General features: G+C 68.8%; 48 protein-coding genes (2 of these 48 only partly in view). 19 read left to right on the top strand and 29 right to left on the bottom strand.

The window, feature by feature from the left end:
* On the bottom strand, positions 1–220 hold the beginning of the coding sequence (locus JWS13_RS35205; RefSeq protein ID WP_206010018.1) for an ROK family transcriptional regulator. 1,055 nt of this gene lie to the left of the window's left edge; the window shows 220 of its 1,275 coding nt (coding positions 1–220); the start codon lies at positions 218–220; its stop codon lies off the left edge, out of view.
* 439 nt (positions 221–659) lie between these two features.
* Here JWS13_RS35205 and JWS13_RS35200 point away from each other — a divergent pair, with 439 nt between their 5' ends.
* From JWS13_RS35200 to JWS13_RS35185, 4 genes are all read left to right on the top strand, one after another.
* Positions 660–3,137, top strand: coding sequence for a penicillin acylase family protein (locus JWS13_RS35200; protein WP_241032458.1), 2,478 nt, complete (start codon positions 660–662; stop codon positions 3,135–3,137).
* Positions 3,138–3,221: 84 nt separating this feature from the next.
* Positions 3,222–4,520 carry an MFS transporter gene (locus JWS13_RS35195; protein WP_206010017.1) on the top strand — a complete coding sequence of 433 codons (1,299 nt, stop codon included), beginning with the start codon at positions 3,222–3,224 and terminating at the stop codon, positions 4,518–4,520.
* Positions 4,521–4,690: 170 nt separating this feature from the next.
* Positions 4,691–5,638 carry a TauD/TfdA dioxygenase family protein gene (locus JWS13_RS35190; protein WP_206010016.1) on the top strand — a complete coding sequence of 316 codons (948 nt, stop codon included), beginning with the start codon at positions 4,691–4,693 and terminating at the stop codon, positions 5,636–5,638.
* A gap of 9 nt (positions 5,639–5,647) precedes the next feature.
* Entirely contained in the window at positions 5,648–6,394 is a 747-nt protein-coding gene (locus JWS13_RS35185) for an SDR family NAD(P)-dependent oxidoreductase (protein ID WP_206010015.1), read from the top strand.
* Between the two features lie 336 nt (positions 6,395–6,730).
* Here the strand turns inward: JWS13_RS35185 and JWS13_RS35180 are convergent, their stop codons facing one another.
* Both JWS13_RS35180 and JWS13_RS35175 read right to left on the bottom strand, forming a co-directional pair.
* Positions 6,731–7,912, bottom strand: a complete 1,182-nt coding sequence (locus JWS13_RS35180; RefSeq protein ID WP_206010014.1) for a L,D-transpeptidase — start codon at positions 7,910–7,912, stop codon at positions 6,731–6,733.
* A 32-nt stretch (positions 7,913–7,944) separates the two neighbouring features.
* Positions 7,945–9,036, bottom strand: coding sequence for a UDP-N-acetylmuramate dehydrogenase (locus JWS13_RS35175; protein ID WP_241032457.1), 1,092 nt, complete (start codon positions 9,034–9,036; stop codon positions 7,945–7,947).
* A gap of 26 nt (positions 9,037–9,062) precedes the next feature.
* Between JWS13_RS35175 and JWS13_RS35170 the strand changes: the two genes are divergently transcribed.
* From JWS13_RS35170 to JWS13_RS35155, 4 genes are all read left to right on the top strand, one after another.
* Entirely contained in the window at positions 9,063–9,560 is a 498-nt protein-coding gene (locus JWS13_RS35170; RefSeq protein WP_206010013.1) for a DUF2505 domain-containing protein, read from the top strand.
* Positions 9,561–9,611: 51 nt separating this feature from the next.
* The gene (locus JWS13_RS35165; protein ID WP_160100307.1) at positions 9,612–10,112 is read left to right on the top strand and encodes a DUF2505 domain-containing protein; all 501 of its coding nucleotides are present in this window, start codon (positions 9,612–9,614) and stop codon (positions 10,110–10,112) included.
* 21 nt (positions 10,113–10,133) lie between these two features.
* Positions 10,134–10,931 (top strand): class I SAM-dependent methyltransferase, encoded by a 798-nt coding sequence (locus JWS13_RS35160; RefSeq protein WP_206010012.1) that lies wholly within the window; start codon positions 10,134–10,136, stop codon positions 10,929–10,931.
* Between the two features lie 336 nt (positions 10,932–11,267).
* A complete protein-coding gene (locus JWS13_RS35155; RefSeq protein WP_206010011.1) occupies positions 11,268–12,815 on the top strand; it encodes a TROVE domain-containing protein in 1,548 nt (515 codons plus the stop codon).
* A 16-nt stretch (positions 12,816–12,831) separates the two neighbouring features.
* On the opposite strand, the gene JWS13_RS35150 is transcribed toward JWS13_RS35155, so the two are convergent.
* A complete protein-coding gene (locus JWS13_RS35150; RefSeq protein ID WP_124395579.1) occupies positions 12,832–13,449 on the bottom strand; it encodes a type IV toxin-antitoxin system AbiEi family antitoxin domain-containing protein in 618 nt (205 codons plus the stop codon).
* Between the two features lie 113 nt (positions 13,450–13,562).
* Between JWS13_RS35150 and JWS13_RS35145 the strand changes: the two genes are divergently transcribed.
* Positions 13,563–14,330, top strand: coding sequence for an LmeA family phospholipid-binding protein (locus JWS13_RS35145; RefSeq protein ID WP_124395578.1), 768 nt, complete (start codon positions 13,563–13,565; stop codon positions 14,328–14,330).
* A gap of 9 nt (positions 14,331–14,339) precedes the next feature.
* On the opposite strand, the gene deoC is transcribed toward JWS13_RS35145, so the two are convergent.
* Positions 14,340–15,005 carry a deoxyribose-phosphate aldolase gene (deoC, locus tag JWS13_RS35140; RefSeq protein WP_206010010.1) on the bottom strand — a complete coding sequence of 222 codons (666 nt, stop codon included), beginning with the start codon at positions 15,003–15,005 and terminating at the stop codon, positions 14,340–14,342.
* A gap of 57 nt (positions 15,006–15,062) precedes the next feature.
* Between deoC and JWS13_RS35135 the strand changes: the two genes are divergently transcribed.
* The 3 genes from JWS13_RS35135 to JWS13_RS35125 are packed head-to-tail and all read left to right on the top strand — an operon-like array spanning position 15,063 to position 17,651.
* Positions 15,063–15,896 carry a class I SAM-dependent methyltransferase gene (locus tag JWS13_RS35135; protein ID WP_206010009.1) on the top strand — a complete coding sequence of 278 codons (834 nt, stop codon included), beginning with the start codon at positions 15,063–15,065 and terminating at the stop codon, positions 15,894–15,896.
* 13 nt (positions 15,897–15,909) lie between these two features.
* Positions 15,910–16,794, top strand: coding sequence for a formyltetrahydrofolate deformylase (gene purU, locus JWS13_RS35130; protein ID WP_206010008.1), 885 nt, complete (start codon positions 15,910–15,912; stop codon positions 16,792–16,794).
* A 56-nt stretch (positions 16,795–16,850) separates the two neighbouring features.
* On the top strand, positions 16,851–17,651 hold the full coding sequence (locus JWS13_RS35125) for a carbon-nitrogen hydrolase family protein (protein WP_206010007.1): 801 nt from the start codon (positions 16,851–16,853) through the stop codon (positions 17,649–17,651).
* 68 nt (positions 17,652–17,719) lie between these two features.
* Here JWS13_RS35125 and JWS13_RS35120 read toward each other — a convergent pair whose 3' ends face one another.
* From JWS13_RS35120 to JWS13_RS35105, 4 genes are all read right to left on the bottom strand, one after another.
* Positions 17,720–18,562 (bottom strand): enoyl-CoA hydratase-related protein, encoded by an 843-nt coding sequence (locus tag JWS13_RS35120; RefSeq protein WP_206010006.1) that lies wholly within the window; start codon positions 18,560–18,562, stop codon positions 17,720–17,722.
* 40 nt (positions 18,563–18,602) lie between these two features.
* Positions 18,603–20,120 (bottom strand): class I adenylate-forming enzyme family protein, encoded by a 1,518-nt coding sequence (locus JWS13_RS35115; RefSeq protein ID WP_206010005.1) that lies wholly within the window; start codon positions 20,118–20,120, stop codon positions 18,603–18,605.
* An 82-nt stretch (positions 20,121–20,202) separates the two neighbouring features.
* Positions 20,203–21,684, bottom strand: coding sequence for an MFS transporter (locus JWS13_RS35110; protein WP_206010004.1), 1,482 nt, complete (start codon positions 21,682–21,684; stop codon positions 20,203–20,205).
* A gap of 3 nt (positions 21,685–21,687) precedes the next feature.
* Entirely contained in the window at positions 21,688–22,647 is a 960-nt protein-coding gene (locus tag JWS13_RS35105) for a PDR/VanB family oxidoreductase (RefSeq protein ID WP_206010003.1), read from the bottom strand.
* 150 nt (positions 22,648–22,797) lie between these two features.
* Between JWS13_RS35105 and JWS13_RS35100 the strand changes: the two genes are divergently transcribed.
* Genes JWS13_RS35100 through JWS13_RS35090 form a run of 3 tightly spaced genes read left to right on the top strand, consistent with a single transcriptional unit; the run spans position 22,798 to position 25,197 of the window.
* Positions 22,798–23,577, top strand: a complete 780-nt coding sequence (locus JWS13_RS35100; protein ID WP_206010002.1) for an SDR family NAD(P)-dependent oxidoreductase — start codon at positions 22,798–22,800, stop codon at positions 23,575–23,577.
* Positions 23,578–23,599: 22 nt separating this feature from the next.
* Positions 23,600–24,502: an alpha/beta fold hydrolase gene (locus tag JWS13_RS35095; RefSeq protein WP_206010001.1), complete on the top strand. Its 903-nt coding sequence runs from the start codon at positions 23,600–23,602 to the stop codon at positions 24,500–24,502.
* A 38-nt stretch (positions 24,503–24,540) separates the two neighbouring features.
* Positions 24,541–25,197, top strand: coding sequence for a TetR family transcriptional regulator (locus JWS13_RS35090; protein WP_160100329.1), 657 nt, complete (start codon positions 24,541–24,543; stop codon positions 25,195–25,197).
* Between the two features lie 78 nt (positions 25,198–25,275).
* On the opposite strand, the gene JWS13_RS35085 is transcribed toward JWS13_RS35090, so the two are convergent.
* From JWS13_RS35085 to JWS13_RS35075, 3 genes are all read right to left on the bottom strand, one after another.
* Entirely contained in the window at positions 25,276–26,769 is a 1,494-nt protein-coding gene (locus JWS13_RS35085) for an aldehyde dehydrogenase (RefSeq protein ID WP_206010000.1), read from the bottom strand.
* Positions 26,770–26,788: 19 nt separating this feature from the next.
* Positions 26,789–27,613 carry a mycofactocin-coupled SDR family oxidoreductase gene (locus JWS13_RS35080; RefSeq protein ID WP_160100333.1) on the bottom strand — a complete coding sequence of 275 codons (825 nt, stop codon included), beginning with the start codon at positions 27,611–27,613 and terminating at the stop codon, positions 26,789–26,791.
* A 221-nt stretch (positions 27,614–27,834) separates the two neighbouring features.
* A complete protein-coding gene (locus JWS13_RS35075; protein WP_206009999.1) occupies positions 27,835–28,824 on the bottom strand; it encodes a GNAT family N-acetyltransferase in 990 nt (329 codons plus the stop codon).
* A 200-nt stretch (positions 28,825–29,024) separates the two neighbouring features.
* Between JWS13_RS35075 and JWS13_RS35070 the strand changes: the two genes are divergently transcribed.
* The 3 genes from JWS13_RS35070 to JWS13_RS35060 all read left to right on the top strand — a co-directional run bounded on the left by JWS13_RS35070 (position 29,025) and on the right by JWS13_RS35060 (position 32,449).
* On the top strand, positions 29,025–30,194 hold the full coding sequence (locus JWS13_RS35070) for an aromatic ring-hydroxylating oxygenase subunit alpha (protein WP_160100337.1): 1,170 nt from the start codon (positions 29,025–29,027) through the stop codon (positions 30,192–30,194).
* A 49-nt stretch (positions 30,195–30,243) separates the two neighbouring features.
* On the top strand, positions 30,244–31,395 hold the full coding sequence (locus JWS13_RS35065) for an acyl-CoA dehydrogenase family protein (RefSeq protein WP_206009998.1): 1,152 nt from the start codon (positions 30,244–30,246) through the stop codon (positions 31,393–31,395).
* A 136-nt stretch (positions 31,396–31,531) separates the two neighbouring features.
* Positions 31,532–32,449: an esterase/lipase family protein gene (locus tag JWS13_RS35060; RefSeq protein ID WP_206009997.1), complete on the top strand. Its 918-nt coding sequence runs from the start codon at positions 31,532–31,534 to the stop codon at positions 32,447–32,449.
* Positions 32,450–32,462: 13 nt separating this feature from the next.
* On the opposite strand, the gene JWS13_RS35055 is transcribed toward JWS13_RS35060, so the two are convergent.
* The 9 genes from JWS13_RS35055 to JWS13_RS35015 all read right to left on the bottom strand — a co-directional run bounded on the left by JWS13_RS35055 (position 32,463) and on the right by JWS13_RS35015 (position 43,417).
* Complete coding sequence (locus JWS13_RS35055; RefSeq protein WP_206009996.1) at positions 32,463–33,836, bottom strand: MFS transporter; 1,374 nt, start codon at positions 33,834–33,836, stop codon at positions 32,463–32,465.
* A 191-nt stretch (positions 33,837–34,027) separates the two neighbouring features.
* Positions 34,028–36,454 carry a CaiB/BaiF CoA transferase family protein gene (locus tag JWS13_RS35050; protein ID WP_206009995.1) on the bottom strand — a complete coding sequence of 809 codons (2,427 nt, stop codon included), beginning with the start codon at positions 36,452–36,454 and terminating at the stop codon, positions 34,028–34,030.
* Positions 36,455–36,503: 49 nt separating this feature from the next.
* On the bottom strand, positions 36,504–37,955 hold the full coding sequence (locus tag JWS13_RS35045) for an aldehyde dehydrogenase (protein ID WP_206009994.1): 1,452 nt from the start codon (positions 37,953–37,955) through the stop codon (positions 36,504–36,506).
* Positions 37,956–37,982: 27 nt separating this feature from the next.
* Positions 37,983–39,167 carry a thiolase C-terminal domain-containing protein gene (locus tag JWS13_RS35040; RefSeq protein ID WP_206009993.1) on the bottom strand — a complete coding sequence of 395 codons (1,185 nt, stop codon included), beginning with the start codon at positions 39,165–39,167 and terminating at the stop codon, positions 37,983–37,985.
* Positions 39,164–39,595 carry a Zn-ribbon domain-containing OB-fold protein gene (locus JWS13_RS35035; protein WP_206009992.1) on the bottom strand — a complete coding sequence of 144 codons (432 nt, stop codon included), beginning with the start codon at positions 39,593–39,595 and terminating at the stop codon, positions 39,164–39,166. Before JWS13_RS35035 ends, JWS13_RS35040 begins: the two co-directional genes overlap by 4 nt.
* Complete coding sequence (locus JWS13_RS35030) at positions 39,592–39,909, bottom strand: hypothetical protein (protein WP_206009991.1); 318 nt, start codon at positions 39,907–39,909, stop codon at positions 39,592–39,594. Before JWS13_RS35030 ends, JWS13_RS35035 begins: the two co-directional genes overlap by 4 nt.
* A gap of 86 nt (positions 39,910–39,995) precedes the next feature.
* Positions 39,996–41,483 (bottom strand): acetyl-CoA acetyltransferase, encoded by a 1,488-nt coding sequence (locus JWS13_RS35025; RefSeq protein WP_206009990.1) that lies wholly within the window; start codon positions 41,481–41,483, stop codon positions 39,996–39,998.
* Positions 41,480–42,517 carry an LLM class F420-dependent oxidoreductase gene (locus tag JWS13_RS35020; RefSeq protein WP_206009989.1) on the bottom strand — a complete coding sequence of 346 codons (1,038 nt, stop codon included), beginning with the start codon at positions 42,515–42,517 and terminating at the stop codon, positions 41,480–41,482. Before JWS13_RS35020 ends, JWS13_RS35025 begins: the two co-directional genes overlap by 4 nt.
* A gap of 90 nt (positions 42,518–42,607) precedes the next feature.
* Entirely contained in the window at positions 42,608–43,417 is an 810-nt protein-coding gene (locus tag JWS13_RS35015) for an enoyl-CoA hydratase/isomerase family protein (protein WP_206009988.1), read from the bottom strand.
* 177 nt (positions 43,418–43,594) lie between these two features.
* Here JWS13_RS35015 and JWS13_RS35010 point away from each other — a divergent pair, with 177 nt between their 5' ends.
* Complete coding sequence (locus JWS13_RS35010) at positions 43,595–44,431, top strand: glucose 1-dehydrogenase (RefSeq protein ID WP_206009987.1); 837 nt, start codon at positions 43,595–43,597, stop codon at positions 44,429–44,431.
* 53 nt (positions 44,432–44,484) lie between these two features.
* Here the strand turns inward: JWS13_RS35010 and JWS13_RS35005 are convergent, their stop codons facing one another.
* The 8 genes from JWS13_RS35005 to JWS13_RS34970 all read right to left on the bottom strand — a co-directional run.
* Positions 44,485–45,234, bottom strand: a complete 750-nt coding sequence (locus JWS13_RS35005) for an SDR family oxidoreductase (RefSeq protein ID WP_206009986.1) — start codon at positions 45,232–45,234, stop codon at positions 44,485–44,487.
* On the bottom strand, positions 45,235–46,758 hold the full coding sequence (locus JWS13_RS35000; protein WP_206009985.1) for a class I adenylate-forming enzyme family protein: 1,524 nt from the start codon (positions 46,756–46,758) through the stop codon (positions 45,235–45,237).
* A 166-nt stretch (positions 46,759–46,924) separates the two neighbouring features.
* Positions 46,925–49,066, bottom strand: coding sequence for a molybdopterin-containing oxidoreductase family protein (locus tag JWS13_RS34995; protein ID WP_206009984.1), 2,142 nt, complete (start codon positions 49,064–49,066; stop codon positions 46,925–46,927).
* Positions 49,063–50,685 (bottom strand): FAD-dependent oxidoreductase, encoded by a 1,623-nt coding sequence (locus JWS13_RS34990; RefSeq protein WP_206009983.1) that lies wholly within the window; start codon positions 50,683–50,685, stop codon positions 49,063–49,065. The genes JWS13_RS34995 and JWS13_RS34990 overlap by 4 nt, the downstream gene beginning before the upstream one ends.
* The gene (locus JWS13_RS34985; protein ID WP_206009982.1) at positions 50,685–52,922 is read right to left on the bottom strand and encodes a molybdopterin-dependent oxidoreductase; all 2,238 of its coding nucleotides are present in this window, start codon (positions 52,920–52,922) and stop codon (positions 50,685–50,687) included. The genes JWS13_RS34990 and JWS13_RS34985 overlap by 1 nt, the downstream gene beginning before the upstream one ends.
* Positions 52,922–55,051 carry a molybdopterin-containing oxidoreductase family protein gene (locus JWS13_RS34980; protein ID WP_206009981.1) on the bottom strand — a complete coding sequence of 710 codons (2,130 nt, stop codon included), beginning with the start codon at positions 55,049–55,051 and terminating at the stop codon, positions 52,922–52,924. Before JWS13_RS34980 ends, JWS13_RS34985 begins: the two co-directional genes overlap by 1 nt.
* 3 nt (positions 55,052–55,054) lie before the next feature.
* Entirely contained in the window at positions 55,055–56,461 is a 1,407-nt protein-coding gene (locus JWS13_RS34975) for an MFS transporter (protein ID WP_206009980.1), read from the bottom strand.
* Positions 56,462–56,521: 60 nt separating this feature from the next.
* A protein-coding gene (locus tag JWS13_RS34970; protein WP_206009979.1) for a class I adenylate-forming enzyme family protein crosses the window boundary here: on the bottom strand, positions 56,522–57,671 show its 3' portion. 392 nt of this gene lie beyond the right edge of the window; the window shows 1,150 of its 1,542 coding nt (coding positions 393–1,542); its start codon lies off the right edge, out of view; it ends in the stop codon at positions 56,522–56,524.

Raw genomic sequence — 57,671 nt, 5'->3', positions numbered from 1 at the left:
CCTGACGGTTGACGGTGGCGATGCTCAGTCCGGTCGCCTTCGCCGCGACGTCCCGGGACAGCGGCCCGCGTGACCGGGCCACCCGCAGAACGCCGGCGGCGGGGCCGTCGCTGATCCGCAGTTCGGGGGGAACGATGTGGAGACGGGGTCGGGACACGGGCCGCTGGAATCGAGACGCGGATCCGGTGCGGATGGGGCTGGAAAGGGTGGGGGTAGACACGTGGCAGTCCTTGCATGCGGAGGCGGTGCGCACCTTCGTCCGAACGCTGCATCGGCCCCGGGTGGAGATGGGGGCGACCGAGGACGATCGATCAGGAGAAGATTGCGCGAATTAGCTGCAGATGCTGAGACAGCGACAACACAGTTCCCGCGCCAAGGGCAGCCGCGAACCCAGCGCGGAAGTCACGTAGGTGACCCGCGGAGCGGTCGACTGGCCTGAGGACATGCCACGAAAGTAGCAGCTTCGGTCGGTTTCACCAATCCGAAGGCGCGACGGCGTGCACCGGCGTGACACCCCGCTTCCCCAGTTCCCGCTGCTGCGGGGCGGGGGCACCGGCAGCACCGGGAGACCGACACCACTCTTGACGGGGGACCGTGTTTCACGACACAATACGCCGAGATACCAACCGAACGTACGGTTATAGGAGCGAGATGTATCGATGGGATCCTCACAGGTCGGCACACCGGGCCCGGAGTTGTCGATGAAGACGACGAGGGCGGCGCTCGCCCTCGGAGTGGGACTCACCGTGCTGCTGACGGCCTGCACGACCACCGGAACGCAGAACTCCACCGCAGCCGGAATCACCGTCAAGCGGGACGGCTACGGAATCCCCCACGTGTACGCCGACACCACGCGCGCGCTCTACTCCGGCTACGGCTACTCCGTCGCCGAGGATCGGCTGTTCCAGATGGAGATGGCCAAGCGGTCGTCGATCGGCACGGCCGCCGAGGTGCTCGGACCCGATTACGTCGAGATCGACAAGACGGCCCGCAACAGCATCGATCCGCAGTCGATCGAGGATCAACTCGCCCGACTGCCGCAGGACGAACGCGACATCTTCGACGGCTACGCCGAGGGGTTCAACAAGCGGATCGACGAGGTCGCCGCAGACCCGGAACACCTGATGCCGAAGCAGTTCCTGGACGGCGATTTCCGGCCGGAGCACTGGACCGGGTACGACGTGGCGATGGTCTGGGTGCAGACCATGGCCAACAGGTTCTCGCAGTCGAGCAGTGAACTCGCGAACCTCCAGGTCCTGAAGAGCCTGCAGGCGAAGAACGGCGACGAGAAGGGCCGGCAACTCTTCGACCAGCTGATCTGGGCCGAGGAAGACCCCGCCGCCCCGACCACGGTCCCCCGCGACCAGTCGACTTCATCCGACGACGAACCGCACGCGATGTCCCGGGAAGCCGGGCTCTCCGACGTGACGCAGGCGCTCCCCGACGCGAATCTGACCCGCATGAAGACCGCGGGCGGGGGCGAGTGGCCGCACATGAAGCCCGAGGCCAGCAACCTGTGGATGGTCGGCGCCGACAAGACCACCGACGGCACATCCGTCCTCATGAACGGACCGCAGTTCGGCTGGTTCAACCCCTCCTATGTGTACGGCGTGGGTTTGCACGGAGCCGGCTTGGACGTCGCGGGCAACACGCCCTATGCCGTCCCGACCGTTCTGTTCGGCACCAACAAGACGATCTCGTGGGGAGCGACCGCCGGCCCGCTCGACGTCAACGACGTCTATCAGGAAGTCCTCGACCCCTCGAACGAGCACGCCTACCGATTCGACGGCGAGTACCGCCCGATGGGGGTCCGGAACGAGACGATCAAGGTCCGGGGCGGGGCCGACGTCGCATATCCGGTCTATTCGACTGTGCACGGCCGCGTCACCAGCTTCGACACCCCGAACGCAAGCGCGTACTCGCTGAAGGAGAGCTGGGCGGGGTACGAGATCCAGTCGCTGGTCGCCTGGATCGACATCATGAAGGCCACGACCTGGGACGAGTTCCTCGAGCAGGCGAAGAAGGTCGCCATCACCATCAACTGGTACTACGCCGACAACGAGGGAAATATCGGCTACGTCTCCCCCGGTCGACTGCCCGTCCGCCCGGCCGGCCAGGACCTTCGGCTTCCCGCGATCGGTGACGGCAGCATGGAGTGGGAGGGCATCCGGCCCTTCGAGGACAACCCGCAGTCGTACAACCCCGAGCAGGGCTACCTGGCGAATTGGAACAACCAGTCCGCGGCGGGCGCACTCGCAGACGGCTACAACTGGTCCCCCGTCGACCGCGTGCGGGCCATCACCACTCGTCTCGAGGCCAAGGACAAGCTCACGCCCGGAGAGATCTGGGACATCAACCGGCAGACGTCGTTCGCGGACCTCAACGTCGACTATCTGCTGCCGTACCTGGAGCAGGCCACCGGGCAACTGCCGGGCAGCGACCCGGTCGCCGCGGTCGTGAACCTGCTCCGCGGCTGGGACGGGCAGGCCACCGACGACAACGCGGACGGCGTGTACGACGGACCGGAACCGGTGATCATGCGCACGTGGCTGCCGATCCTGTTCGATGCGGTGATCCGGGACGACCTTCCGGAAGACGTGTACGCGTCGTACGCGGCCAAGGTGTACCCCGCCGCGGGCACCGCACGTCCCGCCGAGGCGACGAAACTCGTCTACAACGCCCTGCGCGGTGACGAGTCCGGCGTTCCGCAGACCACCGACTTCTTCAACGGAGCGGACCGCATGTCCGTCCTGCGTACGACGTTCGGCCAGGCGATGGACCGGCTGCGCGCCGAGCAGGGCCCCGACCCCGCCGGCTGGAAGTTGCCGGTCGCCGCGAACCGGTTCGACTACAAGAACTACCTGGGCGTTCCCCAGGCCGGTGCCGACGAGGTGCTGTCGCTGTCGCCGTACATGAACCGCGGAACCCAGAACGACCGCATCGTGCTCGGCGACGGCATCGCCGACCTCTGCACCGTCGGGCCGCCCGGCCAGAGCGGTTTCATCGCACCGGACGGCACGCGGTCACCGCACTACAGCGACCAGATGGACATGTACCGGAACTTCCAGTGCAAGACCGACCCGCTGACCGAACAGTCGGTTGATGCGAACACGACCGGCGAGGTGACGTTGAACTAGCGGGTTCGGCAGTTCGGTAGGCATTCCTCATCCCCCTGCCGGGGCGGCACCTCCGCCGCCCCGGCACCCTCGAAGGACATCGACATGACCTCCACGCAGATCTCCGTGACACCGCAGGCGCCCGTCCGGCCGCTGAAGGTGGCCGGCGCCAGCCTCATCGGGACCGCCATCGAGTGGTACGACTACTTCATCTACGGCATGGCCGCCGCGATCGTGTTCGGCCCGCTGTTCTTCCCGTCCTTCTCCTCGATCGCGGGCACGCTGGCCGCGTTCGCGACGTTCTCCGTCGGCTTCGTCGCGCGGCCGATCGGCGGCGTCGTGATGGGCCACTTCGGTGACCGCATCGGACGCAAGTCCATGCTCGTACTGTCGCTGATGCTGATGGGCGGCGCGACCGTCGGCATCGGGCTGCTGCCCACCTACGCCACCATCGGCGTCTGGGCGCCGATTCTGCTGGTCACCCTGCGTTTCGTTCAGGGAATCGGCGTCGGCGGGGAGTGGGGCGGCGCCGTGCTGATGGCGGTGGAACACGCACCCGCCAACCGGAAGGGCTTCTACGGGAGCTTCCCGCAGATGGGTGTGCCCGGCGGTCTGATCCTGGCGAATCTCGTGTTCCTCGGGGTGTCGACGAGCCTCAGCGAGGAAGCGTTCCTGGCGTGGGGCTGGCGGATCCCGTTCCTGGCCAGCGCGGTGATGGTGCTGATGGGTCTCGTCATCCGGTTCACCATCACCGAGAGCCCCGACTTCGAGAAGGTCAAGGACACGCACCGCGATCAGCGACTGCCGATCGTCACCGTCCTGCGGGAGAACCTGCGCGAAGTGCTGCTGTCCGCGGGCGCGTTCATCGGCATCAACACCGTCGGATACATCTTCATGGCGTACCTGCTGTCCTATTCGACGAAGGTCCTGGGCATGAGCAAGACGCTGGTGCTCGTCTTCACGCTGGTCGCCTCGTTCGTGTGGCTGATCGTCATCCCCGTCGCGTCGATGCTGTCGGACCGGTACGGCCGCCGGCGACTGCTCGTCACCGGCTCGGTCGGGCTGACGTTTTGGGCGGCGGCGCTGTTTCCGCTGATCGATCTCGGGAACCCCGCGGTGATGATGGTCGCGCTTCTCGGCACGGCCGTGTTCATGGGCATCGTGTACGGGCCGATCGCCGCACTGTTCACCGAATTGTTCAGCGCCGAGGTCCGGTACAGCGGTGCGTCGCTCGGCTACCAGATCGGTTCGGTTCTCGGTGGCGGGCTCGCCCCGACGGTGGCCGCCGCGCTGTACGCGAGCTGGGGTTCGTCGGCACCGATCTCCGTGTACCTCACCGCGGTCACGCTGCTCAGCCTGCTGTGCGTCGTCGCGATCACCCGGAAGGTCCGCGCCGCCGCGTAGCACCGACACGATGGATCCACCCGTCTCCGCCGCACCGCCCGCCGGTGCGGCGGAGACGTCGTCGTGCGCCCGCCCGTTGCGATCAGGGTGACGCAAATCCTTCCGGCGACACAGCCCCGATGGTTCGGTTACAGGACTCCACACCGTCTCCGGTATCCGAAAGGCCCACCATGTCCATCGATTTCGCGCCCGAGCCCGTGACCGACGCCGAGGGTTCCCAGAACGCGGCGAGCGTCGTCAAGCTGGGCGCCCACATCGGCGCCCGGATCGACGGCGTCCAGCTCGGCGGCCAGCTCGACCCCGCCACCGTCTCCCTCATCCGTCAGGCCCTGCTCGAGCACAAGGTGATCTTCTTCCGCGGCCAGGAACATCTCACCGACGACTCGCAATACGAGTTCGCGGAACTTCTCGGCTCCCCCACCACGGCGCACCCGACCGTCACCTCGCGCGGCGCCAAGGTGCTGCCCATCGACTCCGACTACGGCAAGGCCAACAGCTGGCACACCGACGTCACGTTCGTCGACCGCATCCCGAAGGCGTCGATCCTGCGCGCCGTGGAACTCCCCACGTACGGCGGAACCACCACCTGGGCGTCGGGTGTCGCCGCCTACAACGCGCTGCCCGAGCCGCTGAAGGTCCTCGCCGACAACCTGTGGGCGACGCACACCAACGTCTACGACTACGCGGCGACGAGCGCCGAACGCGCGCAGGACGAGAAGTCGCAGGAGTACCGCGCCGAGTTCCAGTCCACGTACTTCGAGACGGAGCACCCGGTGGTGCGGGTCCACCCCGAGACCGGCGAGCGCACACTGCTGCTCGGCCACTTCGTCAAGAAGCTGGTCGGACTGAGCAGCACGCAGTCGCAGGCGCTGTTCAAGGTCCTGCAGGATCACGCCATCTCGCTCGAGTTCACCACCCGGTGGAACTGGCAGTCGGGCGACGTCGCAATCTGGGACAACCGTGCCACTCAGCACTACGCCGTCGCCGACTACGACGACCAGTACCGGCGACTCCACCGCATCACCCTGGCCGGCGACGTCCCCGTCGACGTCCGGGGCGAACGCAGCCGCAGCGTCGCAGGCGACGCGAGTGACTACTCCGTCATCGACGAGCCCTAACATGTCGGCATGACCTTTTCACCTGACACCCGCATCGCCGTCGTCACCGGAGCGAGCTCCGGAATCGGCGAAGCCACCGCCCGCACCCTGGCCGAGCAGGGATTTCATGTGGTGATCGGGGCTCGGCGACTGGATCGTCTGGAGAAGATCGCCGAAGACATCGGCGGTACCGCGCTCGAACTCGACGTCACGGACCAGGATTCCGTGGACGCGTTCGCCGCGGTACTGCCGAGGGTCGACGTGCTCGTGAACAACGCGGGCGGCGCCAAAGGACTGGCCACCGTCGCCGAGGCCGACCTCGACGACTGGCGGTGGATGTGGGAGACCAATGTCCTGGGCACCCTTCGGATCACCAAGGCGCTGCTGCCCAAGTTGATCGAGTCGGGCGACGGCCTCGTCGTCACCGTCACGTCCCTGGCCGCGATCGAGGCGTACGACAACGGTGCCGGGTACACGACGGCCAAGCACGCGGAGGGTGTCCTGCACCGCACGCTGCGCGGGGAACTGCTCGGCAAGCCGGTCCGTCTCACCGAGATCGCTCCGGGCGCAGTGGAAACCGAGTTCTCGCTCGTGCGGTTCGAGGGCGATCAGGACCGGGCCGACAAGGTCTACGAGGGCATCACGCCGCTGGTGGCCGCAGACGTCGCGGACGTCATCGGGTTCGTCGCCTCCCGGCCGTCCCACGTGAACATCGACCAGATCGTCGTCAAGCCACGAGATCAGGCTTCGTCCGGGCGTTTTCACCGTACGACGTAGGCAACTTCGCGGCGATCCTCCTGTCCTGGTGTTCGAGGAACAGGACCACCGCCCACAGTCCCGCGACGATCGACGCCACACCCAGCAACATCCATCCCATCCCACAGCCCCCTGCCGATCAACGACTTTCGACCGAAACGGACTGTCGGGGTCGTCCGTCGACCCCTCGACAGCGGACGACTCCCCACAGTTGTGTCACCCGAGAACGCGGCGCCGTTGACGCGTCCTCATTCAGGTAGACGCACCGGATCCGCTTTCGGTTCCACCGAATGTGGAGAAAGTTCGCCGACCCGTAGGTGAGCGGCAAAGTGTGCCCGAGCACGCTTTGCCGCTCACCTATGCGAGGGCCGAGAGGGACTGCCAATCGGGCCAGCTGACAGCCCAGTCGTAGATGTCGCCGTCGGCGGCCGACAGGTCGATGGACGTCCCGGTCACCTCGACGGGGTCGCCGTACAGCGCGGTGCCGAAGTACTCCTGAGCGTCGCCGAGGGACAGGTTGATGCAGCCGTTGGTGACGTTCGACGAACCCTGGACGCCGATGGTCTCCGGGTTGGCGTGGATGAACTCGCCGTTGTTGGAGATGCGGACCGCCCACCGTTCGCGGACGTTCTCGTAGAACGGCGGGTTGGACATGAGGAAGTCCTCGTGCTTCTCGGTCACCATGTGGATGCCGCTGCGGGTGACGTTGCGCGCCTCGTTGCCCTCGCCGTAGCTGACGGGGATGTCCATGATGGTTTCGCCGCCGCGCACCACCTGCATGCGGTGGCTGGGGGCGTTCGCGATCACGATCTGACTGCGCCCGACAGTGAAGTTCAGCGACAGGTCCTGCTCGCCGTAAGCTCCCCCGCCGAAGTCCACTCCGTACAGCTTCGCGTCCAGGGCGACGGTGGTGCCGGGCGCCCAGTAGTTCTGGGGACGCCAGTGCGCCCGCGATCCGTTGTCGTCGGGCAGCCACGCCCAGGAGCCGGGGGTGGGCGGGTTGGTCGTGACGGTCATCGCCTTCTCGACCGCCGCCTTGTCCTCGACGGACTCGTGGAACTGCACGATGATCGGGGCGGCGATCCCGACCTCCTGGCCGTCGCCGATGTTGAGGGTCGCGCCGATCGTCTCGTCGGGTTCGAGCGTGGTGAAGCTGCCGTCGACGGTGACGGACTTGCCGTCCGTGCCGAGCGCCGTGCCCTTCCACGTGTAGGTCGCGCCGTAGCCCAGCGCCTCCCCGACGGTGAACGTGGTCCGGTCGGGTGACAGCACACCCTGCACGGCACGCCCGTCGGCGTTGACGAGGGAGATGTCGGTGAACGTGCCCTGCGACGCGGTCGCGGAGATCGGCGCCACCGGGCTGACGTCCTCGGTGCCGGACGCCGGATTCTGGGTGACCTCGACCGCCGGTTCGGGGGGCGCGGTGGCGGTTCCCGGCTCGGAGACCGTGCATCCGGTCAGCAAAAGGAGAAACGCGATCAGCGCCGTCGCGATCAGCGCGACGCGCGACCGACTTGTCCGGGAACCCAGTTCATGCACAGCTAACAGGTTACCTGCGCTACCGACCTGCCTCAGATCGCGCAGCCGACCGTCACGGGTTCGGGTTCGAGCCGGACACCGAATGCCGACTGGACGCCGTCCCGCACGTCGCGAGCCAGTGCCAGCAGGTCTTCGGTCTTCGCGGCGCCCCGGTTGGTCAACGCGAGGGTGTGCTTGGTCGACAGCCGCGCGACGGCGCTCTCGCCGGGATACCCCTTCGAAAAGCCGGACCGCTCGATCAGCCAACCGGCAGACAACTTCGTTCCGCCGTCGGCCGGGTACTGCGGAACGGTGACGTCGCCGAGGCGGGTCTCGATCGCGGCGAGGACGCCCGCCAGCTCGCCGTCGGAGACGACGGGGTTGGTGAAGAACGAGCCCGCGCTCCAGGTGTCGTGGTCGTCGGGGTCCAGCACCATGCCCTTGCCCCGGCGGAGATCCAGCACGGCGCCCCGGACCTGCGCCGACGGCAACCGGTCGCCCTCGGAACCGTCGAGCGCCGAGACGAGTTCGCGGTAGCGCAGCGGCTCGGACAGTCCGTCGGGATGCACGGTCAGTTCGACGGCCAGTACGAGTGCCGCGTCGGAGTGCTTGAGGACGCTCGTGCGGTACCCGAGGCCCAGCGCGGCGGGTTCGACCCAGCGCGCCTCACCGGTCCGCCGATCGAGGAGGTGCACCCGCCGCAGCATCGACCCGATCTCGACGCCGTACGCACCGACGTTCTGCACCGGGGTGGCCCCGGTCGACCCGGGGATCCCCGACAGGCATTCGAGCCCGCCCAGTTCGGCGGCGACGGTCTGCGCGACCACCTGATCCCACTCGGCGCCAGCCTCCGCAGTGACGAATCCCTCCTCCAGACCGACAGTGGTGTTGCACACACGCACCACCACACCGTCGAATCCGTCGTCCCCGACGACGAGATTGGAGCCGCCCGCGAGGATCAGCGTCGGGATGTGCGCGGCGTCGAGAAGACGCACCACGTCGACGAGGACCTGCGTGGTCGGGCACTCCGCCACGATCCGCGCCGGCCCGCCGACCCGCAGCGTGGTCATCCCCGACAGTTCGAGGTTTTCCGACACGAACGCGCCCGAATCGACGAGTTGACTGACAATGCTCACATCCCACACAACCGCAAACGGTAGCGTGGCCGATCGTGAGCCGCCGCATCGAGCATTCGTCGTCCTATGCGTTTCCCGTCGCCCAGGTCCATGCGGGCCTGATCACCGAGCAGTACTGGCGCGACCGTCTGGACGAGGTCGGCGGACCGGGGGCCGCCCTGGACCAGGTCACGACCGGGCCGGGCACCATCTCGGTGGCCATGTCGCAGTCGATCCCCGCCGAGCACCTGCCCAGTATCGTCTCGAAGGTCCGTCCGGGCGACCTCGTGATCAAGCGCACGGAGACGTGGGGCACGCTCGACGGCGATCACGCCGAGGGCACGTTCACGGCCGAGGTGGTGGGTGCGCCTGCGACGATCTCCGGAACTCAGACGCTGAAAGCCGACGGTTCCCGGGCGAACGTGCAGGTCGAAGGCAAGGCCGAGGTCAGGATCCCGCTGATCGGCGGCAAGATCGAGAACGCGATCGCGGACGAGGTCCTCCGCCTGATCGCGAAGGAGCAGGAGTTCACCGAGCAGTGGCTCGGGGGCTGACCTGGGGCGGGTGTCCGTTGTGTCAGGTCCCAGCCGGTAACCTAGGCGATCATGGCTCGCCGCATCGACTACTCAGCCCGTTACAAGCACACCCCCAAAGAGGTGTACAACGCGTTCACCAACCGTGACTACTGGGATGCGCGCATCGAGGAGATGCGGAAGTACTCCGAGAATCACATCGAGCACTTCGACGTGAACGACGACGGGATCGACATCGTCCTGCACCACATCCTGCCGCGGTCGGAACTCCCCGAGGTCGCGCAGACCGTGATGAAGAAGGACATGGTCATCACGCGCAAGGAGTCGTACACGCCCTTCGGTGAGCCGACCACGGGCACGTACGAGGCGTCGATCCCGGCGGGTCCCGGCAGTCTCACGGGCACCATGAAGCTGTTCGCCACCGAGACGGGGTGCACGTTCCGCACCTCGTCCGAGGCGAAGGTGTACCTGCCGTTCATCGGCGGGAAGCTCGAGCAGCTGATGCTCGTGAATCTGATCGACCTCTTCCGCGCCGAGGCCGAGATCACCGAAACGTGGTTGTCGCAGCACTAGCACCCACTGCACGGATTTCCCATGACTTCAGCGACGCTGAGGCGGCCTCACGGTGTCATCACCCGGGGTACGACAGGCATCAACCGGCTGCGCCGCAGCGACCGCTGGCTCGTCCACGACGCGCTGGTGCGCCGGACGCTGCACGCGTCCGCTGACCCGCTCGTCGTCGACCTCGGGTACGGCGCCCGGCCGCACACCACGTTCGAGCTCGCCGACCGGTTGACCGCGGTGCGCGGCGACCGCCGGGTGGTCGGGCTCGAGATCGACCCCGAGCGTGTGGTCGAGAGCAGGAACGGAGTGAGTTTCGCCCGCGGCGGGTTCGAGCTCTCCGGACTGCGTCCCGTCCTGGTCCGTGCGTTCAACGTGCTGCGGCAGTACCCCGAGGATGCGGTCGGGCCGGCGTGGGCGCGGATGCAGTCCGGGCTCGCACCGGGCGGGTTGATCCTCGACGGCACGTGTGACGAACTGGGCCGCCGCTGCGCGTGGGTGCTGCTCGACGCCACCCGCCCGCTGTCGCTGACGCTGGCGTGGGATCCGTTCGCCGTGGAGAAGCCGTCGGACATCGCCGAACGACTGCCCAAGGCGCTGATCCATCGCAACGTCCCGGGTGAGCCGGTCCACGCTCTCCTCGCTGCGGCGGATCGCGCATGGGCCACCGCGGCGCCGCACGGCTCGTTCGGACCGCGGGTGCGGTGGCGCGCCGCCCTCGAACTGCTGCGCGCGCAGGGACTTCCCGTGCAGCCGCAGCGCCGGCGGATCCGCGACAACATCCTCACCGTTCCGTGGGATCTGGTCGCGCCCGGTTCCGGCACGAATTAATTCACGCGACATCCCCCGACGCGGCCCGTAGAGTCGGTTCACGAAACATGTTGTGCCGGTGCGCAGGCGAGGGCTACTTCGACTGTGGATCGCGTGGTCGCCGGTTCGAATCCGGTCAGGGACGCAGGTCCCTGTAGCTCAGTGGTAGAGCGCGTCCGTGCCTCCGCCGACTCCGAACTCGGCACGACATGCGTGCGCGCCACCCGGTGCGCAGACGACGGATACTTCTCAGGTGAAGTGCGCAAGCACGCGGTTCGACTCCGCACCCCGTCGTCGCCTCGACCTCGGGTGGCGCGCACCCACGAGCACCGACACCTCCCGGAAGGAGGAACAACCATGAGCAAGTTCAACCCGAAGACGCTGCGCCGCACCAAGGTACGGAGCCCCATCGCGTCGGAGACGCAACCGTCGGGCCGCACCTTCGAGGGCGGCAGCGGCTACGCCCGCGACGCGAAGAGCGAGTTGTTCCTCCTCGCGGTCACGAACATGGTCGGTGAACACACGTTCTACGAGTCGGCGTCGGACCGCGACGGACGGTTCGTCGCGCTGATCCACGAGGTCGCACTGTCGGATCCGGAGTGGACCGCCCGCCTGATCGGGTGGCTGCGCCGCGATGCGCATCTGCGTTCCGCGTCGGTGGTGGCCGCGGCCGAGTTCGTCCGGGCCCGGCTGGGTGCCGGACTGCACGGCGGCAACCGTGCCGTCATCTCTTCCGCACTGGAGCGGGCCGACGAGCCGGGCGAGATCCTCGCGTACTGGATGTCCCGGCACGGTCGTTCGATTCCGAAGCCGGTCAAGCGCGGTGTCGCCGACGCCGCCGCCCGGCTGTATTCGGAACGCTCACTGCTGAAGTGGGATTCCGAGGCCAGGGACGTCCGCTTCGGCGACGTTCTCGAGCTCACCCACGCGTCGCCGTCGGCGGCGTGGCAGGGCGAGCTGTTCCGGCACGCGATCGACCGGCGGCAGGGGCGTGAGAACGCCGTGCCTGCCGGTCTGCGCGTGCTCACGGAGCGGGCGGCGCTGGCGGCACTCCCGCCGGAGGACCGGCGTGCCGTCCTCCGGACCCCGGAGCGGCTGTCGGCGGCCGGCATGACGTGGGAGTCGCTCGCCGGCTGGCTGCAGGGACCGATGGATGCCGCGGCCTGGCAGGCGGTGATCCCGTCCATGGGGTTCATGGCGCTTCTCCGTAACCTGCGGAACTTCGACGAGGCCGGGATCCCCGACCACGTTGCGGAGCAGGTGGCGGCCAGGATCGCCGATCCGGGCGAGGTCGCGCAGTCGCGGCAGCTGCCGATGCGATTTCTCGCGGCGTACCGGAACGCGCCGAGCCTGCGGTGGGGACATGCGCTCGAGCGTGCGCTCGGGGCGTCGCTGTCCGCGGTCCCGTCGCTGCCCGGCCGCACCCTGGTTCTCGTCGACCGGTCCGGATCGATGTTCTACAGCCGCGTCTCGGCGCGGTCGGAGCTGACGAGGGCGGACGCGGCCGCCGTGTTCGGCACCGTGCTGGCGGCACGCGCCGCGCGCGCGGACCTCGTCGAGTTCGGCACGAACAGCCGGGCCGTGCCGTTCGCGAATCAGGCGGTGCTGCGCGTGGTCGACAGCTTCGGCGACCTCGGCGGCACGGACACTGCGGCGGCGGTGCGGAAGCACTACCGCGGCCACGATCGCGTCGTCATCGTCACCGACGAGCAGGCGGCGTGGGGTGATCCGACCCGGCACGTCCCGGCCGACGTCCCCGTCTACACCTGGAACGTGGCGGGCTACCGGCACGGACACGGACCGGCGGGGTCCGCGAACCGTCACACGTTCGGCGGACTGTCGGACGCGGGGTTCTCGATGATCCCGCTCCTGGAGGGCACCCGGGACGGCGAGTGGCCGTTCTGACTCGAACGGCGACCCGTCAGGTGCAGGTGGCCAGTGCGTGTTCGACGCGCTGCGCCACCTGCGCCGGCAGGGATCCGCATTCGCTGTGCAGTGCGCGCGCGTCGAGTCGCCCGATCGCGACGCCGTCGGCGACCACCTCGTCCAGCAGTTCCTGCGAGATTCCGCTGGCGGCGAGGTCGAGTGCCGTGCACAACGGCGTTGTGATGCGCAGCGGGCCGACCTGCTCGCAGTCCTCCGGGCGGAGTGACCGCCGGTGCAGCGCCAACTGCTGAGTCGGCGAGGGCGGCGACAGCACCGTCGAGAGGTGGATGAAGCGCGGGTACAGGTGCCCGAGACCGTGAAGTTCGGCGGCACTCTGGTGGGAGACCGCGGCGGCGGCACCGAACCAGGTACACCACTTCGCGAACTCCTCGAGATCGGAGTGCGGACAATCCTTCAAGCGGAACAGGTCTCGCTCTATCTTGATCCACGAGCCGTCGGCGAGTCGCTCGCCGATCTCGTCGGCAGCGAAACCGAGGCGCAGCACCTGCGCAGTGGTGAAGAAACCCGCCTGAGCCGTCGCGACGCGTGTCAGCTCTTCACCGACACCTTCGCGCTCCGGGTCACCGGGACGTGGAGCCAACCATCCGGACATTCCCCTACATTACTGGGCAATTGTGGCACGTATCACAATTTCTGCGGATCTCGGCGACGCGCCGCCGACGCATTCACAGAATTTGTTCAGAGTTGTCGGGAAGAATCCGTGTAATGGCAGCCCGAACGAACTCCGCACCCCGAAGTAACCGTGTGCTCGTCATCTCTCTGGTCGTCATCGCCGCGCTCGTGGCGGTACTCGTCGGCGGCGAACTCTTCGTCCGCCACAGAGTGAAGACCTGCATGGCCGACCAGTTCGAGAGCCAACTCGGCTCGCAGGTCGACGTGGGACTGAGCTGGAAGCCGGTCCTGCTCCAGTCCGTCGACAAGAACGTCCCCTACATCACCATCGACAGCGACGACACCAAGTTCGGCCCCGCGCAGGGAATGCAGGTGCACGCCCAGGTCAACGACATCCGGATCGAGAACACCGCGGACAGCAGCGGCACCATCGGCAGTTCCGACGCGGACATCACCTGGTCGACCGCCGGCATCCTCGCGACGCTGCAGCAGCAGGCGTTCGGCTCGCTGATCAGCGGTGTCACCGCCGATTCGAGCGCGGGAACCCTGAGATTCTCCGTCGGCCCGGCCGGACTCGCGGATCTGACCGTCAAACCGGAGGTCGTGAACGGGACCGTGAAAGTGAACACGGTGGGTGCCGAGATCCTCGGTTTCGGGCTCCCCACCGACCTCGTCGACGGCGTGGTCCAGATCCTGACCTCGAGCCTGCAGACCTACCCGCTGGGCATGCAGCCGACGACGCTGAAGGTCACCGACGACGCCATCGAGATCACCCTCGAAGGCGGCGCCTACACGATGCCTGCCGCCCCCACCCAGCAACAGCAGCAGGAACAGCAGAGCAGCTGCGGTCTTCTCGTCTGATCGGCCGGGTCAGTCGGGCAGCCCGTCCAGGACGGCACGGGTGCCCGACAGGCCGAGCCGCGTCGCACCGGCCGCGATCATGTCGAGCGCGGCCGCTGCGGTGCGGATCCCGCCGCTCGCCTTGACCCCGATCCGCCCGCCGACGGTCTGCGCCATCAACCGCACCGCTTCCACGGTGGCTCCCCCGGCCGGGTGGAACCCGGTCGACGTCTTCACGAAGTTCGCGCCTGCCCGCTCGGCGGCCCGGCACGCTTCCACGATCGCCTCGTCGCTCAGCGCGGCGGTCTCGAGGATCACCTTGAGAACGGTGCGGTCGCCGACGGCCTCGCGGACGGTGAGGACGTCGGCGAGCACCGCGTTGAAGTCGCCCGCCACGGCGGCACCGATGTCGATCACCATGTCGATCTCCTGGGCGCCCTGATCCACGGCGAGCCTGGCCTCGGCCCCCTTGACCAGCGAGTGGTGCTTCCCCGACGGGAACCCGACCACCGCGGCGGTCACCAGTCCGGGCGCCTTGACCGGCAGCATCGACGGCGACACGCAGACTGCGAGCACACCGAGCGAGCGCGCTTCGGTGATCAGCGCCTTCACGTCGTCGGTGGTGGCCTCGGGCTTGAGGAGCGTGTGGTCGACGAGGTCGGCCACCTGGGAGCGGGTCAGTGCAACGTCGGACATACCTGTGAGCTTCGCACAACGCCTTCCCCGGCCCGCTGCACGGCCTAGCATCGCCGTATGAGTGATCCGGGATCGGTCTTCGACGAGGCACGGCTCGAATTCGACCGGCTGACGACGGCCGTGTGGGGACCGGCCGGGCAGTCCCTCACCTTCCAGCTCGGGTTGCGCCCCGGGGACGCCGTCCTCGACGTGTGCTGCGGCGCAGGGTCTTCGGCGCTTCCCGCGGCCACCGCGGTGGGTCCGTCGGGTCTCGTCCACGGTGTCGACCTGTCCGACGAACTCCTGGAGGTGGGGCGGCTGAAGGCGTCGGACCGCGGGCTGCAGAACATCGAGTTCGTCCGCGCGGACGCCACCACCTGGGAGCCGCCGAGCACCGTCCCTGCGGCAGGCTACGACGCGCTCGCCTGTTCGTACGGCGTGTTCTTCCTGCCCCACATGGACGCCTCGTTCACCCGGCTCACGGGCCTCGTCCGGCCGGGCGGGAAGGTCGGGATCACGGTGTGGCGGCGGGGCGCGTTACGGGATTTCGCGGAGGCGCTCCACGACGCCGTCGCGCGGCACCGGGAGCCGGAGGCGGACTCCGGCGGGTCGCCGTTCGACGCGCTCGAACACATCGACACCCCGGACGGGCTGCATCAGTGGCTGGGCGAGCTGGGCGCGCACTCGACCGAGGTCCGGGAGCTGTCCAACATCATTCCCGCGACGCCCGAGTTCGCGTGGGACCTGGTCATGGGCGGGAACCTGCGCCGCGCGCTGTCCCCGTTCGACGACCGGACGGTCGAGCAGATCCGACTCGATTTCCTGCAGGTGCTCACCGAACGCGCGATCCACGACGTCGACGCCGGCACCCTCGTCGGCACCGCCGTGGTGAACGGCCGGAGCACGACCTGAAAGACTGTTGCCCATGAGCGCTGCTTCGACCGAGGACCACCGGTACGTTCTGTCTCTCGGCTGCCCCGACCGCACCGGCATCGTGGCCCGGATCTCGACGTTCCTCGCCGAGGTCGGCGGCTGGATCGTCGAGGCGGCGTACCACGCCGACGCCGACACCGGCTGGTTCTTCACCCGTCAGGCGGTGCGGGCGTCGTCGGTCGACATGTCGATCGGGGAACTCCGGGAGCGGTTCGCCGCCGTCGCCGCCGAACTCGGCCCCGAGACCGAGTGGACCGTGTCCGGCACGGGCGAGCGCAAGCGGGTGGTGCTGCTGGTGAGCAAGGAGGCGCACTGCCTCCACGACCTGCTGGGCCGCGCCGCAGGCGGCGAGTTGCCCGCCGACATCTGCGCGGTGATCGGCAACCACCGCGACCTCGAGGCCGTCACGCGCCAGCACGGCATCGACTTCCATCACGTGCCGTTCCCGAAGGATCCCGCCGAGCGCGGGCCTGCGTTCGAGCAGGTGCGTGAACTCGTCGACGCCCACGACCCCCATGCCGTGGTGCTGGCGCGGTTCATGCAGGTGCTGCCGTCGGAACTGTGCGAGCACTGGGCCGGCCGGGCGATCAACATCCACCACAGCTTCCTGCCGTCGTTCGTCGGCGCCCGGCCGTACCACCAGGCATTCGCCCGCGGTGTGAAGCTGATCGGCGCGACCTGCCACTACGTGACGGCCGAACTCGACGCGGGCCCCATCATCGAGCAGGACGTGATCCGCGTCGACCACGCCGACGAGGTCGCCGACATGGTCCGGCAGGGTCGCGACATCGAGAAGCTGGTGCTGTCCCGCGGGCTGCGCTGGCACCTCGAGGACCGCGTGCTCGTACACGGCCGTAAGACGGTGGTATTCAGCTAGTTTCGTCGCCGAGGCGGGCAAGCCGTCCGGACCCGTCACCGCGGAAAGGTACCGACATGATCGACGTCGCCATCGCACAGTTCGCATCGGGTTCGGACAAGCGCGACAACCTCGGGCAGATCGCGACGTTCGCCGGGGCGGCGGCCGCGGGCGGCGCCCGGGTACTCGCGACGACCGAATACGCGATGTTCGCGCTCCCGGTGATCGACGAGCGATTCGTGGACACTGCCGAATCCCTCGGCGGTGAATTCGTCACCGGCCTGCGCGAGATCGCCGTCCGGCACGGGCTGACCCTCGTCACCGGGATCAACGAGGCGATCCCGGGCGAGCGCAGGATCTTCAACACCCTCGTCGCGGTCGCCCCCGACGGCGGCATCGCCGCCACGTACCGGAAGCTGCACCTGTTCGACGCATTCGGCTACCAGGAGTCGGAGTTCGTGCAGGCGGGGACGATCGACGATCCCGAGACGTTCACGGTCGACGGCATCACGTTCGGCATGCAGACGTGTTACGACCTGCGGTTCCCGGAGGTGACCCGGCGCATCGTCGACGCGGGCGCCGACGTCCTGGTCCTGCCGGCCGCGTGGATGCCGGGCCCGCTCAAGGAGGACCACTGGACCACGCTCGTCCGCGCCCGGGCCATCGAGAACACCCTCTACGTCCTCGCGGCCGATCAGTGCGCTCCGGTGGGTTCGGGTGCCTCCATGATCGTGGATCCGATGGGCGTGGTGATCGCGTCCCTCGGCGAACGGACCGGAACCGCGATCGGGACCGTCTCCGCCGAGCGCATCGCCGAGGTCCGCGCCAAGAACCCGGCGCTGTCGCTGCGCCGCTTCGGCGTGGTCGCCAAGCCGTAGATTCCGGCGCATTGGTCAGGCTCACACGCAATAGCGTGTGAACCTGACCAATTCCCGGGCAACGGTGTTCAGCGGAAGAGGTCAGGCAGGCCGTCGGACACCGACTGGGGGAAGTCGGGCTGCCGCTTGTCGAGGAACGCCGCGACCCCTTCGCGGACGTCCGCCGACGTTCCGCGGACGTGGATGGCGATCGACTCGGCCCGGTGCGCGACCTCCGGGCTGTCGGCGCCGAGCATCCTCCACATCAACTGCCGGGTCAGCGCGACGGAGACCGGTGAGGTGCCCGTCGCCAGTTCGCGCGCCACCTCGATCGCCCGCGGCAGCACTTCGTCGGCGGGGACGACCTCGCGGACGAGGCCGCGTTCGAGCGCCTCCGCCGCCGACACCATCTTCCCGCCCACGGCCCACTCGACGGCGGTCGAGATCCCGACGATCCGGGGCAGGAACCAGGTGGAACAGGCCTCGGGCACGAGCCCGCGACGGGTGAATACGAATCCGAACTTGGCTGTGTCGGAGGCGATCCGGATGTCGGCGGGCAGTGTCATCGTCACGCCGACTCCCGCTGCCGGACCGTTGATCGCGGCGATCACCGGCTTCGTCGACCGGTAGATCCGCAGCGACGCCTGACCGCCCGAATCGGGTGGCGCCTCGCCGCTGTCCGGGTCGTCCTCCGTGACGAACGTGTCGCCGCCCTTCGCGAGGTCGGCCCCGGCGCAGAAGGCGCGGCCGGTTCCCGTGAGGACGATCGCACGGATGGTGTCGTCGGCATCGCATTCGTCGAAGACCTCGATGATGCGGTCCCGCACCTCGAGAGTGAAGGCGTTGAGTCGATCCGGGCGATTCAGCCGCACGATCGCGATCTCACCGTCCCGCTCGAGTTGGACGACGCTCTCGGTGGCGATACTCGTCATGAACTGTTCTCTTTTCGTCGTGGTTCCGTGTCGCGGTGTGTCAGCGCACCTTCGAGAACCGTTCGGATACGTCCCGATACTCGGATCTGATGGCGGTCTTCGACAGCTTTCCGCTGGGAAGACGCGGCAGGGGTTCGTTGCGGATCACGACGTACCGGGGCACCTTGTAGTCGGCGACGAGGCGGTCGCAGTGCTCGACGATGGCGACCTCGTCGACGTCGCCGGTCACCGTCACGATCGCGGCGGGCGTCTCACCGAACCGTGGGTCCTTCGCGGCGATCACCGCCACTTCCTCCACTCCCTCGATCTCACCGATCACGCGTTCGAGTTCCACCGGAGAGATGTTGATTCCTCCGGTGATGATGAGGTCCTTGAGCCGGTCGACGAACTGCAGGCGCCCTTCGGCGTCCCGGGTTCCCAGGTCACCGCTGTGCAGCCAGCCGTCCCGCAGTGCGGCCGCGGTGGACTCCTCGTCGTTCCAATAGCCGGGCGTGACGCCGGGCCCGCTGAGGAGGATTTCGCCTTCCTCTCCGGGGTCGGCCTCGGTCCCGTCCGGGCGGACGACTTTCATCTCGGTGAAGATGGAGCCGTTTCCGCACGTCCCAGGGTGGTCGAATGCCTCGCTCACCAGCGTGGCGGTCGCGACTCCCCCGGCCTCGGTCATTCCGTAGATCTGCCGGAGCGCCACTCCCTTGTCCGCCCACCGCTGCAGCAGGGCGGGTGCGACGGCAGCGCCGCCGACAATCGCCGTGCGCAGGGAATCGAGATCCGCGTTGTCGAATTCCGGGGCACGGGAGATGGCCTCGAAGATCAACGGGACACCGAAGAGGGCCTGGACCTTGTGTTCACTCAGCAGTGCCGCCGCGCGTCCCGGCTTCAACTCGCGTTCGATGATGATGGTGCCGCCGAGCACGGTGGTCATGAGCAGACCCCACACGAGGCCCGGGGTGAAGACGAGCGGGAGGACCAGCAGGGTCGTCGCCCCGGGCCGCAGCCCCTCTTCCGTCAGCGACGCCTCGAAGACGATGTTGAGCAGGGTGCGATTGGTGCAGATCACGCCCTTGGAGAGTCCGGTCGACCCGCTGGTGAACAGCAGCGCCGTCGGGTCTTCGGGACCGACGTCGATCCGGAAGTCGTCCGCACCGCCACTGCGCAGCGCCGCGAATTCGTCGAAGGGCAGCGAATCGAACGTCGTTCCCAGGGCGCGGGTCTTCTCGACCGCGTCGCCGAATTCGGCGGGCGCCAGCACCAGCCGGGCTCCCGCGTCGTCGACGACCTTGCGGAGTTCCGCGGGCTTGAGCCGGGGGTTCAGCGGCACGAGGACCGCGCCCGCCTTGAGGACTCCGAGCGCGACGGCAGGCCACTCGAGCGAGTTCGGGCCGAGGACGCCGACTCGGTCACCCGGCTCGATCCCGGCCTCGACGACCCGGCGAGCAACGCGGCTCGACCAGTCCTGCAGTTCCCGGTACGTGAGCGCGTCGTCGTCGACGACGATCGCCCGCTGGTCGCCCTTCGTCGCCGCCCACCAGTGCAATGCCGACCCGATTGTCGCAGCCATCTCCACTCAACCTTCCGCCGTCGCCGCCGGGCGACATCGATGTCACGGCAGACGCCTCGCGCCACCGCTACAAACCTACGATCTATAGATTAACTGATGTTGCACCGAATCGGACACCCCGATCGGCACGTTTTCTCGAAACGTGTTCCGCTCGAGCGATTGCCAGCCCGGCCCCTCCCGCCGCCGCGCTGCCCACCCAGAACGCGATCACGAACGCCCGCTCGGACGCCAGATCAGTGCCGGCGACCGTCACGGACGCGAGCAGTGTCGCGACCAGCGCGCTGGCGAGCGAACTACCGAAGGTCCGCGCAATCGCGTTGATGCCGTTGGTGACCCCGGTGAATTCGGCAGGCACGGCGTCGACGAGCAACGCGGGCAGCACCGCGTACGACCCGCTCACGAAAACGTTGATCACGACGAGTGCCACGACCACCTGCCACAACCGGGAGTGGGCCAGCGCCAGCATCGCGAATCCGGCCACCCCGATCCCGCAGGCCGCGACGAGCACGCGGTCGGCGCGGAAGCGGTGAACGAATCGGCCGCTCGCCGACGCCGCCACCACCCCCGCGACCGAACCGGGAAGCAGCACGAGGAGGCTGGTGCGCAGCACCGAGGCGTCGAAGCCGTATCCGACGGCGGCGCGCGAGGCCTGCACGAACTGCGCCGAACCGAGAAACTGGATGTACATGGCCATCCCGACGAGAAACGCCGCGAGGTGCGTGCCCGCAACCCGCCGCCCGGACAGCAGCATCGGCGGGACGAGGGGCGCCCGGGTCCGCCGCTCGTGCAGGTACCACCCCGCGGTGACGGCGATCCCCAGTGCCGCCACGCCGATCGTCGGCGGTGAGGCCCAGCCCCACCGGCCGCCTTCGGCGAGGGCGATCAGGATCGCGGACAGGCCCACGGCCATGAGACCGACGCCGACCGGGTCCATGCCGTCGCGGGTCCGCGCCGCGCCGCCGCGAGGAACGGTCACCCAGGCGACGACGAGCGCGGCGAGATTCAGCCCGGCGAGCAGGGCGAACACTCGCCGGAAGTCCGCACCCTCGGTGTGCAGGACGCCGGCGGCGACCATGCCGAGTCCCCCGCCCACGGCCAGGATCCCCGACATCAGCCCGATGGCGCCCAGTAGCCGGCGCGGTTCGAGGCGTCCTCTCAACACGGCGACGCCGATCGGGAACAGCGCGAACGACACCCCCTGAAGAATTCGGCCGAGCACGAGGAACGGGAGGTACTCGGTGACGGTGCACAGCACCGAACCGAGGAGCACCAGGACGAGCGTCCCCAGCAGCACCGGGCGCGGACCACGCCGATCGGCCAGTCTGCCGAGAACCGGAGTGCACACTGCCGCGGCGAGCAGGTTCGCGGTGACCACCCAGCCCACGGCGGCCGAATCGACCCCGAGTTGCGACGCCATCGCGGGGAGCAGCGGCACGACCGCCGTCTGTATGACGGCCGTGGTCATGACGACGAAGCACAGCGCCGGGACCAGCAGCCGATCGCGCGTTCCGGACCGCCGGGCCGGGACCGTGACCGTGACCGACCCGGCGCCCGTCGTCACCATCCGTCAGAGATCCAGGATCAGCTTGGGTGTGCAACTCCGGGACACGCAGATCATCATGGCGTCGTTCTCCGCCTGCTCGTCCTCACTGAGAACGGAGTCCCGGTGGTCGGGGGTGCCGCCGAGCACGGCGACCTCGCACGTTCCGCAGGTACCCTCCCGGCAGGAGAAGTCGGCATCGACGCCTACCCGGAGGACGGCGTCGAGAAGCGTTTCGTCCGCGGCGACCTGCACCGTCCGCCCGGATCGGCCGAGTTCGACCTCGAACGCGCCGTCGTCGCCTTCGGGCAGCGCCTTGGGCGCGAAACGCTCGACGTGCAGCGTGACGTGCGGACGTTCCCGGCACGCCGATTCGATGGCCTGCAGCAACGGTTCCGGCCCACAGCAGTACACGACGGTTCCGGGCTCGACCTCGTCGAGGGCCGTGGCGAGATCGAGGTGTCCGTGCTCGTCCTGCGGGCGGAGGAGCACCCGATCCGGGTGTGCCGCCGCGAGTTCGTCGGCGAACGCCATGCTCGCGCGGGTCCGTCCGCCGTAGAGCAGGCGCCACGGCGTGCCCTTCGAATCCACTTCCCGCGCCATGGGGAGGAGGGGCGTGATGCCGATCCCGCCCGCCACGAACAGGTACGAGTCGGCGTCGACGAGTGCGAAATGGTTCCGGGGACCGGCCACGGTGACGAGGTCGCCGGATTCGAGCTTGTCGTGGACGCGGATCGAGCCGCCTCGACCGTCGGCCTCACGGAGCACGGCCACGGTCAGCGACGTCGTGTCGCCGGGATCCCCGCACAGCGAGTACTGGCGGGTGGTCGCGTCGTCGAGGACCAGATCGATGTGCGAACCCGGCGTCCAGGCCGGGGCCGCGGCTCCCGACTCGTCGACCAGCGTGAGTCGCACGACGCCGTCGGCAAGCGTTTCCTTACCGGCGACCTGCATCTGCAGCCGTTCCTGGTTCGCGGTGCTGGTCATGTACCCGTCTCGTTCCACTCGACTCCACTTGCTCGTAAATCTTATGTCATTAGGTTAATGTCACGCAAGACGCACGCCGGAGATGTTGCCCCGCGGCAGCACCTGCGATAAACCTATGTGCATTAGAATTTTTGATGGGAGACCTCGCTCATGAACCCGCAGGCAACCGAATCGGTGCTCGACCTGTTCCGCCTGACCGACTCCGTGGCCGTCGTCACCGGCGCGGGCAGCGGCCTCGGCGCCGGTTTCGCGTGCGCGCTCGCCGAGGCAGGCGCGGATGTCGTGATCGCCGCACGACGGCGCGACCGACTCGACGCGGTCGCCCGATCGGTGACCGAACGCGGGCGCAACTGCCTGGTGGTCCCCACCGACGTGACCGATCCAGAGCAGTGCGACGCGCTCGCACAGGCGGCGATCGACCGGTTCGGCAGACTCGACATCCTGGTGAACAATGCCGGGGTCACCCACGCCGCACCCGCCACCCGCGAGCGGCCCGAGGACTATCGGGCGGTGCTCGACGTGAACCTCTTCGGCGCCTACTGGGCCGCGCAGGCCTGCGCCCGTGTGATGGGCCCCGGTTCCAGCATCGTCAACATCACCAGCATGCTCGGCCTGGTGAAGTCCGTGCTCCCGCAGGCCGCGTACTCGTCGAGCAAGGCCGGACTCATCGGCTTGACCAGGGATCTGTCGAACCAGTGGTCGGGGCGCAAGGGCATCCGGGTCAATGCGATCGCACCGGGATTCGTCGACACCGACATGATCGGCGAGATGTCGGCGGAGACACTCGCGGCCTTCCTCCACGACTGCTCACTCGGACGGACCGCCACCCAGCGCGAACTCGACGCGGCGGTGGTCTTCCTCGCCAGCCGGGCCTCGGGCTACATCACCGGTTCGACGCTCGCCGTCGACGGCGGAACCTCCGGTCACTGACCGACGAAAGGCGACAACGACCATGCCGATCACCACGATTCGCACCGAACTGCGAGGCGACGGAGTCACACTCGTCGCGGACCGGTGGGAGCCGGCGTCCGCGCGGAAGGGAATCGTCCTGCTGTTGCACGGCGGTGGGCAGACCCGCCATTCGTGGCAGCGCACCGGAATTCGACTCGCCGACAACGGCTGGTGCGCCCTGGCCATCGATGCCCGCGGTCACGGCGACAGCGAGTGGGCCGAGGACGGCGACTACGGCAGCAATGCCCACGCACGCGACCTCGCGGCCGTCGCCGCCGGACTCGACGAGCCACCGGTGCTGGTCGGCGCGTCCATGGGTGGGATGGCGTCGTTGCTCGCGCAGGGCGACCACGGCATCGGCCGCGCGCTGGTCCTGGTGGACATCACACCCCGCGCCGAACCCGGCGGCCTCGCCAAGATCACGTCGTTCATGGAGAGCGGCCTCGCCGGTTTCGACACCCTCGAGGACGCGCTCGACGCCGTCGTCGCCTACAACCCGCACCGCCGTCGTCCACCGCGCGTCGAGGGACTCCGCAAGAACCTCCGCCTCCGCGACGGGCGCTGGTACTGGCACTGGGATCCGCGGATGATCACGTATCGGGAGAACACCGACGACCACGCCGAGGTCCGGGAAGCGCGGGCCCGCGCCGCGGCACGGGCGGTGCGCGTCCCGACCCTCCTCATCCGGGGCGCCCAGTCCGACGTCGTCAGCGCGGACGGTGCCCGTGACCTGCTGGAACTGATCCCGTCGGCCCGTCACATCGATGTCGGAGGTGCCGGCCACATGGTCAGCGGCGACGACAACGACCTGCTCAGCGGCGGCCTGCTCGACTTCCTCGACAGCGACGTCGCCTACACCCATGAGGTGACCACGACCGACTACGATTCACCTCACCATGACTGACAACCACCCGAGCGAACACCCTGACCGGAAAGCCTGACATGCCCCGACCATCGAAGCCCCTGATCAGCCGCGCGGCTGCGGTGCAGGCGTCCATCGAGATCATCGATTCCCAAGGACTCGAGGCTTTCAGTCTGCCGCGACTGGCCAAGCACCTCGGAGTGCAGGCGCCGTCGCTGTACCACCACTTCGCGGACAAGAGCGAGATCCTGTCCGCGGTGGCACGGCACATCGCCGGCGCGTCCGTCGTCCGTCCCCGCCGCAAGCCCGGTCCCGACTGGCCCGAGTTCTTCGTGGCGTTGAGCATGAATTTCCGCCAGGCCATCCTGCGGCACCGGAACGCGGCGCCGATCCTCCTGCAGTATCTGCCGCGGGACCTCCTGATCGGCACGTACGAGGACACGGCCCGGTTCCTGCTGGACTCCGGTGTGCCGACGCATCTCCACGTCCAGATCCTGGACGGGATGGAGACGTTGTCCATCGGCGCCGTCCTGACGGAGGCGATGCGCAAGCCGAGCACCCGCGCCACGATCTTCCCGAACGTCGATCCGGAGTCTCAGCCGCTCCTCGCCGAAGCACTTGCCGCCAATGAACTCTCGTCGAAGCGGTTGTTCGAGGAAATGATCCGCAGCTTCCTGTACGGGGTGATGCGAAACGACGCGGCCGCCGGGAACGCAGCGGAGGAACGCTCCGCCTGACACGCCGGCACCGAGATGACGAAGGGCCCCTGGAACATTGTGTTCCAGGGGCCTTCGACATCTCGGTGCGGCGACCCGCTACCCGATGGCGGGCAGGTGCACCGTCTTGGTCTCGAAGAACTCCTCGAGGCCCTCGACGCCGCCTTCGCGCCCCACACCGGACTGCTTGTAGCCGCCGAAGGGCACGGTGAAGTCGATGATGGCGGCGTTCACGCTGACCGTTCCGGTCCGGATGCGCTGCGCCACCTCGAAACCGTGCTCGAGGTCGGCGGTGTACACCGCGCCGGACAGCCCGTAGATCGAGTCGTTGGCGATGGCGATCGCCTCGTCCTCGTCCTCGTAGGTGATCACGGAGACGACGGGACCGAAGATCTCCTCCTGCGCGACGCGCATGTCGTTGCGCACGCCGTCGATCAGGGTCGGTTCGACGAAGAAGCCGTGGTCGACGCCGGCGGGACGGCCACCTCCGAGCACGATGGTCGCGCCCTCCTCCTTGGCCGAGGCGATGTAGCTCTCGACCCGGTCACGCTGCCGCTCCATGGCGAGCGGGCCGAGGAAGGTCGTCTGCTCCCACGGGTTTCCCATGGTGAGGAAGCCCAGCGCACCCTTCAGCGCCTCGACCACCTCGTCGTGGCGCTTACGTGACACGAGCACCCGCGTCAGCGCGATACATGCCTGGCCGCTCTGCATGCAGCCACCCATCGGGAGCGACTGCATGACGTGCCCCAGGTCGGCGTCGTCGAGGATGATCGCCGCCGACTTGCCACCGAGTTCGAGCGACACCCGGGCGATGCGCTCACCGGCGAGCGACATGATGCGCCGCCCGGCGAGAGTGCTTCCGGTGAACGTGATGTGGTCGACGTCGGGGTTGGTGACGAGGGTTTCGGACACCTCCCGGTCGGCGCAGAGAACGCTCACGACGCCGTCCGGAATCTTGCCTTCGGCCGTCAGTTCCCCGATGACGTCGGCGAACACGGACGGCGACAGCGGGGCTTCCGGTGCCGTCTTGAGGATCACCGAGCACCCTGCGGCGAGAGCGGGGGCCACCTTGAAGGCGATCGTCCCGATGGGCCCGTTCCAGGGGATGATGGCGGCGACGACCCCGGTCGGCTCCTTCAGGATTCGCGAGACCCCGCCGTCGGCCCGGGTCCGGTCGTCGCGGGTGGAGTAGTCGCGGGCCACGGCCGCCACGGCGCGGAACAACCCGGCCGTCATCTGCTGCGTCGGGCCGCTGACCGCGACGGGGATGCCGACCTCGATCACGCCGAGCGGGGTCAACTCCTCCACGCGGCTCTCGAGTCGCGAGGCGATCTCGTCGAGGACGTCGGCGCGCTCGGCCATCGTGCGCGACGCCCACTCACCGGAATCGAACGACGCGCGGGCCGCCTGCACGGCGCGTGCGACGTCTTCGGTTGTGGCGCTGCGGATTCGCGCCGCCTTCTTCTCGGTGAACGGGTCGACGAGGTCGATCCACTCGTCTCCCGTCGACTCCACCCACCGGCCGCCCACGAACACCTGCTCGCGATCGGCGATCTTCGGAGGCGCTGCGGCCGCCGACTCTGTTGTCGTCATGGTCGAAAATTCCCTTCGCTCAGCGGTTGTTGTAGCCGGCATCGACCGGCAGGGTCACGCCCGTGACGTACCGCGCCTCGTCGGAGGCGAGGAACACGATGGCGTTGCTGATGTCGACGGCCTCGATCAGCTCGACCGGCATCGGATTCTTGTACGATTCGTCGTTCGCGACCTCGGGGTGCGAGTTCACGAACTCGCCGTATTCGGCGTTGGCCACCATCGGGGTGTTCACCCCGGTCGGATGCACGGTGTTGACCCGAATGCTGTGCTTGGCAAGCTGCTTCGAGTACAGGCGCATGAGACCGACGACGCCGTGCTTGGCCGCGGAGTAGCCGGCCTGGCCGGGGAACGTGTTGAGTCCGATGCTGGTGAGGCCCGCGGCGGAACTGGTGATGACGATCGACCCGCCCTCGCCCCGCTCGATCAGCCCGGGCACCGTCACCTCGAGTACGTGCCACACGCCGGTGAGCATCACGTCGATGGCGTCGTGCCACGCCTGCGGCTGATCACCGGGTCCGATGACGGGCATGATGCCGGCGTTGGGCAGGACGATGTCGACGTGCCCGAACTGTTCGATCCCGGCGTCGTACGCGCGCTGGACGTCGGCGCGGTTCCGGACGTCGCCCACCGACGTGACGATGGAACCGCCGGCCTCCTTGACCAGGCGTTCGGTCTCGGCGAGGTCATCCGTGGTCGCCATCGGATAGAACACGGTGTCGATCTGCTCGCAGATGTCCATCGCGATGATGGAGGCGCCCTCCTCCGCCAGTCGCACCGCGTGCGAACGTCCCTGTCCGCGAGCCGCACCGGTGACGAACGCGACCTTCCCCTCGAGTCGTGCCATGACGTGTCCTCTCGTTCAACCGAGTCTGAGATGTCGGTGATGTGCGCCGGAATGTCGCGCGGCGTGCGCGCGAGGTGAGCACTGGATGTGAGTCTTGGGTTCGGGGGCCGTCGGCCGGACGCCCTCGAAACGGACACTTCTTGTGAGCCGTGTCACAGGACAGTAGCGCGGCATTCGCCGCTCGTCAACAGTGGAACAAATATCGTTCTACGTCTCATGCCTCAGAGGTAGCCGGGAGCCTCGTGCCACTCACCGACCTGATAGCACGTATGCGCATCCTCCTGCTCGAACGACAGCAACCGGCAGAGCCGGACCGCACCGTCGTCGTCGGGATCGATTCTCATCAAGGCGATCTGAGCCCCCGCGTCGCGCAGCACCTCGAGCGCCCGCACGAGCAGGGCCGCACCCAGGCCGCCGCCCCGCGCCTCCTTCTCGAGCACCAGCGCACGGATCCACGCCGCCCGCAGTTCGAGGTGCGTGTGCAGCGACGGGTCCAGCCAGACGAATCCCTGGGGACGTTCGGCGTCGCCGGACGCGAGTACGACGGACCCGGTTCCGTGGGCGCGGCTCTCCGACAGTTTCACGAGCTGAGCGGCCGGAATTCCCGAACGGCCCAGCACGTCGTCGAGTACCTCCACCGACTCCGGGGCGTCCAGCGCGCGCGGCCCCTCCAGCGCGGACCCGGCCGGGAGGTGCACCGGATCGAGCGGAACCGCGAACGGCCCGGTCAGGCTGCGAAACAGGGTCCACAGCCGGCTCACCGACGAGATCCGGAATCGTCGGGTCAGGCGCTCGGCCGCGGGATGCGTGCCGAAGGCCCAGACGCGCAGCGCGCGCGCACCGGTACCCATCCAACCGTCGGGCCGGTCCACGTCGAGGCCCAGTTCCTCGACGAGCAGGGTCGCGATTCCCCGCGATCGATAGTCGGGGTGCACGACGAACTGGACGGTCCCGAGACCGTCGTCGTCCACGGCGATGTTGAGGTACGCCACCACGACGAGCGGAACGTCGTCGAGAGCGCTCAGACCGCGGCGCGCCTTGACGGCAAGATGCGATACCCGCGCCCCCGGCCGCGAACGTGCCGTGACATCACGCGGTTCGATGCGCGAGAACCCCGCTTCGTCGTCGTATTCCGCGGCCGCGCCCACCAGGGCGAGAACTTCGTCGCGGTCGTCGTCTGCGAGTTCCTCGCACCACTGACAGGAAATCATCCGTATCACTCCTCATCGGACGGTGTCACCTAAACCTAATGCTCATTGATAACACCCGCAACGGCCGGACCTGCGAGGGTTTACACATAAATCTATGTGAGTTAGATTTAATGCGTCGATCCACACCGCATTCGGAGCCGGTGACGGGTAGCGGCGACAACGCTGGCCCATCGACTCCGCACGACACTGGAGGAAACGCAATGACCGAGGTCGGAGCCCCCCGCGAGGAACGCATTCGCCGCGCCCTGGATCACCTGCGCAACGACACGACGGACGAATTCGAGCACATCACCTGGTTCCAGCCGGAGGAGTTCACCGATCCGGCCGTGGCCAAGCGGGAACGGGACCTCATCTTCGGACGTGTCCCCTCCATCGTCGCGCACGGCTCCGAGATCCCCCGCGCCGGCGACTTCTTCACCCTTCAGATGCCGCGGAACAACATCATCGTGGTCCGTCAGCGCGACGGCGGCGTCAAGACGTTCGTCAACCTCTGCCGGCACCGCGGCGCCCTCCTCGAAAAGGAGGAGAAGGGCCGGTGCCGGCTCTTCTCCTGCCCGTACCACCGGTGGTCGTACGACACGGACGGCAGCCTCCGGACGATTACCCGCGACAACACGTTCGGCGAGACCGACACCACGAACATGGGGCTCGTGGAATTGCCGACCGAGGAACGTCACGGTTTCATCTGGGTCGTCGACGACGCGAACGCCGAGATCGACGTGGCGGGCTGGCTCGGCGAAGAGATGGATACGATCGTCGCCGGCTACGACCTCGGTTCCAAGATCGCCTTCCAGTCCGAGGGATTCGACGAGCCGGTGAACTGGAAGATCATGCAGGACGCCTTCCTCGACGGATACCACATCCAGTACGCCCACCCGAACACCGCGGCCAAGCACATCCACACCAACGTGATGGCGTTCGAGGACTTCGGCAGGCACTGCCGATTCATCGCGCCGCGCAAGTCGATCGACCGGTGGATCGAAGAGGATCCCGGCGACCGGAGCCTGGCCAAGGACATCACGGAAACCCATTTCCTGCTCCCCAACAGCACCCTGCTGCGGCAGCCGGATCACTTCCAGCTCCTCACCTTCCGGCCGCACCCCACAGATCCGCAGCGCTGCCGCATGGAGATGCGCCTGATCGTGCCGCCGGTCGCGGAGACCGAGATGACCGAGGAGCGGTGGAACCGCCTGTGGACCAAGAACTGGGAGATCCTCCTCGCCGTTCTCCACGCGGAGGACTTCCCCCTCCTGCGGGACTCGCAGCACGGCATGACCAGCGCCAACGCCGGCCGGATGGTATTGGGCCAGAACGAGGTCGCCAACCAGGTGTTCCGGCGTGAGACGCAGAAACTACTGGCAACGAACTGACAACATGATGTGCGGGGCGCCCACGGGCGTCCCGCATCAGGAGGAAGACATGCAGAGCGATCTGTTCGACCGGGACCACGAGTTGTTCCGCGAATCCGTGCGGGGATTCGTCGACAAGCACGTGGTGCCCCAACTCGAGAAATGGGATGCGGATCGCCTGATCGATCGCGAGACCTGGCTGGCAGCCGGTCGCCAGGGTCTGCTCGGACTGTCCGTCCCCGAGGAGTACGGCGGGCCCGGCGAACTGGACTACCGCTTCCGCTTCGTGATCCAGCAGGAGATCGCCCGGGTCGGCGCGTCGGCCCTGCAGTCCGGGTTCTCCACGAACGACGACATCGTGCTGAACTACCTGCTCCGTCACGCCGACGCCGAGCAGCGCCGGCGCTGGCTGCCCGGGTTCGTCACCGGCGAGACCATCGGCGCGATCGCGATGAGCGAGCCTGCCGCGGGCAGCGACCTGCGCGCCATCCAGACCACGGCGGTCCTGGACGGCGACAGCTGGGTGATCAACGGGTCGAAGACGTTCATCACCAGCGGAATCCTCGCCGACCTCGTGATCGTGTTCGCGAAGACCGATCCCTCGGCCGGCTCGCGCGGCTTCAGCCTCTTCGTCGTCGAGGACGGGACGCCGGGATTCGCCCGGGGCCGCAAACTGGACAAGCTCGGTCTGCACGCCCAGGACACCGCCGAATTGTTCTTCGAGGACGTCCGCGTCCCCAAGGAGAATCTGCTCGGCGAGATCGGTTCGGGATTCGCATATCTGATGCAGAGCCTCCCCCTCGAACGACTCGGCATCGGTATCGCCGCGCAGGTGTCCGCCGAGGCGGTCCTCGGCTGGACTCTCGACTACGTCAAGGAGCGGACGGCCTTCGGCAAGCGGGTCGGAGAATTTCAGGGCCTCGGGTTCACCCTCGCCGAACTGCAGACGGCCGTCGAGGTGTCCCGCGCGTACATCGACCGGTGCGTGCGTGAGCACAACGCGGGCACCCTCACCGCCGTGGATGCGGCGAAGGCGAAGCTCTGGGCCACCGAACTGCAGGGCCGCGTCATCGATGCCGGAGTGCAGTTCCACGGTGGCTACGGCTACATGATGGAGTATCCCGTCGCCAAGGCGTACATCGACGCCCGGATCCAGCGGATCTACGGCGGCACCAACGAGATCATGAAGGAAATCATCCATCGAGACCTGATGAAGGCCTGAACGATTCCGGTAAGAAGGGGTGCGGCGAAAATGTATTCGCCGCACCCCTTCTTTGCGCCGTTCCCACCCACTCACACCCGGGCAGAAACTACACTATTTAGGTAAAACGGTCGCTCTGCGGGAGGAGTCGGACGCGATGGGTGCACGCGCACGCACGGTGGCAGTTCTCGGAGCCCTGGCAATCCTGGGCACTCCGGCGGTGGCCGACGCCGCCCCCGACGAGGCCTCCGTCGGGCCGCCGCAAACGGGGTGGCCTGCCGCGTGGGCCTATTCCATCGAGCACCCCGACGCGATCCCGCAGGGCATGAACGATTTTTCGTGCAGGCCGGACGCCGCGCATCCGCGGCCCGTCGTCCTCGTCAACGGAACGTTCGAGAACAGCTACGCCAACTGGGCGATGTACTCACCCCAGCTGAAAGCCGACGGCTACTGCGTCTTCGGCCTCGACTACGGCGGCCCGGACACCGGGCCGTTCCATCAGACCGGCGACATGCGCGTGTCCGCCCGGCAGGTCGGCGATTTCGTCGAGACGGTCCTCGCCGCCACCGGTGCCGACCGGGTCGATCTCGTCGGGCACTCGCAGGGCGGACTGGTGCCGCTGTACTACATAAACCACCTCGGTGGGGAGTCGAAGATCGGCACGATGATCGGGGTCGCTCCCGCCACGAACGGCATCAGCGCCTACGGGATGCTGAATCTTCTCGCCGCGTATTCCCAGGCGAAAGATGCCGTCGGGAGCGTGATTCCGGCGGTCGACGACGGGACGGCGGGTTCCGCGTTCGTCACGGAGACCGGCGAGGGCGGCATGACCCGCCCGGGAGTCGAGTATGCGACCGTCAGTTCGCGGCACGACCTCGTCGTGCAACTGAGCGAGTCGCAACTGCCGCCCGGACCGAACGTGTCCAACGTCGTGGTTCAGGACTTCTGCCCCGAGGATCTGACCAATCACGGAACCATGGTCTACGACGACATCACGCTCCGGATCGTGCGCAACCTCCTCGATCCGGCGACGGCCGTTGCTCCCGCCTGCCATCCCGTGGCGCCCCTGCCCTGAACCACGACCTCAGCTAGACCGCGACCTCGGACGACGACGCGACCCGCTCCGCACCGTCCCGCGCGCGCTGGGTTCGCGACACCGAGACCCACGCGGCGGCGACGCCCGCCACCGAAATCGCCACCAGCAGGATGCTCAGTGCCGCGGTGCTGCCGCCGTCGTTGAACGCGAGTTGCACTGCGAGGACCGGCACGAGCGCGGCGCCGAGAGCGTTCCCGAGTTCACGGCCCAACCCGAGACCGCTGAAGGCGTGCCGGGTCTCGAACAACTCGGTGACGTACGCCCCCATCGGCCCGAAGATCGCAGCGACACCGACCCCGTTCCCCAGGACAAGGACCAACCAGAACGCGGCGGTACCGCCGCCGTGCCCGACGAGCCAGAACGCAGGGAAGGCGAGCAGCGCGGAGAACACGAAGCCGGAGATGATGACCGGTCGTCGACCCACCCGGTCCGACAGCATCCCGAACAGGGGAATGAATGCCGCACAACTCAATTGCGCGAGCACCAGGCCGATCAGGATGTCGGTCTGCCCCATGCCCAGTTGGTTGCGGCCGAACGTCAGCATGAAGACGAGATAGAAGTAGCCGAGACCGGCCTGCCCGAACACCATCACGAGTACGGACAGGATCGCGCGTGGTTGCCGGCGGATGACGTCGAGAACCGGGGACGTGGTCTTGTCGTTCGATTCCTCGATGTGGCGGAACGCCGGAGTCTCGGGCAACCGGGCCCGCAGCGACAGGCCGTACAGGAGAATCAGTCCGCTGAGCAGGAACGGCAGGCGCCACCCCCAGGACATGAAGGCTTCCTCGGGAAGCGCGGCCGAGACGATCAGCAGGGCGCTGGTGCCGAGAACGCCGCCGATGGACGCTCCCGCCCCGGGCAGCGATCCGAGAAGTCCCCGTCGGCGCTGCGGCGCGAACTCCACCGCGACCAGGGTGGCGCCGCCGTATTCGGCGCTGGCGCCGATTCCCTGGAGGATCCGGAGGAGGACGAGGAGGGCCGGGGCCAGCCAGCCGATCTGCGAGTAGCCGGGCAGCAGACCCACGAGCATCGTCGCGGCCCCCATCATCACGAGGGTGAAGACGAGGATCTTCTTCCGTCCGATCCGGTCGCCGAGGCTGCCGAGGACGACACCGCCGATCGGCCGCACGAGGAAGCCGACTGCGAACGTCCCGACCGCTTGCAGCGTGGCCAGGAAGGGGCTCGCACCGGAGAAGAAGACGCTCCCGAATACCACCGACGCGGCGGAGGCGTAGAGGCTGAAATCGTAGTATTCGAGCAGAGTTCCGACGAAGGCGGCGCGGCTGGCGCGTTTCGAGTCGCCGGCGGACCTGGAACCGGACGCCGTCGTGGCGCCGTCTGCGGCGGTTGATGAGCTGGTTGTCATGCACACACTCCGTGTCGTGCGGTCTCGAAGAGTTCGAGAATGATTGTGACGGGTGCCACGTTAACCAACAGCCATTAGTTTTGTCCACGCTTTACCTTCGGGTCTTCCGACCTCGCCGGAACACCCTTGACATGGACGCGATTCGACAGCGGCCCAGGGTAACCCGGGCCGCTGTCGAATCAACTCGTGCGTTACCTCGCGGCGGAGGCGGCCACCCCGATCGGCGACGAATCCGTGGCGGGCGGTTGCAGGATCCCCTCGGCCACGAGGCGATCCACTTCCGCGGTCGTCATGTTCAGCAGGTCCGCGCAGATCTCCCGGCTGTGCTGCCCGGCAATCGGGGCCTGCCGCAGCGGCGGATCGGCTATGGCGGAGAAACGCGCGACGCGGGCTGCCGTGGGCAACGCCTTCGGGAGCAACGCGTGATGGGTTTCCGTGTAGGCGTCGCGGGCCGCCAGGTGCGGATCGGTGAGCAGTTCGGGAAGTCGCAGCATCATCCCGGCGGGCACACCCGCCGCCTGCAACTGCGCGACCGCCGCTGCGGGAGAACGCGTCTGCAGCCACTCACCCAGCACGGCATCGACGTCCACCCGGTTGCGGATCCGCTCGGCCCGGGTGCGGAACGCTGGGACGTCCGCCAGTTCGGGCGTGCCGATCGCGGAACACAGTCGCACCCAGTCGTCGTCGTCCCGGACCGACACGACGCACCACTCGTCGTCACCGGCGCAGGCGAACACCCCGGCAGGCGCGGCGAACGGATCGGAGTTGCCGGGCGCGGAGACGGTGCCCGGTCGCAGCGATTCGGTGACGAGTTGAGCACCGAGTTGGACGAGCGCGGTGTCAGCCTGCGCCACCTCCAGTGCCGCGCCCCTACCGGTGCGGGTCCGCTGGATCAGGGCGGCGAGTACCGCGATCGCCGTGACGTGCGCGGCGATGTGATCGGGATAGACGGTCGAGCCGTCACAGAGCAGGTCTTCGTTCCCGGGGTACCGCCACAGGGCGGACACACCGCACGCGGCACGCACCAGCGGGCCGTAGCCGAGTCGGTTGTTCCACGGCCCGGTACTGCCGAACGCGCTGCTCTCGGACACGATGATGCCCGGGTTGAGGGCGGCGAGTTCGTCGTACGACAGGCCCATCGACGCGAGTGTGCCGGGCTTGAAATTGGCCAGGACCACGTCGGCCTCGGCGACGAGGCGGCGGAACAACTCCCCGCCCTCCGGGCTGCGCAGGTCCAGACCGAGGCTGCGCTTGTTGCGGTGCCCCCAGGCGACGGACGCGGCCAGCGCCGCACCCCGCTTCGACTGCCGGAGACCGTCGGGGAACTTGGCATTCTCGACCTTGATGACATCGGCGCCGTAGTCGGCGAACTGGCGGCTGAGTTCGGCGCCGAAGACGATCACGCCCAGGTCGAGGACGCGGAGGCCGTCGAGGGGACGAGTGCCCGACTGCCGCGTCCCGGACGCCTCGGCGGCCGGCCCCTCCCGCTTCGCCTGGGGGTGGGCGTCGTGCTTCCCGACCTCGGGCGCCGGGGTCCTGATTCCGACGCGGGCGCCGTCGATCGACACGTATCCCGTCGGAACGCGGGCGTGCACCCCGGTGGCGATCTCCATGTCCGCGAGGGCACCGGCCACGTCGAAGTGCTCGGTGGTCAGTACTTCCCCGAGCGAGAGGACACCGCCGACCGGCACTCCCCTGGTCGCGCCCTCGGCGACGAGTTGGTCGCGGGTGCGAGTCGCGAACAGCGCCTCGATCAGGGGGTGCAGGGTGTCGGCGGCGGCGAACCGGGCCGGAATGGTGTCGTACTTCGGGTCGGCGAATTCTTCCGGCTCGCCGAGCCATTCGAACATTCCCCGCCACTGTCGCTTGGCGAGCAGGCAGATCCGCACGTAGCCGTCGGCGCAGGGGAACACCGGGTAGAAGTTCGACGCGTCCGGCCGGTTCCGGGGGAAGTCGTCGGAGCGCCCCGCGGCCGCGGAACCCTGCGTCCCGAATCCGGGATCGAAGCCGTGCACGAGCGCCTCGAAGGCGGACAGATCCACGACCTGCCCGCGCCCGGTGTGGATGCGGTCGTAGTAGGCGAGCAGCGCCGACCAGGCGGCGTGCATTCCCACCGTCTCCTCCACCAGGCCGGCGGGAGGAAGGAGGGGTTCGGCTCCGGGAGCGCCCGAGCGGGACAGCACGCCGCTCAGTGCGTACAGGACCTGTTCCGTGGCCGCCCAGTCCCGGTAGGGCCCGGTCTGCCCGAACGGTGTGACCGACACACACACCAGTGACGGTGCGAGAGCTGAGAGTTCGGTCGCGCCCACTCCGCGCTCGCTCAGCAGGCCCGGCGCGTGCGATTCCACCAGGATGTCGGATTCCGCGGCGAGTTCCCGGAGCCGGTCCCGGCCCGCGGGATCGTCGAGGTCCACGACGATCCCCCGCTTGTTCGCGTTGCGCAGCGCGAACGGGATGCTGACCCCGTCCACCACGGGCTCGGCGCGGCGTGAGCGGGCACCTCCCGGACCTTCCACCTTCGTCACCTGCGCGCCGAGGTCGGCGAGGTACCGGCCACACGACTCACCGAGGCCGTCGGTGAGGTCCAGTACGCGGACACCGGTCAGCGGTAGCGTCATCGCCTGCTCCGTTCGATCAGATCTGATGGTGAATGAAAAGCGTGTCGAATCAGCGTGTTCCGAAGTACACGGACTTCGTCGCGAAATACGGGTTCAGGCCTTCCGGACCGAGTTCGCGTCCGAGACCGGAGGACTTGACTCCCCCGAACGGCGCGTCGAGATCGAGGGCGTAGTGGTTGACGCCGACGGTCCCGCTGTGGATCCGCGCGGCCAGCGCGAGTCCGTGCTCCTCGTCGGCCGTCCAGACCGTGCCGCCCAGCCCGTATTCGGAGTCGTTGGCGATCGCCACGGCCTCGTCCTCGTCCGTGTAGGGGGTGATCGTCAGAACGGGTCCGAAGATCTCCTCCTGGGCGATGCGGGCGGAGTTGTCCACGTCCACGAACACCGTCGGCTCGACGAACCAGCCGAGCGGCTGCGAATCCGGTACGCCCCCGCCGGTCGTCGTGCGGTAGCCGGCGCTGCGCCCGTTCTCGATGTAGCCGAGCACGCGCTCGCGCTGGGCGGCGCTGACCAGCGGCCCGATCGCGGTGGCCTTGTCGAGGGGATCCCCGACGACGAGACCCCGGACCGTCTCGGTGACCGCCTCGACGACCTCGCCGTATCGGGCACGGGGCGCGAGGATCCGGGTACTCGCATGGCACGTCTGGCCGTTGTTCACCAGCGACACCTCGGCGAGGTTCGCGGCGAAGACGGACAGGTCGGCGTCGGCCGCCACGATCGCAGCCGATTTGCCGCCGAGTTCGAGCGTGACGGGGCGCAGCAGCCTGCCGCACACCTCGCCGATCGCTCGTCCCGCCGCGGTCGAACCGGTGAACGCCACCTTGTCGACTCCCGGGTGCTGCACCAGGTATGCGCTCGCCTCGCGGCCCGCGGGCACGATGTTCAGGACGCCGGGCGGCAGTCCCGCCTCCTCGGCGGCGTCCGCGAACGCGAACGCGTCGAGCGCGGTTTCGGGGGCGGCCTTGAGCACCACGGTGCACCCGGCCGCGAGCGCGGGCGCGATCTTCATCGCGGCGAGGGGTTGCGGGTAGTTCCAGGGCGTGATCGCGGCGACGACACCCACCGGCTCACGCCGGACCACCGTGCGGCCGCCGAACGCGCTGGGACGGACGTCCTCGGATGCCGCCTCGCGGACGAGCGCCGCGTAGTAGCGGATCATGGCGGCGGGCCCGAAACCGTTGACCCCGGCGGAGAGTGAGATCGGCATCCCGTTCTCGCGGCTCACCAACGTCGCGGTGTCGCGACCACGCTTCTTCAGCGCGGACGCGAACACGTCGAGAAGGTCTGCGCGAGCGCGGTTGTCGAGCTGCCCCCACGGTCCGCGGAGTGCGTCGCGTGCGGCCGCGACGGCGGCATCGATGTCGGCTGCCGAAGCGAGCGCCGAACGCCCGAGCACCTTCTCCGTGGCAGCTTCGACGACGTCGGCCGCGGCACCCTCCTGCGGGGCGGCCCACCGGCCACCGATGAACAGAGCGTCGCGGTCCACGGTCATGTTGTCCATGTCGATCCTTCTCACAGAGTCGGGGTGCTACAGCACGTCTTCGTGGGCGAAGAGCGTCGAACTGACGAGCGGTGCCATCGGGCCGCCGATGAACAGCGACGTCTTGGCGTGCGCCACGGGATTGGTCGACGTGCCCCGGATCTGACGCACCGCTTCGACCGCGAGCCCCATTCCGTTGACGAACGAGTCGGCGATGTTGCCGCCACTGGTGTTCACGGGGAGCTTGCCCACGCCCGCGGTGAGGTTGTCGACCGTGAGGACCTCGCCTGCGGCGGGGCCGGACGGCGCCAGGCCGTGGTCGATGAGCGCGGCGACGGCGGGCCCGCTGAAGTTCTCGTACACCTGGACGACGTCCACGTCGTCGGGGCCCAGACCTGCTGCGGCCCAGAGGCGGTCCGCGACCCCGGGCCGTCCGGCAGCGCCCGCGAAACCCGCTGTGGCGTACTGGTCGTCGTTGTCGATGATCGAGGAGTAGCCGCCCGGTGCTCCCTGGGCTCCCGCGAGAACGTACGCGGGATCGGGTCGCAGCGACTTCGCGCGGTCGGCGGAGACCAGCACCAGCGCGACGGCGCCGTCGCTCTCCCTCGAGCAGTCGTACAGGTGGAACGGTTCGGTGATCAGGCGGGACGACTCGTACGTCGCCTCGTCGAGCGGCTTGCCGTAGCCCTGCGCGGTCGGATTGTTCTGGGCGTGCCGGTACGCGGCGAGCACCAGCGCACGCATGGTCTCGCGCGGCACCCCGTCGTGCTCGAGCAGTCGCTGGGTCCGCAGTGCGCACACCTGGGCGGGCGATCCGACGCCGTGCGCGAGGAAGTGCGGGCCGTAGTGGTACTTCGCGTATCCGAGCCGCCCGGTATCCGCCTGCGCCATCGAGCGGTAGACGACGACGCACTCGGCCTGCCCGGCTGCGATCGCGACGGCGGCATTGTTGATCGCGGCTGCGACCGTCCCGCCGCCGCCGCCCCACATCATGTTCGACCACCGGACGTCGTCGACGCCCAGTGCGCCGCCGATGACCGCACCGTCGTGCCCGCCGCCCGCATACGACACGAATCCGTCGAGTTCGCGCGGCGAGATGCCGGCGTCCGAGCAGGCGGCGAGGATCGCCTCGAGCGTCATCCTCAGTTCACCCGCCGGGGCCTCGCCGCGGCGGTAGTGCAGTTCGGACACGCCGACGACGGCGGCCGCCCCGCGCATGGTGAGTGCACTCATGCCTGCGCTCCTTCGGTGGATCGACGCCAGCGCAGCAGTGGCCAGGTCGCGCCTTCGTCGTGTTCGATGTGACCGACGACCGGGTCGCCGATGCGGATGGCGTCGGTGTCGTCGCCGGTCAGGATTCCGAGTACCCGGCGGTTTCCGGCCTCGGGAAGTTCCACGAGGACCGTCACGTACGGGACCCGGTCGGCCAGTTCGGTGATGAACGGGTACCAGCTGCGCGACCAGCTGTACACGGTCCCGGTGGGTGTCACGGACTCCCAGTTCGGGTCGAGGGTGTGGCAGGATCCGCAGACCCATTGCGGTCCCCAGATCCAGGTCTCGCAGTTGCCACAGCGCTGGAGTCGCAACTCACCTCGGGTGAGCCCGTCCCAGTACGGCTGGTCGAGGCCGTCGGCGGACGGTCCCCACGGTTCTCCCGTCATGCCGGACGCCCTCCTTCGGCGGGGAAGTTCTCGAGCGCCGCGGCCTGCCAGCGGCCGTCGTGACGCTCCCAGATCGATCGCAGGCCGATCGTGCCGCCCGGGGTGGTGTACACCGTCTCGCCGATTCGGCGGTCGCCGACGGCCCGGACGTCCTTGATCTCGAACCCGTCGACGTCGCCGCGGGGAACGGTGACACCGTCGAACACGGCGGGCAGGTTCGCCTGAACCATGTCGGCGAGTGCGGACTTCATGTCTCCGGACACCACGTATCCGACGTGCCGCTCGTACAGTTCGCGGAAGTCTTCGACAGACATTCGAAACTCCTTTTCTCCGTGAGAACCTCACGCCTCACGGCGGATGTCCTCGATTCCTATACCTTATGCCGTTAGGTAAACCGGAGTCAATCGTCCGCGAACCGGAACGTGCCGTCGGCGGCGACGACCGCTGTCTCCCGTGCGACGTCCACGCCGACCAGACGGGCCAGCGCGCCCGCTTCCGTCGTGGTGGCCAGCGTGCGTTCGCCGGTGCCGGTCCGCACGGCCACGAAGCCGCGCTCCGGGGCGCCGTCGCGACCGTGCACCACCGTCCAGGACTCGATCGAGCCGGACCCCTCATAGCTCGTGAGCGCTCGCGTGGTCGGTTGCGCATCGACGTCGGACTGAACGTCCTCGCGGCGGAAACCGCTGCGCGGCGGCTCCGTCCGGTATACGCCGAACGCGTGCTTGGTGAGGTAACCGCCGTTCGCCGTGATCAGCCCGTACGTTCCCGGCGCCTCGCGCAGCCGGGTCGCCAGGGTGGCGATCGCGTGGGTGCTGTAGTTGTTCCACGGACCGCCCGCGAACGTGAGGCCGCCGGTGAGCGTCAGCGGTCGGCCCGGATCGTCGAGGGGCAGACCCAACTCGGCCGCGGCGACCTGGACGGCCGACGGGAAGCACGAATACACGTCCACGTGCGCCAGGTCGTCCCGCCCGATTCCCGACAGTTCCAGGACGCGCGCCCCCGCCAGCCGGATGGCGGGTGACCGATCGAGCGCCTCCCGTTCGGCGATGTCGTAGGTGTCGTGGGCCTCGGTGCCCGCGTGCGGAAAGACCCAGTTGTCGCGGGGGATCCTGAGGCGGGTGGCGACGCCGACGGAGCAGAGCAGCAGCGCCGCGCCCTGCTCCACCATGTTGTTCGAATTCATCAGCTTGGTGTACGGCCGGCTGATCCACCGATTGTCCTCGGACGGCGTGACGATCTCGTCGGCCGTGTACTCGCGGCCGGTCCACGCGTGCGGGTTCGTCGCCGCCACCTTGCTGAATCCCGACCAGAGTGCGCCGATCGCGCCGCGGTGCTCGTCCTCCGACCGTCCCGACGAGATCCGCAGGGCCTGCTCGAACAGGGGGTACACGTACGCGGGCCGGTCGAGGCCGATCCTGGACTGACCATCGAAGACCATCGGCACCTCGGGGACGAGGACCTCTGCGGGTGCAACAGAGTCGTCCTGCACGGTCCACTCGGGGCGGACACCCTGGGACCGCAGCTTCATCCGGGTCCGCCAGGACTCGGCACCGCCCACCAGGACCACGTCGGCCCGGCCGGCCGCGATGTCCTCAGCCGCCTGGTTGACGAGGACCTGCGGGCCGCTGCCCCCGCTGCCGGTGTACCCGGTGTGCCGGACGGCGGCGCCGATGCGTTCACCGACCAGCGCCCCGGGGTCGCGGTACCGCCACGACAGCATCCCGATCAACCGGACCGAGTCGACGAGTTCGAGCAGACGCGGCGATCCCGCCTCGGACGCGGCGGCGCGGGCCGCTGCGACGATCAGATCGACGGGTTCCACTCCCCCGGTCCGCTCGTTGACCTGTCCGCCGCCGACGAGGATCGGGGTACGCGGATCGAGCGTCACGACATCACCGCCTCGAGGATGCGTTCCCGGTTCTCCGGCCTCGGCCAGCCGCCGAGGATCAGCGTCGTCAAGCAGGTGGGTTTCCAGCGGTTCACGATGTCCTCACAGATCTTGTCGGCAGGCCCGATCAGCGCGACGTCCTCGACCATCTCGGTCGGAACGGCCTGCGCGGCGAGATCGGGCCGCCCACGCAGGTACAACTCCTGGATCTCGGCGCAGGCGTCGGCCCAGCCCATGCGGGCGAAGACGTCGTTGTGGAAATTCGCGCCCTTCGCGCCCATGCCACCGGCGTACAGCGCGACGACGGGTTTGATCTTGGCCGCCGCCTTTTCCACGTCGTCGTTTTCGACCAGCCAGCACACGTTGGCGATCTCGAACCCCGACGGCGACCGGCGGGCGCCGTCCCGGCCGAACCCCTCGGCCAGCGCGGCGCGGTAGAACTCGTCGCTCTTGGGCGAGAACCACAGCGGCGTCCAGCCGTCCGCGATCTCCGCGGCGAGCGCGACGTTCTTCGGCCCCTCCGCCCCGAGGTAGACCGGAATCTCCTCGCGCAGTGGGTGAACGATCGACTTCAACGGCTTTCCGAGGCCGCTGCCACCGTCCAGCGGGAGCTGATAGTGCCTGCCTTCGTAGGTCACCGGCTTCTCCCGGGCCCACACCGCACGCATGATCTCGACGTACTCACGGGTCCGCTCGAGCGGCCGGGGATACGGTTGCCCGTACCAGCCCTCGACCACCTGCGGTCCCGACGCGCCGATGCCGACGATCACCCGGCCCCCGCTGAGGTGGTCGACCGTCTGCGCCGCCATCGCGAGCGCGGTCGGCGTCCGGGCCGACATCTGGCAGACCGCGGTTCCCAGTTTGATCGTGGACGTGCGCGATCCCCACCAGGCGAGGGGGGTCAGCGCGTCCGATCCGTAGGTCTCCGCCGTCCAGAAGCTGTCCACGCCGAGCGCTTCGGCTTCGGCGAGCATCCGGTCGACGTTGCGCGGCGGCCCGGAACCCCAATATCCGGCGGCGATACCGACTTTCACTGATCTTCCTCGCTTACTGCCCCGGAGGGCCGGTGGTGCTGCTGCAGTGCGGTGGTCACGGCCCGGCCGTGGCGTCGGTCCGGCCCTGCATCAGTGATTCAGATACTCGGGCGGGCGCTTCTCGAGGAAGGACTTCACGGCCTCGCGGTGGTCCTTGGTCATGGCCGCCAGGATCTGGGTGCGGTTCTCGAGGTCGATCGCCGCCCGGAGGCTCGGTGCCTCCAGGTTCGACCACATCACCTCTTTGGTCATCCACACCCCGAACGGGGTGTTCTGCGCGATCTCCTCGGCGGTGCCCAGCGCCGCGCCGAGCAGGGCGTCGCCGGATTCGACGGACGAGGCGATGCCGATTCGTTCCGCCTCCCTGGCGTCGATCGTCCGGCCGGTGAGCAGGATCTGCGCCGCACGCGAGAACCCGATCATGCGGGGAAGCAGCCAACTGACTCCGATGTCGCAGTTGGAGAGGCCGCGTTTGATGAACGACGCGTGCAGCGCGGCCGAGTCGGCGATGATGCGGATGTCGGCCATCAGCGCCAGCGCCATCCCGCCGCCTGCCGCGGCGCCGTTGATCGCGGCGATGATCGGCGGGCGCGCGCCACGGAACGCCTCGACCAGGTCGGCGATGTGCTTCTGCACCCGCAACCCGGCCTGGGGGCGGCCCTCGCCGTCGGCGGCACCGTCCGGGGTGCCGTACCCGCGCAGGTCCAGGCCGGCGCAGAACGCCTTGCCCGCGCCGGTGAGGACGATCGCCCGGATCGTCGAGTCGTCCCGCACCCGGGCCAGAACCCGGTGCAGTTCGCCGATCATCTCCGCATTCATCGCGTTGAGGGCCTCGGGTCGGTTCAGTCGCACGAGCAAGATGCCCGGTCGCGGCTGCTCGGTCAGGACCAGGTCGGGCATGGAGTCTCTCCATTCGCAATCGGCGTGCTCGGGGAGCCGCCACGATCGGCAGGCGCGGGATCGAATCCGGCGCGTTCCGGGGCTCTATCCGGCGAACCCTCGACATCCGCAGACTAATGCTTTTAGATTAAAACCTCAAGCCTTTAGGTAGGCTCACGACAGAAAGTAGGCACCCTCATGGGCGTACTCGACGGAAAGACTGCCCTCGTCACCGGCGGTGCGAGCGGCATCGGCGCAGCCACCTGCGCGCTGCTCGCCGAGCGCGGGGCACGGGTCCTCGTCACCGACATCGACGACACCCGCGGAACGGCGGTCGCCGCGGCTCTCGGCGACCGCGCCGCCTATCTGCACACCGACGTCACGAAGGAGCCGGACGTCGCGGACGCCGTCGCCGAGGCCGTCACCCGGTTCGGACGCCTCGACTGCATCGTCAACAACGCAGGCCGGGTCGGGGCGTGGACCTACCTCGAGGACACGTCGGTCGAAGAATGGGACGCCTCGTTCGCGGTCCTGGCGCGCAGCGCGTTCCTCGGCACGAAGTACGCCGCCCGCGTGATGCGCGAGCAGGGATTCGGCAGCATCGTCAACGTGTCCTCCGTCGCCGGGATTCGTACCGGCTTCGGCCCGCATCCGTACGGCGCGGCCAAAGCAGCAGTCCTGCAACTGACGCGGAGCGCCGCCAGGGAACTCGCCGAATTCACCGTCCGCGTCAACGCGGTCACACCCGGCGGCGTCGCCACCAGGATCGTCGGTCACGGCGCGGGGCTCGAGGACGCGGAACTCGACGCCAGCGTCGACGCGGTGCGGCAGGGCCTGCGCTCGTTCCAACCCATCCCGCGGGCCGGGGAACCCGACGACATCGCGCAGGCCATCGCCCACCTCGCGTCGGACGACTCCGCATTCGTGACCGGTCAGAACATCGTCGTCGACGGCGGACTCACCCTCGGAAAGTCGTGGCCGTCGAATTACGCCCGCGAGGCCCGGGCGGCATCGAACCGGACGGCCTCCGCGTAACGGACCGGGCCGGCTTCGCTGGACATTCCCGCAGCGAAGCCGGCCCGGAGGTGTCAGACGCCGACGGGACCGCCGAGCCAGACGCCCACCTCTTCACCCGACACGTGCCGGGCGTCGTCACTGACGAGGAACGACACGGTCGCCGCCACGGACTCCGCGGGGATCCGCGGCCAATGGGCGGCCAGGGCGTCGACGGCGGCGTCGCCCCCGGAACTGATGATGTCGGTCTCGACGAAACCGGGGACGACGGTGTTGACGGTGATGCCGCGCCGCGCGACCTCGAGCGCCAACGTCCGGGTCATCCCGGTCAGGCCGGCTTTCGCCGCCGAGTAGGCGCTCATCCCCGGCGACGGCCGCCGCCCGCCGGACGGGCTTCCGAAGAAGACGACCCGCCCCCAGCCGTTCTCGTACATCGCAGGCAGCGCGGCGTGCGTGCAGTAGAACGCCCCGCTGAGGTTGACCGCGATCACGCGATCCCAGTCCTCCGGTTCCTGCTTGCGGACCGAGCCCGCGAGGTTCATGCCCGCGTTGTTGACCAGCACCGTCGGCTCCCCGAGCGTGTCGGCGGTCCGCGAGATCAGCTCCTCGGCGGAGGCCGCGTTCCCGATGTCCGCCTTGATCGCCACCGCGCGGCCACCTCCCGCGACGATCTTCGCGACCACTTCGGCCGCATGCGTCTCGCTGCGCGAATAGTTCACCGCCACGGCGAAACCGTCCGACGCGAGGCGCTGCGCGATAGCCGCGCCGATGCCCCGGCCGCCCCCGGTCACGACGGCGACCTTCTGTTCACCTGCGTTCGTCATTCAGCGCACCTTCCGGTGGGTGTCCGGCACGTCCGCGTACGTGTCGCGCAGTTCCCGTTTGGCGATCTTGCCGCTGGCCATCCGCGGCAACGGCTCGTCCAGCAGGACGACGTAGCGCGGGACCTTGAAGTCGGCGAGGCGCTGATTGCAGAACTCGACGACATCCGCCTCGGCCAGGCCCGGCGCCGCCTTCACGAGGGCGGCCGGCGTCTCCCCGAACTTCGCGTCGGGAACGCTGATCACCGCGACTTCCTCGACCTCGGGGATCTGATTGATCACCGATTCGATTTCGGCGGGCGAGATGTTGAGCCCACCGGAGATGATCATGTCCTTGAGCCGGTCCACGTAGGTCAGATAGCCGTTCTCGTCGAGCTTTCCGAGATCTCCCGTGTGCAACCAGCCGTCGATCAGCGTGGCCTTCGTCGCGTCCTCGTTGCGCCAGTAGCCCGGCATCATTCCCGGCCCGCGGAGGAGGATCTGCCCGGTTTCGCCGGGCGCGCAGTCGTTTCCGGACGCATCGACGACTCGGATCTTGGTGAAGATGCCACCCCACCCGCACTTGTCCGGATGCTCGGCCGCCTCGTCGCGGGGCATCACGGTCGCGGAACCGCCGATCTCGGTCTGCCCGTATATCTGCCGCAACTGCACACCCCGGTCCTGCCAGATCCCCAGCAGGTGTGCAGGCACCCGGGCACCGCCCACGTGTGCGGTGGTGAGATGGCGGAGGTCGGCGTCGGCGAACCCCGGGGCCTTCGCGATCTGCTCGAACAGGATGGGTGGACCGGTGAGCGTCGTCGCCTTGTCCTCGACCAGAACACGCAGGGCGGCCTGCGGGTCGAACCCCGGTTGCAGGAAGAGCGTGCCGCCGTGGATGACGGTGCGGGAGATGCCCCAGATGATCCCCGCCGCGGTGAACAACGGCAGCACGAGCAGAGGCCGCAGACCGTTGGGCAGGATCGGTTCCATCAGCGACCACTCGTGCATCTCGCCCGCGATGGTGGCGTGCGTGAACACCACGCCCTTGGGCCTGCCCGTGGTGCCGCTGGTGAAGACGATCGCGGTCGGGGTCGAGACGTCGACCACGGGCGTCGGGAACGTCGCGTGCTCCCCGCCGCGCAGGGGCCGCACGTCGTGTTCGAGGACGGCGATCGAGAACGTGTCGTGCGCCTTCAGCACCTCTTCGAGCCTCGGAAGGTACGCCTGATCGCAATACACGATCTTCGGCTCGCAATCCTCGACCAGCGCCGTCAGTTCGCCGGCGAGCATCCGCTGATTGAACGGCGCGGCGATGGCGCCCACCTTCATCGCCCCCAGCGCCGCCGCGCACCACTCGAGGGTGTTGGTGCCCACGAAGCTGACCCGGTCGCCCGGCACGACGCCGCGCGCCGCGAGGTCGTGGGCGACGCCGTCAGCCCACCGCGACAGTTCCGCATACGTGACGACGTCGCCGTCGAAATCGATGGCCGGTTGGCCGGGGACGATCCGCGCCCAGAAATTCAGCGCGTCGATCACGGTTCCGCTCATTCATTGCCTCCTGTGTGCCCGGCCGCGACCGGCGGGATCGAAACCGAAGTTCTCCGTGACTGTGCCGCCCGTCACAGCTGCTAAATCTAAAGGTTGTTGTTAAATCCGGCAAGGTCTGCGCTTCGCGCCCGTGAGTACTTATTAACCGCCGGACGTTAATAAGTACTCACGGGTGCCGGAGGCGCACCACCTCGACGTTGATGCCGGTGAGCTGCGACTGATTGCTCAGCGGGTCGTAGCCGTCCGTCCCGGTGGGCGCGAGACGGTTGACGTTCACACCCGGGTTGCGCCTCGCGACGTCCAGCCCCCGGGCGGTGCGCTGCCCCCAGCCGTGGGTCATCGCCACGACGCCCGGCCGGAGGGTGTCGTCGTAGACCAGCATCGCGTCGACCTCCCCGTGGCGGTTGCGCACGGTGACGTCGTCGCCCTCGACGAGGTCCCGGCACCGCGCGTCGTCCGGGTGCATCCACAGCGGATTGCTCTGGTGGACGCCCTGTTTGAGCACCGGAAGGTTGTGCAGCCAGCTGTTGACCATGTAGTGGGTGCGCCGGGTGATCAGTTTGAGTTGGTCGGCGGGCTCCGCGGCCAGCTCCTCGAAGATGCGTTCGGCGGTCCGGTAGGAGCGCTGGAACAGCGCGGGACAGCAGTCGATCAGGCCGTCGTCGTGCTGGACCGCGATACTGAACACGTGCGACGGTTCGGCCTCCGGCAGCACCGCGGTCTGGCAGGGCATGGTCGCGAGGAGTTCGATGCTCAGACCGGAGTCCCGCATCATCGCGTCGACCGCGGCGAACGGATTCGGGTCCGGGTCGTCGAGCAGGGTGGGGACGCCCATCGCCTGCTGGATGCGGGACAGGATCCACCAGTCGTCGCGGCGCTCCCCCTTCGCGGGGACGACGGCGGGCGTGTACTGCACGTACGGCTCCATCGCCACGCCCATCGTGTTGAGGAAGTTGACGTCCTCCCGTTCCAGCCAGTCCGTGGCGGGCAGAACATAGTCCGCCATCTCACCGGTGACCGTGCGGTACAGATCGACGGTCACGATCAGGTCCAACTGCTCGAATGCCCGGCGCAGCCGGTCGTCGCCGCCGACCGACAGCAGCGGGTTGCCCGACACCACGATCAGCGCGCGGATCGGGTCCTCCGGGTTCTCGATGAAGTCCGGCAGGAGCGCGGCGGGCAGATCGCCGCCGACGGTGCGCATCTCACCGAAGGGACCGTCGTAGAACGGGTCCTCCCGTTTACGCTTCGAGCCCTGCACCACGTCGGCGACGCCGCGCGAGTAGATGTTGCCGCCGCGCCTGCCGAGGTTGCCGGAGAACAGGCTGACCATCGTGAGCATCCAGTAGGCCAGGGTGCCTTGACGGCCCTGGTTCACCCCGGTCGCCATGTAGATGCTCGCGCTCGGTGCCGCGCAGAAGTCGTCGGCGACCTGCCGGATCGTGTCGGCCTCGATGCCGGTGACCGCGGCGATCCGGTCGACGGGATACCGGCGGACGAAGTCGAGCAACTCGTCGACGCGGCGCGCGTGCCGTTCCACCTCGGCCCGGTCGTACCCGATCCGGAAGACGATCTCGTGCAGGATTCCGGCGAGGAAGTAGAAGTCGGTGTCCGGCTTGATCAGCAGCACGTCCCCGGTCTCCGGCGACGACGATTCGATGCGGCGCGGGTTGACGAACAGCACGGTCCCGCCGCGGCTCTTCACCGCGCGGATCTTGGCCATCGGATCCGAGATGTGGATCAGCGTCATGTGCGAGACCTGCGGGTTGCTGCCGACGCACAGGAAGTAGTCGGTGTGCAGCAGGTCGGGAATCGGATGGGCCATCGACGCCCCGTAGATCGCCTCACTCGCAGCATATTTGGCCGAGGTGTCCTGCGTTCCCGCACTGAAGCGCATCCTTGTGTCGAAACCGCGCGCGATCGTGGCGGCGTTCGCGTAGTAGGCGCCGTTGAACGCCGACGGGTTGCCCTGATAGACGGCGAGGGCGCCCCGGCCGTACCGGCGCCGCACCTCCGCGAGCCGGTCGGCGATCTCGCGCGCGGCGACGTCCCATTCGACGGGTTCGAAGACGCCGCGCTCCTCGCTCCGCGGATTTTTCCGCTTCAGCGGCCGGTCGAGTCGATCCGGATCCTGGTGCACCTGGAGGTAGTGCACACCCTTGTGGCAGGAGAACCCCTTGTGCACGGGATGATCCCGGTCCGGTTGCAGCCGGACCACTTCGCCGTCCCGGACCTCGGCGAGCAGGCCGCACCCCGGTTCGCAGATGCGGCAGAACGTGTGCACCCGGGTCGTGTCCGCCGGACTCACCGGGCGGCCGCACCCGCGACGACGGCCGCCTCCCGGGCGTCGACGATCTTGATGCGGGGCCTGCCCTCCTCGCGGCCGCGCTCGCGCTCGAAGCGGTCGATCGCGCGCCAGTCCGCACCGCCGAGCGCGTCGGGCCTGCGTTCGCGCACCAGCGCCGCCAGGTCGGCGGCGGCCGCGGTGGGGGCGGCGAGCAGCCCTGCGCGATGGTCGGCGAGAAGTGCCTCGACGGTCTCCGCCGCGCAGTAGCGATTCGTACCGATCACACCGGTGGCACCGCGTTTGATCCAGCCCGCCACGTAGTGGCCGCGGACGGTCTCCCCGGTGCCCTGCAACGCAACGCGGCCCGCGGCATTGGCGACGGTTCCGGTGGCGTCGTCGAACGGAAGACCGGCGATCGGCAGTCCGCGGTACCCGACCGCCCGGAGGATCAGACCGCATTCGATCCGGTCTGCTGTGTCGCCGTGAGCAACCAGGAGCGACTCGGCACGGCCCGCACCGAGAACCTCTCGTGGGGAGGTGCCGAAGCGCAGCACGATGCGTTTGTTCCCCGGAGTTGCCTTCCGCCGGGAGTAGTCGGCGAGGATCCGCAGCTTGGCCGGTGCGTCCGGACCCGCCGTGACCGGACCGTCGACGAGGACGTCGATGCCCGGCAGCGAGCCGAGCGCGAGCAGTTCCGGCGTGGTGCAGGCCGCGTGCTCGGGTCCCCGCCTGCCGAGCACCACCACCTCCTCGATCCGGCTGCCGGCCAGCGCGGCGAGGGCGTGGTCGGCGATGTCGGTGCGGCGCAGGGTGTCCACATCGGAGACGAGGATGCGGGCGACGTCCAGGGCGACGTTGCCGTTGCCGACCACGACGGCGCGGCGCGCGGACAGGTCGAACGTGCGCTCGGCGTGATCGGGGTGACCGTTGTACCAGGCGACGAACTCCCGGGCGGCGTAGCTGCCCGGCAGGTCCTCGCCGGGGATGCCGAGGCGCCGGTCCCCCGACGCCCCGGACGCGTGGATCACCGCGTGATGGTGGGCCAGCACCTCGTCGAGCGTCACGTCCCGCCCCACCTCGACGCCGAGGTGGAAGGTGAAGCCGTCACGTCGCGCGGTGCGGTCGAACACCCGGTCCACCGTCTTCGTGTGCCAGTGGTCCGGCGCGACGCCGAACCGCACGAGTCCGCCCGCGACGGGCAGCCGTTCGAACATGGTGACCTCGGCGGCGATGTCGCGGCGGGCCAGCAGTTCCTCGGCGGCGTAGAACGCGGACGGTCCGGATCCGACAATCGCCACCCGCAGCGCAGGCGGATCGGTAACGCCGGTGGTCGCGAGGGCGAGCGGGAGCGGCTGCACGTGCGCACCCGGCGGGGCGCTGCGTGGATTCCGCTGGAAGTACTCGGCGTTGATCTCCCGGTACCGGTCGATGTCGGGTGCGGGGGCGTCGCCGGGGACGATCGCGTCCACCGGGCACACGTCGGCGCAGGCGCCGCAGTCGATGCAGGTGCCCGGGTCGATGTACAGCATCTCGGTGCGCGTGTACTCCCGCTCGGCGGGAGTCGGGTGGATGCAGTCGACGGGGCAGACCGCGACACACGTCGCATCGTTGCAGCAGTTCTGGGTGACCACGTACGCCATCAGGGAAGCTCCTCGCTCATGCGCGTCACGGTGACCGGGACGCCGTTGAAGATCGGGGACGCCGTCAGCGCCTCGAGGTCGGTGGTGTCGTCCACCAGCGCGTTGTAGTTGCTGCCGGGCACCGACGCCGACCGGGACGTCCGCAGGCCCGGCCCGTGGTGGCCCCACCCGTGCGGCATGCTCACCACACCGGGACGCAATGCGTCGTCGATCCGCAGTTCGGCCGTCACGGTGGTGACCTTGGACGTCACCGCCACCCGGTCGCCGCCGACCAGGCCGCGCTCGGCCGCATCGCGCGGGCTGATCAGCAGGGCGCACTGGCCGCCGTCCGGTTGGGGCAGGGCATTGTGCAGCCACGAATTCATGCCGCGCCGCTGACGCCGGTTGATCAGCAGCAGATCCGGGGCGGACCGGGTCATGCTCGCCCGCACCCGTGGCAGATCCGCGACGATCATCTCCGGCATCAGGTCGATCCGCCCGTCCGGGGTGCGCAGCACCTCCGGGACGCGCGGTGTCAGCGACCCGTAGTCGATGCCGTCCGGGTTGGCCTCCAGCAGTGCGAGAGTCAGCCCGTCCGGGTCGAGCCCGAAACGGTCTCCGTAGGGTCCGCTGCGCAGACGCAGGTCCAGCAATCGCTGAGGGCCGCGCCGGTCGGTGACGGCGTGCAGAACCTGTTCCACCTCGCGGCCGGCGAGTTTCGCGGCGCGCCGCGCTGCGACGGCGGCCACCTCGTCGTCCATCTCCTCGACCGGACGCTGCGGGGTTCCCTTGGCGATCGCGGCGATCCGCAGCAGGATCTGCCATTCCGCCAGCTCATTGTCGGCGAGGTCGAGCAGGGGTGGGGTGTACCGCGCGACGTTCCGGATCTGGAAGTGCGCCAGTGTCACGTCGTGGTGGCCGCGGGTCGCCAGCGGTGGCGGCGGCAGGATCACGTCGGCATGGCGGGTGGTCTCGTTGAGGTAGCAGTCCACCGACACCATGAAGTCGAGAGCGCCGAGGGCCTGCTCGATCGCCCCGCTGTTGGGCAGGGAGCGGGCCGGGTTCCCGGCGAAGGTGATCAGCGCCCGGGTACGGCCCGGTCCGGGCGTGAGGATCTCCTCGGCGAAGCACACCGCGGGCAACTCCCCCATCGCCTCCGGCAGCCCCCGCACTCGCGAACGCCACCGGTCGAACATCAGCTTCGGCGGTCTCGTCACCGGCCAGGTGTTCTGCCCGCCGGCCGGCGGCAGCGCGAACATCGCCCCTCCGGGCCGGTCCAGGTTGCCGGTGACGATGGTGAGCACCTCGACGAGCCAGTTCGCGAGGGTGCCGAACTCCTGCATGCACGTCCCGATCCGTGAATGCGCCACCGCTGCAGACGCGCCCGCGAACCCCCGGGCCACCGCGCGGATCAGGTCGGCGTCGATTCCGCACGCGGCGGCGACGGCGTCGGGGTCGAAGTCCGCCGCAATCGCGAGAGCGGCGCCCAGGCCGTCCACCACCGCAGGCACCCGGTCGGGCCGGGACAGTCCCTCGGACGCGATGACGGACAGCACGCCGAGCAGGAACAGGGCGTCGGTCCCGGGCCGGATCGGCACGTGCAGATCCGCGACCTCGGCGGTTCGGGTGCGCACCGGATCCACCACGACGAGGGTGCCGCCCCGCTCGCGCAACGCCTGCAGGCGGTGGTGCATGCCGGGCGCGGTGACGGTGCTGCCGTTGGAGACCATCGGGTTCGAGCCGAGGATCAGCAGGTAGTCGGTGCGGTCGAGGTCCGGCAGGCTCATCCCGAGCCCGGTGCCGTACAGCAGCATGTGCGCGAGGTTCTTCGGCCAGGTGTCGACGCTGGCCGGCGAGTAGATGTTCCGGGTGCCGACCGCACCGATCAGTTCACCCAGGTAGAACGTGGAATCCAGGTGGTGGGCGGCCGGATTCCCGTGGTAGACGGCGCAGCTGCCCGGGTCGCCGGTGACGAACTCCGGTAGCCGGCGCTCGATCTCGGCGAACGCCTCGTCCCAGCCGGCCTCGCGGAACCCACCGTCCGCGGTGCGCAGGAGCGGGGTCCGGATCCGGTCCGGGTCGCCCTCGATGCGGCCGAGACCGAGCCCCTTCGCGCAACTGTGCCCGGCGCTCATCACGTCGTCGGGGTTCGGCGCGACCCGCGTGATGGCGCGACCGTCGAGTTCGACCAGCAGCCCGCACGTCGATTCGCACAGCGGGCAGATCCGGTGCCCGGCAATCGGTTCTGCCGTCGTCATCACATGTCCTGTTCGATGGTGGTGGGCTCGACCGCGACGGGAACCGCAGTCATGGTGGGCATCGCGTTGATCGACTGGACGCCGTCGCCGGTTCCGGTCAGCGCGTTCACGTTCACTCCGACGTCGTCGCGCGGGTCGACGCTGCCGAAGCAGTGCGTCATCGACACGGTGCCGCGGGCCAGGGTGGCGTCCGCCCGCGCGGTCGCACGCAAGTGCCCGGACGCCGAGCGCACGGTCACCGCCTGCCCATCGGCGATGCCCACGGCGGCGAGGTCGTCCGGGTGCAGGCTCGCGGGGTTGGCGCCACCCGGAACAAGTCCCGGCACGCGGGTGCCGGTGGAGTTGACGGCCTCGCGGATCCGCCGCACCGTCAGCAGGAGCGGGAACTGTGCTGCGACAGTCCTGTCCGTCAGCGCTGCGCGCAGCTCGGCGCGCACGTCGTCGGGCATCAGCGTCAGGCGGTGCCCGGCGCTCTCCTCGGCCGCCGGACCCACGACGGCGCCGCTGCGTCCGGCGAGGTGTCCGTGCGGGGCGGCGACCAGGTCGGCGAACGGGACGCGTCCCCGTTCGGCCGTCATCGCCAGCAACTGTTCGGACGTCGGTGGCGCGGCAGAGTCGAGGATGCGACCGGCGAACTTGACGGGCTGCCCGGAGGCGGCGGCGAGGTCGAGAAAGAATTGCCAGTCGTCGACGACGCCGGGCGGCGCGGTCACGACTGCGGGGGTGTACTGCGCGAACGGCTGCGGAAAGAACGGCTCCATGATCGCGGTGTGATCGGCGCGCTCGTACATCGTGGTCGGCGCGATCACGTAGTCGGCGAGCCGCGCGGTGTCCGACATGCGCGGGTCGACGCACACCAGCAGGTCGAGTGATCGCATCGCGCGCAACGCCTTCCCGCGATCGGGCAGCGCCGCCGCCGGGTTGCCGCCGGAGACGATCAGTGCCCGCACCCGGTCGGGGCCCGGTTCGAGGATCTCGTCGGCGAGGATGCCGGACGGCAGTTCACCACGGATCGCGCGGACCGCACCGATCCGGCTGCGGAATCCGCGCTCGAATGCCCGGGTGGCCGGCGCGACCTCCGCGCGAGCCGGTTGGTGCCGGGTCAGGACGGCGCGATCGTCGGCCCGCTCCCCCTCGCGCAGGTACCGGCCGCACACCACGTTCAGGGCCGCGACGAGGTGTTCCGCGAGGTTCGAGTGCGGGCCCATGCACAACCCGGTGCCGCTGGTCGCCATGCCCCGCGCCGCGCCTGCGAACACTCGTGCCGCGTCGCGGATCCGCTCTGCCGGAACACCGCAGATCCGCTGCACGACGTCGGGGGTCACGCCGGCGACGGCGTCGGCGAGCACGGCCAGGTCGGCCGTGTACCGGTGGCAGAAGCCGGCGTCGTGGAGGCGCTCGGTGAGGACGACGTGCAGGAGACCGGCGAACAGCACCGCGTCGGTCCCCGGCCGGGGCGCCAGATGGATGTCGGCGAGAGCCGCGGTCTCGGTGCGTCGCGGGTCGACGACGATGAGCCGCAGGCCCCGCTCCCGCGCCGCCCTCAGCGTGACGGACGGGTTCTGCACCACCGCGCCGTCCCCGTCGCCGCCGTTGCCGGAGACGACGGGGTTGGTTCCCGCGAGCAACCACACGTCGGCGTCCTCGAATCGCTGCCGACCGCCGAGGTACGTTCCCATCCTTTCGGCGACAACCCATTTCGCGGACTGGTCGATGGTCATCGTGGAGAACAACTTGTGCGAGCCGGTGCCCCGAAACCAGGCCCGGGCCATCGGCGGGGTGAGTGCAGCGAAGTTCTGCTGCGTCCCCATGAACAGCGCGACCGCGTCCGGTCCGTGCCGGTCCACGATGGCGCGCAGCCGGTCCGCGATGTCGGTGACCGCCCGCGCCACCGGCACCGGCTCGTGGGTGCCTGCGGCGGTTCGCCGCATCGACGTGGTGAGCCGGTCCGGTCCGTGGACGAGGTCGCCGCCGCGGCGCCCCTTCGGGCAGGTGTACCCGCCGGAGATCGGATGGTGGGCGTCGCCGAGCACCCGTGCGATCCGCCCGTCCTCGATGTCGAGCAGGACCCCGCACGAGGAGGCACACAGCCTGCAATACGACGTGGCCCTCGACGTGACGGATCGCATGGCTCAGTGCGCCTCGGCAGCGACGGCGGCCGACTCCGCGGCCCCGACGACGGTGCGCCCGCGCAGCCGTTCCCGCACGAACAGCGCACCGAGCGTGAGGACGGCGACGGCGGTCGGCACGATCATCAGCAGGAAGATCGTGCGGGCATCCATCCCGGCCGCGATCAGGGCGGCGCCGAGGGTGGGCCCGGCGATGGACCCGACCCGTCCGATTCCCATGGCCCATCCGATGCCGGTCGAGCGTGCCGCCACCGGGTAGATCGACGCCGCGATCGCGATGATGCCCGCCGAACTGCCGGACATCCCGAATCCGACGATGCAGATCGTGATCAGCAGCAGGGTGGAGTTCGCCAGGAACATCGCGACGACGCCGATGAACAGGGCGCCGAGTGTGTAGCCCGCCATCACCACCGCGTACGCGGCGTCCGAACCCCGGGACCGGCGCCACGCGGTGCCGACGCGGTCGGTGATCCACCCGATGGACAGCGCGCCCGCCATGCCGCCGAGGTTGAACAGCGCTGCGGCAAGGATCGCGTTGGACGGACTCTGCCCGGCCTGGCTGAACAGCGACGGCATCCACCCGAACAGGAAGTAGATGACCAGGAAGTTGATGACGAACACGACCCACAGCAGGACCGTGTCCAGCGCCCGGCCACCGGCGAAGAGTTCCCGGATGGGCGATTTGGTGGCCACGGTTGCGTCCACGGTGAACGTCACCGATCCGGTGATGCCCGCCTGCGGGGCGATCGCCGAGAGGATCTTCGCGGCGCCGGCGTGATCGCCCCGGGCCGCGAGGAACTTGCCCGATTCCGGTAGCCCCGCCCACGCGAACGCGGCCACGATCAGCGGGAGGACGCCACCGGCCACGAAGATCGACTGCCAGCCGTACGCCGGAATCAGCTGGGCAGCAGCGAGTCCGCCGAGGAAGCCGCCCAGCGACATTCCCGCGACGACGATGGTGACGAAGGTGGAGCGGCTGCGCGCGGGGCTGTACTCACTGGTCAGCGCGATCAGGTTCGGGGTGACGCCGCCGAGCCCGATCCCGGCGAGGATGCGCAGCACGATCAGCACTCCCATCGACGGCGCGAACGCGGACGCGAGGGTGAACACCGCGAACAGCACGGTGCACAGCAGGATCACCCGTCGCCGGCCCCAGCGGTCGGCCACGGGACCGAACAGCAGGCTGCCGACGACCATCGCGCCGCTGCTGAGCGCGAGCAGCAGCCCGAACGAGGCCTTGGACAGCCCCCAGTCCTCGGACAGCGCGGGAATCGCGAATCCGATCAGCTGGGCGTCCATGCCGTCGAGGATTGCGAGCGCCAGGCACAACGCGATGGCACGCTTCTGGAGGGCCGACACCGGTGCGGCGTCGATGAGTTGGGAGATGTCGACTTCACGAGTTGGGGCCACGACGTGCATTCCTCTCGAAAGGGGGAACCGCGGGGATGAAGCCTCGAATTGGAGATATTGCTAGACGGGGGTGACGGTGCCGTCGACTGCGAGTGCGTCGGCGGGCACCTCGGGGAAGCGCTGGCGCAGGGACGGTTTCGCGAGCTTGCCGGAGAACGTGCGCGGCAGGGGCTCGCCCAGCGCGACGGCATGCTTGGGACGCTTGAACTTCGCCAGGTTCTCGCCGGCGACCTCGGCGATGTCGGCGACGATCTCGGCGGCGGGGCGCTCGCTGTGGAACACCACCATCGGCACCTCGCCCCAGCGGTCGTCCTTGACTCCGATGACCGCGAGGTCGACCAGGCCCTCGATGCCGTGCAGCGCCTTCTCGATCTCGGCGGGGTAGACGTTGAGGCCCCCGGAGATCAGCATGTCCTTGCTGCGGTCGACGATCTTCAGGAATCCGCCCTCGTCCTGCATGCCGAGGTCGCCGGTGCGCAGCCACCCGTCGCCGAGGGTCGCCGCGGTGGCCTCGGGCTTGTTCCAGTACTCCCGCAGCACGTGCTCGCCGCGGACCAGGATCTCGCCGACCTCCCCGGCAGGGGTGTCGATTCCCGGATCCCCGATCCGGATGTGGGTGCCGACCAGCGGCAGCCCGGCGAAGCCGGGACGGGACAGGGCGTCCTCGTAGGCGAGCGTCGAGACCATGCCGGACGCCTCGGTGAGGCCGTAGCACTGGGTGAGCGGGATGCCGTGCGAGCGGTAGAAGTCGAGCAGGTCCAGGCTGACGGGGGCGCCACCGGTGCCGGCGAACGTGAACTTCGCGAGCGTGCGGGTGCCGAAGTCGGGCAGCATCGTCATCCGTTCCCAGATCACGGGGACGGTCGTGGTGGCCGTGATCTGCTCACGCTCGAACGTGTCGAGGGCGATCTCCGGGTCGTATTCGCGCAGCAGGACCATGGTCGCGCCAGGCACGACGACGAGTTGCATGAAGATCGACAGGATCGAACCGGTGTACACCAGCGGGGCGGAGCACAGAACCCGGTCGCGGGACGAGAAGCCGAACGTGATCGACTGCGAAATGCCGGGGGTCATTGCGTTGCGATGGGTGATCAGGGCGCCCTTCTGCACGCCGGTGGTGCCCGAGGTGTAGCAGATGAAGCCGGGGTCGTCGGCGTCGATGGCGACGACGGGCGCGGTTCCGGGGTCGATCAGCCGCTCGTACGGCGGA

Origin of the sequence: Rhodococcus pseudokoreensis, assembly GCF_017068395.1 — a bacterium.
Taxonomy (GTDB): domain Bacteria; phylum Actinomycetota; class Actinomycetes; order Mycobacteriales; family Mycobacteriaceae; genus Rhodococcus_F; species Rhodococcus_F pseudokoreensis.
This window is presented reverse-complemented; position numbering and strand designations above follow the sequence as displayed.

What these genes read in the sequence shown, in the direction of transcription:
- JWS13_RS35080 (WP_160100333.1), bottom strand. Translation starts at nt 27,613, where the DNA reads ATGGCACGACTCGAGGGGAAGGTCGCGTTCGTCACCGGTGCGGCTCGC.
- JWS13_RS35095 (WP_206010001.1), top strand. Translation starts at nt 23,600, where the DNA reads ATGCCGATCACCACGATTCGCACCGAACTGCGAGGCGACGGAGTCACA.
- JWS13_RS34990 (WP_206009983.1), bottom strand. Translation starts at nt 50,685, where the DNA reads ATGGCGTACGTGGTCACCCAGAACTGCTGCAACGATGCGACGTGTGTC.
- JWS13_RS35165 (WP_160100307.1), top strand. Translation starts at nt 9,612, where the DNA reads ATGGCTCGCCGCATCGACTACTCAGCCCGTTACAAGCACACCCCCAAA.
- JWS13_RS35005 (WP_206009986.1), bottom strand. Translation starts at nt 45,234, where the DNA reads ATGACGAACGCAGGTGAACAGAAGGTCGCCGTCGTGACCGGGGGCGGC.
- JWS13_RS35120 (WP_206010006.1), bottom strand. Translation starts at nt 18,562, where the DNA reads ATGACGAGTATCGCCACCGAGAGCGTCGTCCAACTCGAGCGGGACGGT.
- deoC (WP_206010010.1), bottom strand. Translation starts at nt 15,005, where the DNA reads ATGTCCGACGTTGCACTGACCCGCTCCCAGGTGGCCGACCTCGTCGAC.
- JWS13_RS35160 (WP_206010012.1), top strand. Translation starts at nt 10,134, where the DNA reads ATGACTTCAGCGACGCTGAGGCGGCCTCACGGTGTCATCACCCGGGGT.
- JWS13_RS35200 (WP_241032458.1), top strand. Translation starts at nt 660, where the DNA reads ATGGGATCCTCACAGGTCGGCACACCGGGCCCGGAGTTGTCGATGAAG.
- JWS13_RS35065 (WP_206009998.1), top strand. Translation starts at nt 30,244, where the DNA reads ATGCAGAGCGATCTGTTCGACCGGGACCACGAGTTGTTCCGCGAATCC.
- JWS13_RS35155 (WP_206010011.1), top strand. Translation starts at nt 11,268, where the DNA reads ATGAGCAAGTTCAACCCGAAGACGCTGCGCCGCACCAAGGTACGGAGC.
- JWS13_RS35150 (WP_124395579.1), bottom strand. Translation starts at nt 13,449, where the DNA reads ATGTCCGGATGGTTGGCTCCACGTCCCGGTGACCCGGAGCGCGAAGGT.
- JWS13_RS35190 (WP_206010016.1), top strand. Translation starts at nt 4,691, where the DNA reads ATGTCCATCGATTTCGCGCCCGAGCCCGTGACCGACGCCGAGGGTTCC.
- JWS13_RS35075 (WP_206009999.1), bottom strand. Translation starts at nt 28,824, where the DNA reads ATGATTTCCTGTCAGTGGTGCGAGGAACTCGCAGACGACGACCGCGAC.
- JWS13_RS35100 (WP_206010002.1), top strand. Translation starts at nt 22,798, where the DNA reads ATGAACCCGCAGGCAACCGAATCGGTGCTCGACCTGTTCCGCCTGACC.
- JWS13_RS35060 (WP_206009997.1), top strand. Translation starts at nt 31,532, where the DNA reads ATGGGTGCACGCGCACGCACGGTGGCAGTTCTCGGAGCCCTGGCAATC.
- JWS13_RS35055 (WP_206009996.1), bottom strand. Translation starts at nt 33,836, where the DNA reads ATGACAACCAGCTCATCAACCGCCGCAGACGGCGCCACGACGGCGTCC.
- JWS13_RS35090 (WP_160100329.1), top strand. Translation starts at nt 24,541, where the DNA reads ATGCCCCGACCATCGAAGCCCCTGATCAGCCGCGCGGCTGCGGTGCAG.
- JWS13_RS35010 (WP_206009987.1), top strand. Translation starts at nt 43,595, where the DNA reads ATGGGCGTACTCGACGGAAAGACTGCCCTCGTCACCGGCGGTGCGAGC.
- JWS13_RS35040 (WP_206009993.1), bottom strand. Translation starts at nt 39,167, where the DNA reads ATGAGTGCACTCACCATGCGCGGGGCGGCCGCCGTCGTCGGCGTGTCC.
- JWS13_RS35110 (WP_206010004.1), bottom strand. Translation starts at nt 21,684, where the DNA reads ATGGTGACGACGGGCGCCGGGTCGGTCACGGTCACGGTCCCGGCCCGG.
- JWS13_RS35045 (WP_206009994.1), bottom strand. Translation starts at nt 37,955, where the DNA reads ATGGACAACATGACCGTGGACCGCGACGCTCTGTTCATCGGTGGCCGG.
- purU (WP_206010008.1), top strand. Translation starts at nt 15,910, where the DNA reads ATGAGCGCTGCTTCGACCGAGGACCACCGGTACGTTCTGTCTCTCGGC.
- JWS13_RS35030 (WP_206009991.1), bottom strand. Translation starts at nt 39,909, where the DNA reads ATGTCTGTCGAAGACTTCCGCGAACTGTACGAGCGGCACGTCGGATAC.
- JWS13_RS35035 (WP_206009992.1), bottom strand. Translation starts at nt 39,595, where the DNA reads ATGACGGGAGAACCGTGGGGACCGTCCGCCGACGGCCTCGACCAGCCG.
- JWS13_RS35145 (WP_124395578.1), top strand. Translation starts at nt 13,563, where the DNA reads ATGGCAGCCCGAACGAACTCCGCACCCCGAAGTAACCGTGTGCTCGTC.
- JWS13_RS35185 (WP_206010015.1), top strand. Translation starts at nt 5,648, where the DNA reads ATGACCTTTTCACCTGACACCCGCATCGCCGTCGTCACCGGAGCGAGC.
- JWS13_RS34980 (WP_206009981.1), bottom strand. Translation starts at nt 55,051, where the DNA reads ATGCGATCCGTCACGTCGAGGGCCACGTCGTATTGCAGGCTGTGTGCC.
- JWS13_RS35115 (WP_206010005.1), bottom strand. Translation starts at nt 20,120, where the DNA reads ATGGCTGCGACAATCGGGTCGGCATTGCACTGGTGGGCGGCGACGAAG.
- JWS13_RS35135 (WP_206010009.1), top strand. Translation starts at nt 15,063, where the DNA reads ATGAGTGATCCGGGATCGGTCTTCGACGAGGCACGGCTCGAATTCGAC.
- JWS13_RS35125 (WP_206010007.1), top strand. Translation starts at nt 16,851, where the DNA reads ATGATCGACGTCGCCATCGCACAGTTCGCATCGGGTTCGGACAAGCGC.
- JWS13_RS35195 (WP_206010017.1), top strand. Translation starts at nt 3,222, where the DNA reads ATGACCTCCACGCAGATCTCCGTGACACCGCAGGCGCCCGTCCGGCCG.
- JWS13_RS35085 (WP_206010000.1), bottom strand. Translation starts at nt 26,769, where the DNA reads ATGACGACAACAGAGTCGGCGGCCGCAGCGCCTCCGAAGATCGCCGAT.
- JWS13_RS35000 (WP_206009985.1), bottom strand. Translation starts at nt 46,758, where the DNA reads ATGAGCGGAACCGTGATCGACGCGCTGAATTTCTGGGCGCGGATCGTC.
- JWS13_RS35070 (WP_160100337.1), top strand. Translation starts at nt 29,025, where the DNA reads ATGACCGAGGTCGGAGCCCCCCGCGAGGAACGCATTCGCCGCGCCCTG.
- JWS13_RS34985 (WP_206009982.1), bottom strand. Translation starts at nt 52,922, where the DNA reads ATGACGACGGCAGAACCGATTGCCGGGCACCGGATCTGCCCGCTGTGC.
- JWS13_RS35050 (WP_206009995.1), bottom strand. Translation starts at nt 36,454, where the DNA reads ATGACGCTACCGCTGACCGGTGTCCGCGTACTGGACCTCACCGACGGC.
- JWS13_RS35015 (WP_206009988.1), bottom strand. Translation starts at nt 43,417, where the DNA reads ATGCCCGACCTGGTCCTGACCGAGCAGCCGCGACCGGGCATCTTGCTC.
- JWS13_RS35105 (WP_206010003.1), bottom strand. Translation starts at nt 22,647, where the DNA reads ATGACCAGCACCGCGAACCAGGAACGGCTGCAGATGCAGGTCGCCGGT.